The sequence below is a fragment of the Mesorhizobium sp. L103C105A0 genome (assembly GCF_000502215.1).
Taxonomy (GTDB): Bacteria; Pseudomonadota; Alphaproteobacteria; order Rhizobiales; family Rhizobiaceae; genus Mesorhizobium.
On sequence record NZ_AYXF01000008.1, the window covers coordinates 1 to 56,157 of the forward strand.

Sequence of the window (56,157 nt, forward strand, 5' to 3'; positions counted from 1 at the left end):
TTGACCGGGAGGAGTTTCCCGCCGATACGGTCCTCAAGCTCTACCGCATGCGCTGGCGCATCGAACTCGCCTTCAAGCGCCTGAAGAGCCTGATCGGGCTGCGCTCTCCTCCCGCCAAAGACCCAAGGATCGCAAGGCCTTGGATCCTTGCACACTTCCTCATCGCGCTTGTGACCGAACCCCTCTCGCAGGAGTTGGGTGTCTCTCCCCCTTGAGCGACGGGCGCCCGCTGCTGTGGCGCGCCACCCGCCAGATCGTCGCCTCTCTGATCGCGACCATCTTTACTCAACCTTCCTTGGCGGCCCTGCGCCAAAATCTCNACCCGCCAGATCGTCGCCTCTCTGATCGCGACCATCTTTACTCAACCTTCCTTGGCGGCCCTGCGCCAAAATCTCCATGCCTTGCGATATCGCTGGCGCGAACCACCACGAAAGCGCAAATTTCAGTCCATGCCAAAGCTATCTTAGCGCCTATGCCCAAGTGGGGGGGAGATCACCGGCGTCGCCTCCTCCAATGTTGCACTGCGTTAGATTTGTTGCATTGCGATATCGACCCATAGGGCGGAGTCTTGGTCCGACTGTGAACGGTTGCAGCGCCGTGTCCCGTTGGGCGCAAAGCTGCCGCACGTATGATCCCGGCGCGATCGTTACTCGCCGAGGCGGGGTCATGCACCAGCACGAGGTGGCAAATCGTGTCAGCATCGTTCCGGCCCGATATCGAAGGACTGCGTGCCTTGGCGGTGGCAGGCGTGATCGCCTTTCATTTCGGCTTCACCGGCCTGCCCGGCGGCTTTACCGGCGTCGACATCTTCTTCGTCATCTCGGGCTATCTGATCACAAAACACCTGCTTGCCGAAATCACCGAGACCAGGCGGCTCAACCTGTGGCGCTTCTACGCGAGGCGCGCGCGGCGGCTGTTGCCGGCGTCGCTGTTCGTCATTCTCGCCACGCTGGTGGCCGGCGCCTTCATCCTGTCGCCGGAGGAACAATCGCTCTATTCCAGGGGCGCCATGTTCGCCTCGGCCTACATGATCAATCTGTGGCTGATCCGCTGGTCGTTCGACTATTTCGCCGCAGATGCGGCCAGCAACCCGTTTGTCCATTTCTGGTCGCTGTCGGTGGAGGAGCAGTTCTATCTCGCCTGGCCGGCGCTGCTTGCACTGGCGGCATGGCTGCGCCCCGGCAAGCGCGGCGCGACCCTGGTGATCGGCATTGCCGGTCTCGTCTCGTTCGCCGTCTGCGCCTGGCTCACCACGGTCTCACAGCCCTGGGCCTTCTACTTCTCGCCGCTGCGCGTCTGGGAGTTCGCCGCCGGCGGGCTGGCCAGCATGGTGCCGCAACAAGTCTGGCAAAACCGCCCGCGGCTCGCCGCGCCGCTGGCGTGGCTCGGCCTGGCGCTGATCGCCGGCGCCTATCTCTCCTTCAGCGAGGAAGCCCCCTTCCCCGGCTTCCTCGCCCTGGTGCCGGTGGCCGGCACAGTGCTGTTGCTGCTCGCCGGTTCAGCGCATGCGCAGCAAGGGCAGAGCGCTGAGAAAAGCCCGAGCGCGGCACTGGCGCTGCCGCCCCTGCAATGGGTCGGCAAACTCTCCTACTCGCTCTATCTCTGGCACTGGCCGGTGATCGTCTATGCCACGATGGTGGTGCCCGAGCTGTCGCCGCTCGGACGCCTCGCCTGCCTGGCGCTCACTTTGGCGCTGTCGGTCTTCACCTATCATGTCATCGAGAACCCGATCCGTCGCAATGGCTGGCTGATGGCCAGTGCGGCGCGGGCGCTGGTGCCGGCCGTCCTCCTGACCGGCACCAGCGTCGCAGCCGCATATGCCAATGCCAGGCTGGCCGTCCACGATCTGGACCCTGAGCAGCGCAGCATTGCCGCCAGCGCCGCGCAGCCTTCCACGGCGCGCGCGGCCGGCTGTATTCTTTCCTTTGAGACGGTGACGCCGAAGGCCTGCGTGTTCGGCAACAAGGACGCCCCGCGCTCGATTGCGCTGTTCGGCGATTCGCATGCCGACCACTGGTCGACGCCGCTGATCGAGGCGGCGGCCAAGAACAACTATCGCCTCGTCACCTATCTCAAATCGTCCTGCCGTGCCTCGCGGGTGACGACCTGGAACTGGCGGCTGAAGCGCGACTACACCGAATGCGACCAGTGGCGGGAGCAATCGGTCAAGGACATTATCGCGTTGCACCCGCACATGGTGGTGATCTCGGAATTTTCGATCGGCAATGTGATGAAGGAATCGCCCGAGGAACTGAAGCACGCCGATGGGAACGAGGAGTGGAAGACCGGCCTGCGCTGGACGCTGGCGGCATTCAGCCGGGCCGGGATCAAGGTCGCGGTAATCCGGGACGTTCCCTACAATGGAAGCTATGCCGACAAATGCGTGGCGCGGGCGCTGTGGCGCGGGCAGGTGCCTGAAGTCTGCGACACGCCGAGGGACGCGGCGGCGAACGACGACATCGCCGCGGCCGAGCGCGACGTCGTGCGCAGCGTGCCCGGCGCCACCTATGTCGACCTGACCAGCCAGTTCTGCGACGCCCAAACCTGCCACGTGTTCATCAACGGCCAACTCGCCTTCCGCGACCGGCACCACCTGGCGACGCCATTTGCTGAATCACTGGAGCCGCTCTTGGAGAAGGCGGTGTTTTAGGGGGCGGCGAGGTAGGGGGACCTGACGGCTGACGCTCAGTTGATGCGAGCTATGCCACAAACACATCCTCTCGATGGTGAGCGAGGTAAGCCTGCTGCGGCGGGGTGAAGGTGCTAGTGCGCCAGACGGCGGGGGCTTCGGCAAAGCCGAAACTCTGCATCACCAATTGCTCGAATCCGAGCCGCCGCAAATCAGTCTTGTCGACGCGCTGGGATATGAGGACCTGCCCGCTATCTTCAAAACTGATGAAGCCACGGTCAAAGAGGTGGTCGGCATCAGGCGTGAGGAGCAGCCCGTTCATGCCGTCCAAGCGCTCCTGCGCGGAAGCGCATAGGCGCCAAGGCTTGATGTGGCTTGCAATCAGCAACGAGGGATTGGTGACCCCTGTGAGTCGGCACGAGCGCTCCATGGCTTCGACATTGGAACGAAATTTACCTTGGCCGCGACGAGCTTGAATGACGCTCGTCTTTACAGTGTCCTCGAGTTGGAGGTCGTCTCGGATACGGCGCTCAACGACGTCCTCTAAAATTTCATTGACGACTTCGAAAGTGAGACTGTTTGCGCCACCACGCCTCAAAGCTTCGCGGTCGAAAGCTGTACCCGCGACAATTGTGTGAAACACCTCTTGCGATACGCTCGCGAGATAGGCGTTTTGACGGCCTGATCCGGAGTTTGGGTCGATGGGCGAGTATCGGGCAGGCAGAAGCGGACCCAATTCGCCAATTATGTCCGACGGGCGCACCGTCGGCAGGAGCGGCGCCCAATACACCGGGAGAAGCCAACCTTCCTCGTTCCAATTGGCTCCAGTGTTCTTGAACTCCGGTGGTTTCGGTGCTGTGAATGCAAACTCCGCTACCCGACCAATATAGCGCACGGCTTGACCGAAAAAAGACAACACGAGGTCACCAGGTGTCGCCCGACGCATATTTTTGTGGAACTCGCTGCGTGCCTTCTGAGTTTTGGGCGACCAGAGATATTGCCCGTCGATCTCTTGGCAGGCGGTCTGACTGTGATTTACCCACCAGAATTGCGACATCGTTTTTGATTTTAATAGTTGCCGTCGGCTGGGTAAGCTCTATTCGAGACCTGTCTCGCCTACAAGCATGGAGCCGACCTTATTGCCAGGTGCGACAGGCGGCGTAACTGCATCTTTCGGCGAGACGCCAAGAAGAGCGTAGGGCGACGATAGTCGCCGCCCCCACCCCACTTGCAAATCGCCCCCCAAATGCCATCTAGATCACAGGCGCACCGCCGGTGCGCCTTAGCCACGGAGCTTTCACTTGACGCAGCGAAGCGGCAGTGCGGATTTGCCGCTGCATGGCGGGCGGGTTCCGAAATGGCTGGGCGATCGCATGACGCGGCTGGGCGCGGTGCTGTGCGAGGCGATCATCCATCACTATGGCCGCGACGAGCTGTTGCGGCGGCTGGCGCATCCGTTCTGGTTCCAGTCCTTCGGCGCCGTCATGGGCATGGACTGGCACTCCTCGGGCATCACCACTTCGGTCGTCGGCGCGCTGAAGCGCGGGCTGAACCCGATGTCGCGCGAGCTCGGCATTCATGTCTGCGGCGGGCGCGGCGCGCATTCGCGCAAGACGCCGCAGGAGCTGACCGCGATCGGCGAACGCGTCGGCATCGATGGCGCGGCCCTTGCCACCGCCAGCCGCCTGGTCGCCAAGGTGGACAGCGCGGCCGTGCAGGACGGTTTCGACCTCTATCTGCACGGCTTCATCGTCACCGACGACAGCCGCTGGGTGGTGGTGCAGCAAGGCATGAATGGCGACAGCCGCCAGGCGCGCCGTTATCACTGGCTGTCGGAAGGGCTGACCAGCTTCGTCGACCAGCCGCATGCGGCGATCGAGGGCAAGGCCCAGGGCGAGATCGTCAACCTCACCGACCATCGCGCCGAGCCGTCTCGGACCGGACAGCTCGACCTGTTGAAGACCATGAGCCCGGAGCGAATCCTTGACGAGCTTGCCGTGCTGGATCCGCCGCCGAAATCACCGGCCGCGAAATCATCCGCGCAGCCGATGCTGCCCAATCTGGTGATGCCGGCGCATCATGACGTGCGCGAGAGCGACATCGTCATGCACCGGCTGCACGGCAACATTTCGGCCGCCATCGAAAGCGGGCCGGCCGATTTTCCCGAACTGCTGTTGGTGCCCGGCGTCGGCGCGCGCACGGTGCGGGCGCTGGCCATGGTGGCGGAAGTGGTGCATGGCGCGCCCTGCCGCTTCTCCGATCCGGCGCGCTTTTCGCTTGCCCATGGCGGCAAGGACCGGCATCCCTTCCCGGTGCCGCTGAAAGTCTATGACGAGACGATCGCGGTGCTGAAATCGGCCGTCGGCAAGGCCAAGCTCGGCCGCGAGGAAGAGCTCGGCGCGCTGCAGCGCCTGGATGGCGAGGCGCGGCGGCTGGAGCGCTACGTCACCGGGCCGAGCCTTAAGGAGATCGTCGCCGGCGAGTTCGACCAGTCGCACCTGCTTGGCGGGCGCAGTGTGTTTGGGTGGGAGACGGCGGCGGAAAGCGACGACGGTTCAGACAGGGGCCGCCAGTAGCGGCCTGTCCATCATGCAGAGATAGTGCGCGGCCGATAGAAACACGTGCTCGGCTTGTTTTGATAATGCTTGCAAAGACCCATTTCTCAAGTGATGCTCTGCCAGGCGAGGCTCGGCATGAAGACATTCGCATGGACGTTGGTTTTCGTGCTGCTGGCGATTGGCGGCGCGATCGCCCAAACGACGCCTGAGCCTGCCATACTGGCATATACACCGCCGATGCACTTCGTCGTTGTGCGCAACAGCACGCCAGGATGCGAGCCGACATGCCCGGAATGGATTTCGGCGGAAGGTCACATCGTGGCCGGCACGCCAGCTTTGCTGAAGGCCTTGCTGAAAAAACTCGGCCCCCGCAAATTGCCTTTGGCGTTGAATTCCCCCGGCGGCGAGACCGATGCGGCGATGGCGCTTGGCCATATGATCCGCGCCAGCGGGCTCGACACGATGGTTGGCAAGACGGAGTTCTCCGAATGCGCGCCAGACACAAAAGCCTGCGGGCCGGGCGACCTCCGCTTCGGCGTCGCCAACCCCGTCGGCGCAGTCTGTTCGTCAGCTTGTACGATGGTTCTTGCGGGCGGCGTACGGCGCCTGGCAGACAGCCGCGCCTTTGTCGGCATTCACCGGATCATGCTGCCGACCGCCAAGAAAATCCACGGCAAGAAGACCATCGTCCTCGTTCCGATACCCAAATGGTATGAACGCAAGGTCGACAGCTATTTCACCGAGATGAAAGCAGGTTCGTGGATCGTATCGGCCATGCAAAAAATACCCGACGACAGCATACGATACCTCGTGACATACGAACTTTTGGACCTGAATCTGATAACCGAAACCGGTCACGGCGACACGCGCACCTCCATCCAAGACCACGCCGCCGGCGGGCAACTGCCGAACGGTCAGGCAATAGGAATAGCGGGCCACGTAGGTCGTCGAAGCGCCTGTTTCTCAACAGCAACCCTTCACTTTACGCGGCACCCTTCAACAGGTCTTCCGGCCGGCCCTCGACGAGCGCAGCAATATAGCTTTCCAGGCTGGTCGTGCCGCGCTCCGGGTTTTCCGGCTCCGCCGGCTTGTCCAGCGTGGCCCCGGTCATGCGGGTGTAGGACTCGGCCGCCGCTTTGGAGAAGCCGAGTTTTTCGTAGGTTTCTGTCCAGCGCTCGCGCGGCACCGTGACCACGCGCACGTTTTTGCGCAACGCCGCACTGAAGGCTGCGGCGACATCGGCGGCTGAGTAGCGCCGAGGGCCCTCGATATAGTGCGTGCCGGTCTTGTCCGCCGGCTCCAGCAGACGTCTCGCCGCGGCCTCGCCGAGATCCTGCGGCGCCACCATCGGCAGCTCGAAATCCGCCGGGAAGAAGGAGGTGATGACGCCGTCGCGCCGCGCCGTCTCCAGGGCCTGATCCCAGTTGCTCATGTAATAGGCGGCGCGGTTGATGCTTGCCGGAATGGCCTGGGCCTTCAGCTTCTGCTCGAGGCCGTAAAGGACGGTGAGATCGCCGACACCCTCGCCGGCCTGCGCGCCGTAGGTCGATTCCGCTACCACTTTTTCGAGGCCGGACCCCTCCAGTGCCGTCGCAATCGCGGCAACCGTCTTGCGCTCCTCGGCGTCGGTGTCGGTCGATGGATCGGCCGGCGGGTTGAGCAGAAACGCCCGCTTGCCGCGCCGCAAGATTTCACGCAGTGCCTCGACATCGAGCACATCGGCAACCGCGGCCTCCGCGCCCTGTTCAACCAACCATGCGGCCTTCGCCTCGTCGCGCGTCACCACCGTGACATCCTCGCCCTGCCGCAACAGCGCCATTGCCGCCGCCGAGCCGACATGGCCGGTACCTCCAAGAATGACATGCATGGTCTCGTCCTTCCCTTGCTGATTTCATGCCGGATTAATGGGTGGGGCGGCGAAGGGTTCAAAAATCGGGGGACGATGCTGACAGGAGGTGACGCTGACTTTCCTCGCAATGCACGGCGCAGGGGTCGTTCGCATCTTGCAAAATTATGGAACGAGGTCGTGCCCAGCGAGTTATATTAGCGCAACCTTGAATAGGAGGCAGCTATGAGAAAGCTCCTGCTTGCTTCGGCTATCGCTATCACTGCGGCGGCGGCGATGATCGCCCCGGCGAATGCCGGCGGGCGCGTCGTGATCGGCATCGGCAACGGCTACTATGACGATGACTACAATGACAGCTATGGCGACTATTACGATCGCTACGCTCCTCGCCCCTACTACCAGTATGATGCCTACGACAACGGCTTCAGGTACCACAGGTATCACAGGCACCATCGCCATTGCCGTATAGAGTTGGTCAAGCATTGGCGCCATCATCACAGGATCGTCGAGGAAATTCGCGTTTGCGAACGGTGATCCGATAGGGTGAAACCGGTTCGGCCGGCATCTGCCGGCCGGCCGCTTCACTACGCGGCTGCCGGCCTTATCGCGGCTTCCGCATCAGCATCATCCCGTAATCCACGGCCAAAAGGTCGAGCCCGACCTTCAACAGCTTCACCACCACATCTCGTCCCTCGCCGGTGCGTTCGGCGAGCGCCTTCACCGACTGGCCTTCGAGGCAGATTTTGCGAACCACCTCCGCCACTTCCCAGTGGGCCATGGCGGCGATGGCATGGGTGTGGGCGCGGCCAGCGTTGAGCACGCGGTCGGGGATGCCGCCATTGATGCGGCCGCCGTCAATGCGCTCTTCCCACGGCATCGGCCGCAGCCCGTCACGCGAGGCGCGCTCGAAATCGTCGCGAAACCGCTGGCCGGCCTCACGCTGCTGGCGGGTCAGCGAGGTGATGCCGACCAGCGGATCGACATTGCGCACCCGCACGATGCCGCCGGTCGCGGTGTAGCCGTCATTGGAGACCTCGTAGACGCGCCGCGCCTCTTCGGTGCCGACGCTCAACCGCTTGCGGCCGAAGCGATCGTCCTTCAGCGCGAAATCATGGCCGATCTCGCGGCGGATGCGCACCTGCTCGACTTCGCCCGCCGGCAGCTTCGGCGGTTTGGCTTTCTGCGCGGTTTTTTTGCTCATCGGGGGATCCTTGTGGGATTGGGTTGTTGAGCCGGAAGGTTGGCGTTCCTTCGCGCCCCCCTCTGCCCTGCCGGGCATCTCGCCCACTTGGGGGGAGATTGGCAGTTTCGGCGGCTGCGCCTCTGCAACGTTGGCAATTGGCGAAATCGGCGGCGATATCCGATCGCCCCCCTCGTGGGGGTTGAGGAGTGGTCCGCGAAGCGGACGGAAAGCCAATTGCTTGGCTTTCCGAGCGACGAACGTCCGGCAGGACAGAGGGGGGCGCTGTCCCGCCGGCTTTCGATCATTGGTGGGGTCGTCCGGAGGCGAGGAACGGAGCCCAGCCGCTCACACCACCTCCGCCACAGGTCGGTGGAAACGCGTCTGATGATATTCGCAGTAGCTTTTCAGCGCCCTTGTACGCAGGCCGCAGCACAGCATCTCGAGCCCCGGCCGACTGCCGGGAGCATCGTTGTCGGGGTCTTCCTCCAGCGTCAGGTCGAGCGGCGCGCGGCAGCGGTCGAACAGGCAGTCGATGAAGCGCATGGCGGCGACATGCGGCTGACGCCCGAGCGAGGCAGGGCGCGGCGCCGGCACATTGAAGCGATAGACTTCGCCGTCCACCACCAGCCGTCCTTCGCCCGGGATCGAGGGCGCCGGACGGGCTGGCAACAATGGCCTGGCCGGCGTGTGTCTGGCTTGCCTGGCGACCGGTGTGGCCGGTGCGGCCGGCTTCGAAACTTCAGGCCGCCTTGCCGGCTTGCTCGGCTGAACGGGCAGGATCTTCCCTGCCGTGTTCTCGTTGGCTGCAGCCGGCGCCGTCGCATTCTTCCTCGGTCGGCCGCCGGACCTGCCGCCTCTGGGGTTGGCGAAGCCGATGGTCTTCAACGCGCTGTTGCGGTGGACGATGCCGATGATGGCATTGCGCGAGACCGGACTGCCGCGCAGCGCCGTGAAGCGGACGGCGATCCCTGTGGCCGACAGGCCATCCCTCAGCCAGACGGCGATCTCCTGCAATTCGGTGTCGGTATAGGCAGTCATGTCGGTATCCATTGATTGCGCGCGCAAAGGCCGAGCGCCGGCCCCGAGGGCCCACGGGAAAAAATCAGAGCGGATGGTCGGTGCGGTCAGCCGATACTGGCGGCCGGCAGCGAGCCGGCGAGATGCCGCAAGGCGGCTTCGGCGGCCGCTTTGGTGAGGGCGGAAACCGCCCTGCCCGTCAGCCGGTCGAACAGGATGACGGTGCCGTCTTCCGTGCGGATGCAGGAAATACCCTGCCCGCCGGAGACAGCCCTTGGCGCACCGGCGGCGCCATGGGCTGAAGAGGTGGCCGGAGCCGGGAGAGGAGCGGCTCCGGCCGTTCCGGTCGATCGGGGGGACGACGGTTCGACCGGATCCGGGGCAGAAGCCCCGGTTTGCGTCCGGACCGGGGAGGAGGACAGCCCGGACGATGGGAGAAAGCTGACGATGTCTGCGGAAACGCTTGCGGTTTGTTCGATCATGCGCTAAGCGTACGATATGTACGAAACGTACGCAAGCGAAATCGTACAAATTGGACGATAAATTTCAGGCAATTTGTACGATGCAGGAACCGAGGCACAGATTGCAGCAGGCGCGGGCGGAGGCGGGTTATGCCTCGCCGAGCGACGCGGCGCGAGCATTGCGCGACATCAACAAGAACACGCTGATCAGTCACGAGAATGGTAACCGGCCGCTGTCGCGCAAGGCGGCGGAGAAATACGGCCGCCTGTTCGGCGTCGATCCCGGCTGGCTCTTGTTCAACGGTGACGGCGGCAGCCTTGCGGGGGGCCATTTCGGCTTTGACGAGTCGGGCCGGCAGATCCCGATGCCGTCGCTGGCCACCGTCGATGTGCCCATCGTCTCGTGGATCAGCGCCGGCGAACTCGGCAGCCAGGATACGGTGGCCAATCTCAGCGACTATCCGACCATCCCCACCACCGATCTGGAGCAGGGCCAATGGATTGCGCTGCGCGTCGACGGCCCGTCGATGAACAAGATCTCGCCACCGGATTCGATCATCTTCGTCAACCTCAGGGACAAGCGGCTGGTGACCAATGGCTGCTACGTCATTTCGGACGAATCCGGCCAGGCCACCTACAAGCGCTATCGCCCCAACGAGAACCCGCCCTTCCAGCCGGCCTCCTACATGGACATCCCGCCGCCGGCGCTCGAAGGCGCCATCACCATCATCGGCCGGGTGAAGCGCTCGATGATCGATATGTGAGGGAGAAGGCGGTGAGGCGCAATCTCCCGCCTCGAGGGGGAGATGGCCGGCAGGCCAGAGGGGGTCGCCGCGCGTAAGGCGCTGACGTCCTCTGTCCGCGATAGGAAGTCGCGTCAGGACGTACCGACCCCTTCGGCGACATCTCCCCCTTGAGGGGGGAGATTACGCGCCCAAAAACTCGTTCGTGAAATACGCTCCAAAATCCGGCTTCTCCTTCAGAACCTTGCCATCGCCATCGAGCAATATGCCGGCCCTGAAGAGGTAGGTTCCGATCGCCTCGATCTTGGCCTTGTCGACGGTGCCGATGACGCCGGCATGACTTCTGAGGAAGTGCCCGTCGACGAGCATCTTCAGCGAAGCGTGGATCAGCGCCGGGTCGGTCAGCGCGTCCTTGTTGGACGCGATCAGCAGGTCGCCAGCCTCCTGCGGGTGATCGCAGGCAAACTGGTAGCCGCGCCGCGTTGCTTCGACGAAGGCCGATGCGGCCTTCGGGTTTGCCTGGAGATATGCATTGCTGGAGGCGATCAAGGTGGTGTGCTCGTCGGGCACGCCGTAGTCGGCGTAGCGGAAGCCGCGCTGCCTGACGCCTTTCAGCTCCGCATCGACGCCTTCCCAGGTCGAGACCTCCAGCGTGAAGTCGACCGAGCCGTTGGCCAGCGCCTCATAGGCCGAGGTGCCTAATGTCACCGTCTCGAAAACGCCCTTGCCACCATCGTGGCGGATGATGGTCGAGATCAGCGTGTTTTCCCAGGCGCTGCCGAAACCGCCATAGGTCAGGCCGTCAAGGTTTTTCGGGCCTTTGATCTCACTACGGTCCGCGTTGAAGACCAGCCGGCCGGTCTCCTGCTGGACCACGGCGTAGACCGCTTTGAGATCGGCGCCGGCAGCCCGCTGGGTAAACAGGCCGACGCCGGCAATGCCGAAATCGGCGATGCGGTTGGCGACCAGCGTGCCGGCGCCAGTATCGCCATAGGGCAGGATCTCAACATCGAGCCCGGCCTCGTTGTAGAATCCTTTGTCGCGGGCAACGAACAGGCCGACATGGTTGGTGTTGACCGTCCAGTCGAGCGCGACGGTGATTTTTTGCGCAGCCGCATGAGCGCGCGAGGCCAGCGGCAATCCGGCGGCCAGCGTCAGCAGCAAAGCCTGCCGGCGTGTGAATTCGGTCATGAAAAACTCCTTTGAGCGGTCTGCGGAAACAAGCCCCGGTCAGTCCCGGGATTGAGCAGCGTGTCGAGGATGTCGGCTTCGAGCGCGGCGGCCTGGCGCGCGGCATCGCTGCCGGTGGTGCGCGGGCGCGGCAGCGGCACGGCAATCTCGCCGATGATGCGGGCCGGCCGCGCCGACATCAGATAGATTCGATCGGAGAGGTAGACGGCTTCGCGCACGTCATGGGTGATCAGCAGCGCGGTCCAGCGGTGGCGCTGCCACATGCCTTCCAGCCAGCGCTGCATACCCGCGCGGGTCAGTGCATCCAGCGCGCCAAAGGGCTCGTCGAGCAGCAGCATGTCGCGCTGCTGCACCACGGTGCGCAAAAGGGCGGCGCGCTGGCGCATGCCGCCGGAAAGCTCGGCCGGCCAGGCGCGCTCGAAACCGGCAAGGCCGAACTCAGCGAACAATGGCGCAACGGACGCGCGCGCCTCGCGGCGCTTCATGCCCTGCACCTCCAGCCCCAGCGTCACATTGTCGATGACGCGTCGCCACGGCATCAGCGCGTCGCGCTGCGGCATGAAGGCGAAGGGGCTGCCCTGCAATGGTGCGCCGTCGAAGCGCATGTCGCCCTCGCCTTTCAGCGCGCCGGTCAGCAACTGGAACAGCGTCGACTTGCCGGCGCCGGAAGGGCCGAGGATGGAGACGAACTCGCCGGCCGCGACATGAAGCGAAATGCCGGCGAGCACCTCAAGCGCGCCGAAGTTCTTCCTGATGTCCCGGAGTTCGAGCCGCGTCATTGACGGTTCTCTTCTGCAGCTTCAACCTTGCCGTCGCGGCTTTCGCTCCCTGCATTCTCCCAAGGCATGGCGAAGCGCTGGACGAGCACCGCAATGGCGAACAAGACAAGCGTGAGCGCGGCGCTGACGGCGACCGCGGCGAGCACCAGATCGGGCCGAAAGTTGTTCTTGGCATTGAGCATGTAGATGCCCAGCCCCTTCGCCGCCCCCGCATATTCGGCGAAGATCGCGCCGACGACGGCGTAGGTGATGGAGATGCGCAGCCCGGCGAAGAAATAGGGCAGCGCCGAAGGCAGGCGCGCCAGCCAGAAGATGCGCCAGCGCCCTGCCCCCATGGTGGCGAGCATCTGCGAAATCGCCTTGCTGGTCGCGGCAAAACCCTCGACCAGCGCCACCATCATCGGGAAGAAGGTAACGAGCGCCACAAGCAAGATTTTTGGCATCAGCCCGAAGCCGAACCACAGCACGATGAGCGGCGCAATCGCGACCAGCGGCAAGGTCTGGCTGACGATCAGCAGCGGAAACAGCGCGCGGCGCAGCGGGGCCAAGAAATCGACCAGCGCCGAAAGCACGAAGGCAGCGACCAACGAGCAGGCGAAGCCGGCTGATGTGGCGCGGATGGTGGGCAGCGTGTTGTCGGCAAGGGCAGCGCGATGCTCCCAGGCCTGCTGCAGCACGCGCGACGGCGCCGGCAGCATGGTGGGCGCAGCGCCACCATAGCGGGCGTAGAGCTCCCACGCCGCGAGGAGCAGGGCGGAGGCGCAGGCGGCGGGGATGGTCTTGGCGATGGCTGCGGCTAATCTCCCCCCTCGAGGGGGAGATGTCGCCGAAGGCGACAGAGGGGGTCGTCTCGCATAGAGCGCCCACGCCTTGCCGATGCGAAAAGGACGTCGGCGCTCCACGCGCTGGGACCCCCTCTGGCCTGCCGGCCATCTCCTGCTCGAGGGGGGAGATTCGTGGGCATCGCGGTCTTCGCCAATCGCCAATGGCTCCCCTCCTCTTTGTGCTGAGGGGTCAGAGGCATCTCCTCCACGCAATGGGTCAGATAAACCAGCCACGGCAATATCCTCAAGGAACGACGCTTGAGCCGCGGCTCAGACGGCGCTCGGGCTGTTCGCCGAGATCGTGATGTCGAGGGTGACGTGGCCGGCGCCGGGGCCGAAGCGGCAGAAGGCCTCGTTGAGCGTGGCAAACACCGCACCGGCATCGCCACGCAATTTGGTGCAGAAGTTCTTTGAGCGCTCAAAGACGCCGGACTGTTTCAGGAAATCGATGCAGCCGTAGATCTCGTCCATATGGTCGCCCGTGCCCATAACGTAGAGCGAGAACTGCGCCGCCACCGGCTGGCCGGTCGACGGCGTGGCCTGGACAGCGCGGATCGCGGCGATCTTGCGCTCGTCCAGCGGAATGGCGGGGCCGCCGGTCTCGTCGGAGCGGCAGATCGGATCGTCGGGCTCGCCCGGACAGCCGCGCGAGACCGCCGCCGAAAGCACACAGTGCTTGCCGCTTTTGGCCGCCGCGACGAACAGGTCGCGCATGGCGGGAAACAGCACCTCGGGCGGCCCGACCATAAGGGTCGAGATGTCATCGGTTTCGATCCGCAGCCGGTCGCGCCAGGGATCGAGCGCGCCGAGCGCGCCGAGGATGACGCCGACGAAATCGTCGGTCATGGGATAAAGGGAAATCTGTGCGCCTGAAAACATCGCCCGCCTCGCTCCGCTGGTATTATCCAGATCAGCTTTAGGGTCCGAAGGCTTGCCGCCCTCATCTCAGCCCCGACGATACGGAGCACCCCTGTGGATGGGCGGGTTAAAGCACCGTTCGCGGCATTGGGGAAGCCGTTTGTTGAGGCACTGCGGGAAAGTGTTTTGGGCCAGACGTGCCGGGCGCCCGGGCGTTAACAGACGACTCGTCAGTTCGTTGCGTTATCGTCCCAACCGTACGAAATTGGCTTGACGCTCGTTCGTACATAAAGTACGATCTCTCTTTTCGCAGAGAGGAATGTCCTTGAGCACAGCGAACCATGTTGCTTTCGCCGATCTCTCTCGTCCTTTGCTGTCACCCCCGTCGTTGCCGCCGCCTTTATTGCCGCCGCCTTTGTTGCCCTTGTCATTCGATCAGTGCCAACGCCTCGCCGGGGCCTGGCGAATGGCCAGCCAGGACATCGCCGACGACATCCGCTTCATCCGCCAATATTTGAAAGTCGTTGCCGAGAAGGACGAGAGGCTGTCGACCGGCACCCTTGTTCACAGCCGCGCCTATGTCGAGGCCTGCGCCGGCTGGCTGCCACAGACTGTAACGCGCTATCTGCGCCACCTGCGCCAGATCACCGAATGCGAACTGGCCATGACAGCTGCCGGGATTCGCTTTGCGCTGTCGAGTTATGCCTGGGAGGCATGAGGGGCGGCTGTCGCCAAACACAAGGAATTGCGCTGCCCGTCGCAGGCGCAATTCGTCAGGTTGAGAGGCTCGGGCGCGCCTGAACGGCGGGCGCCAAGGATGGCCCGGCCAGCGAATTCCGGCCTTGCTTTATTTCGACTGGCCTTATTTCTGGCCTTATTTCGATTTGGCTTTGCCGGACTTTGCGGCGGCAGGCTTCGCGGCCTTTGGCTTGGCGGCTGCCTTGGCGGGCTTGGCGTCAGCTTTCTTCGCCGCCTTTTTGGGCTTGGCGACCGCGCCATCGACTTCAGCCGTGGCCTGCTCCCAGTGTTCCTGATGCGCGCCTTCAGGCCGGCCGGCCTTTTCCCAGATCTCGTGCGCGCGCTGGCGAATGCGGTCCTGTTTGTCGTCCGTCACTTAAGCCTCCGTGGTTGGGTCCGGTCGGTTGGTCCAGATTCCACGAAAACATTAGCCGAAAATTCGGCCGGCGTCTTGAGTGACGAGACATCTCAGCGCGGGTCGGAAATCACCGCAACGCCGAGCAGCGCCGCTTTCTTGACGATCAGCCCCGCGAGGTCGGCATCCGAACGATCGGTGCCGGTGCGCTCCCGCAGGAGCGCGATCGCTTCCTTCATCGATAACAGCGCCGTGTTGCGCTCGGCCAGCAACTTGTCGCAACACGCCGCAACATTGGCGGAGTTCGGGGTCTCGACATGCGGCAACATGGCAATTCTCCTTTCATCATGTTCGTCATTCGGCCCTGCCGCCCTTTTGGGAAGAACGACAGGGCCGTATCACCGATGAATGGTTAGGTTGTCGAGCGTTACTCGACCACCTCGACAATCCTGCGCGTGCTGGGGTCGACCAACACGGTATGGTTGTCGACGACGGCGTATCTGTACTGAACGTCGGGAACCTCCTGCAGCTCGACAGTGTCAGGCAAGGCAGTGCCGACATTCAATTCGACGCCGAGCAGATTGACCGAGGCAAGCGGATGTTTCTTTACGTACTGGTGCACGACCGTGCGCTGTTCCGGGGTGATGATCACCTGCTGCTGTGCCGGCTGCGTGACGATCACCTCGTCGGCGGCGGCAATGCCGATACCAGCGATCATGGCGAGCCCGGCGACGGCGGGAATAAGGATGGTTTTCATCTTCGTCTCCTGTCGTTGTTGGCGAGCTCCGCCGTGTTCCCGCATGAGGCGAAAACAGCGCAGATCGAGGTGGCGGGCTCCTGGAGGCAAACGCAGCCGGTACGGTCTTGTTCCGCAAGCGGAGACTAAATTGATCGGCTTCCCGGTCATGCCAGCAGAACCCGCACCCGCAAGATTCGCATTGAAGCACAATCCCTCAGGAGACCTTCGACATGGATGATGCACGGCTCCAATTCCGGTGGCGATTGCGGCCGGCGCCGGCATTGATCCGGTGACCGCGTCGCCCGGCCAAGACCGGAACCGACCGCCTTCGTGCCACGCCGTGAAGTTTCAAGCAAAAGGTCATTGCTTCGGCGGCTGCGCAGGCACCTCGCCAGGCTTGATCACCGGCGTCTTGCCCTGATCCGGCGGCGGCTGCGTCATACCCTGGTCACCACTGGGCGGCGGCTGCAGCACGCCGCCGCAGGGACCGAGCGTGCTGGTCGATTCGCCGCCGCCATTGGCGACCGGCGGCTTCTGACCATCGTCCTGAGGCTGCGCCTGGCAAGGCGCGGCAGGGCCGTGCTGGTCGCCATTGTCCTGCGCAGCCGCCGGGTCGGCCAGCGCCAGGAGCAGCACGCATGGGATGAGGGGGAAAGTCTTCATGGTCCAGCTCCTCTGGATTCATCTCCTTGGCAAAGCAGACTAGTCCTTGGCAAAGCAGACTGGCGGCAATTGGTTCCACGGAGATGGAGTGGTTGCCGGAACCTGACAGCCGGAAGTGAGTTCCACCTTCTCGACGCAAAGCCGCCCGGAGGAGGCAATCATGGAAGAACGAAACAGAAAACCCAATGACGGGGTCGAGGCGCCACCGAGCAAAAACGATGCCCGCGACAGGATCGCCAATGACGAGGTGGAAGCGCCGACGCCGCGCCGGCAGGATTGGGATGCGCTGCGTGGCGCAACGGTCCTGCCCGACGGAGCAGATGAGGAAAGCCTGCCGGACACCACCGGTGTCGAGAAGGAAGGCGAATTGCCCGAGGAGGATGACGACAACCCCTACCAGGACAGTGACGATGCCTTGCCCGACGACGCCGAGGAAGCCGCCATTGGTCACGACCTGGCGAGGCGCGGCGGCCCGTTCGACGACGTGTAAGGCAGCGACCGCGGACTTTCGAGAGGTTTCCCGGGACGTCCACGCCGTCACCAGTTGGACCAAGGATGAGCTGAAGGCGATGCCGGAGCATCGGGATATTTCGAAGGATCCGGCTGGCCGGATCCTTCGTTTAAGCCGCCTTGGCGGTTTGGCTTAGCCCTTGTGGTCAAGGGCTGGACGGCGACAATCTCGGCACCTTCGACAGCCGAGAAGCACGAACGCGAAGCCCAATATTTCAAGCGCCGTCGAGGCCGCTCGCCTGAAATCTTCAAAGTGCGCAAGAAATCCCCGCCGCGGGCTGTGCAGACACGCTCCGGCATCGCGGCGCTGCGAACCGGGCCATCGACCGCCGGCACTTGGGTGCCGACGGGCTCTGACCTTCAATTCGACCCGGGATCGCCGAGCGCCTCGGTGACGAAGGACGCCGCGATCAGGTCGTCGGCGTCGAGGCGTAGGGAGCCTTCGACACCTCCCATGATGGCTGCGACCTTCTGGAAGGTCTGCATCTCGTGTTCAGTAACGCTGGCGTCTCGCATCCTGGCTTTCAGATCGGCGATGCGTCGGCCCAGGGAGGCCGACGTTCCGATTTCTCTGTTCGACATGGTGTCCTGCTCCTCCCCCAACCCATGCTGTGGACGTACTCAAGGCTGCCTATATATAAGGCAGCGCGAATACAGTCGCCGCAACGCGCGATATCTGGGAAGGTTCCGGCGCCAAATAGTCACGAAATAATACGTGGTGGGACTCGGGTATGTTAAGCGCCGACGCGGCGATAGACACCGCAGCAAGCGGCTGCGGCAATCGGCCTGGCCAACCCGTGTCGCGGGTCGCGAACGCGGGTCGGACTTTGATCGCCGCGCGCGAACAGTCAGCGAGAGGCCGGAACCACGCCGGACACCGAGCGCGCCGTTTCGGGCGAAAACACCACGAAAGCAAAAACCAGAACGGCAGCGGCGATAATGAGCGAGCCGCCGGCGACGATCGGTTCAAGCGCCGGGTTTCCCTGCAGCATCACATACAGCGCCGGCAGCATGATCACCAAGCCGAGAGTGTAGAGCCCGTAGTGGATCATGGCGACGCGACGCGCCGCCTTTTGCGGATTGAGCGCGTAGTAGCCGCCGAAGATGGCGCTCGTCACCCAACCGAGCAGATTGATATGCGCGTGCGCCGGAAAAGCGGCGTGGTCACCCGAGATCGCCATCTGCAGGCCGGCCGCAATCCCCAACATCAGGAACAAGATGGCAGTTTTGAAAAAGAGTTCTGAAACCCTCGGCATGTCATTTCTCCCCCTATGCGGTCTGCGACCGCTTGCGACCTGGAGAATACACCCACGCGCAGAACTTTTCCACGCCCCGGTTATGGGGCCATGCCTGCACAGCTTTTTGCACGCTGTTCGACTTTTCTGGCTGCCACAACCCGGCGCCGCCGCTACGGCGTCAGCAAGATGTCGGCGCCCGCTCGCTCGTCGAACACCACCGCGCAGCCGCGCCCCAGCGCCACTGCCGACAGCGCGTTGGCCACCGTCTCGTCCGGCGATACGAAATCACCGGTCAGCACTCGCAACTCCTCCACCGCCCTGGCCATTGACACGCAGTGCCCGGCAACGCGATCGCTCGTGCAGGCGTCAATGACGCTGACGAGGTCGATCATCTCGAACTGGCCCATACCGGCCTCCACAAAACAGCGTCCCGTCGCGGATATGAACGCCGAGGCGAGAGACAATGTTCCGCAGGTCCGATGCCCAGGCGGAGCACTCGACAGCCCGACCTGGAACGGGCCGGCCGGCGACAACCACTTCGCTTGACAATAGGCCCTGTTTGTTCTCTATTTGTTCGGCAAAAACGCCTCTCACAACAGACGCGGCTAATGCTGCAACGCCGCAAAGGGAACGGTCGGGATGGAGCCCACCATCCTGCATGCGGATCTCGACGCCTTCTACGCCTCGGTCGAGCAGCTGCTCGACCCGGCGCTCAGGGGCAAGCCGATCGCCGTCGGCGGCGGCGTCGTGCTTGCCGCTTCCTACGAAGCCAGGGTTTTCGGCGTGCGCGGCGGCATGCCCGGACGACGCGCGCGCGAGCTTTGCCCCGGACTGATCTTCGTCGGCGGCCATTTCGCCGACTATCAGCGGCTGGGCGACGCCGCCATCAAGGTGCTCGACGATTTCACGCCGCTGGTCGAGCGGATTTCCATCGATGAAGCCTTTGCCGATGTGGCCGGCTGCACGCATCTGTTCGGACCGCCGGCCGAGATCGCCGCCACGGTGCGTCGGCGCGTCCGGGCAGAGCTCGGCCTGCCGATCTCGATCGGCGTGGCGCGCACCAAGCATCTGGCCAAGATCGCCTCGCAGGTGGCCAAGCCCGACGGCCTGGTGGTGGTGATGTGGGGCGTCGGCCCGGCGACCAGAGCGCGGCTGGCCGAGATCGGCATCGAGACCATCGGCCAGTTGGCAAAGACGCATAGCGGGGCGCTGCGAAGGTTGCTCGGGCCCGCCGCCGGCGAAAAGCTGGCGTCGCTGGCATGGAACCGCGACCCGCGAAAGCTCGAAACCCACAGGCCGTCGCATTCCGCCGGCGCGCAGTCGGCGCTTGGCAGACGGCCGGCGCGTATCTTCGGACCCGTCCTGCTGCATCTGGCAGACCGGGTCGCCAGCCGGCTCAGGGCGAAATCACGGCCCGGACGCACGGTGACGGTGCGCGTGCGTTTCGCCGATCTGCACGCTGTCACACGCTCGCTGACGCTCGAGCAACCGATTTCGGCAACCGCGATGCTGGCCGAAATCGCCGGGGAGCTGGTGCGCGGCGTGCTGGCAGCCAACCCTCGGGAGAAGATCATCTCGCTGCTGGCGATCTCGGTGTCGCAGCTGGAAGAAAGTGCCGAGCTGCAGTTGGAGCTGCCGCTCGGGCTTGCCGATGAAAAGCAGCGGCCCGGCAGCAGGCAAGGCCTGGCGCGCTTTGGCGCCGACCGCGCCATCGACAAGATCCGCCAGCGCTTTGGCAGAGAGGCTGTCGGCTATGGCGCCGTGGCGCTGGAAGCCCGGCGCTCGGTTCCCGATGCCTTCCGCGAACTGGCGGAAAAGGAGCTTTGAGCACCGCCGCGACGGCCAGGCCAATGCTTACGCCGCACCCGAAGATAGTGCTGCATTTCCGGTCTGCCTGAGCAGGCCGACCAGCCAGGCCAAGCCCGCATCCATCAGCGCAACCTTCGGCACGATGCTGTTGATGTTGAAGTGGCCGAGCCGGATGGGCGCATCAACGCCGACGACACCGAAACGGCCGCCATACATGGCGAGGAACCGGCGCGGATAGGCCGATATCAGATCAGTCTGAGCAAGCACGGCCAGTCCGAACATAAAGTTGGGGACAGTCAGCGCGACGCGACGCGACAGGCCGCGTTCAGCCAGCACCCTGTCGACAAACCCGTTCGGATCGCCATTGTTCGAGACGACCATATGCTGCACGCTGCAATAGGCGTCGAGGCACGGATCGCCGGCGAAGCGGTGGCCGGCGCGCATGGCGACGACGAAATCCTCCTCATAGAGCTTGTCGACGGTGAAGCGTGCCGGCAGGCCGTCGAACGGAATCACCGCGACATCCATGGCGCGCGCTTCGAGTTCGGCGACACAGTCGCTCCAGGCAGTAGTGGGCGACGGTTCACCTTGGCGCGGCAGCAGTTGCCGGATGCCGATGTCGATGCCGGGGGCCAAAAAGCGGATCTGGTCGAGCAGCGGCGGCAGGAGCACGGACGATACCGCATCCGGCGCACCGATGGTGAAGCGGCGCGTCGAGCGGGCCGGATCGAACGGCTCGGCGCTGGCGATCACCCGGCGCACCCGCGCCAGGATCTCGGCCACCGGTTCGGCAAGCTCCGTTGCCCGGTCGGTGGGCACGACGCCGCGCGGCGTCTTCAGGAACAACGGATCGCCAAGCAGCTTGCGCAGCCGGCCAAGGCCATGGCTGACCGCCGAGGCCGACAGGTTTAGCCGCTCCGCCGAGCGACCGACATGCCGCTCCTCCATGATGGCTTGGAACAAGACCAGCAAATTGAGATCGGCGCGCGCCAGGTCAATTTTGTTCAGCATATTCCTGAAATCATATCACTGGATTCAGCAGAGTAAAGTTGCGAATGCCTTCTTCGACGCGAAGACGGTGGTGCCGGTTTCGTCGGCACTCATTCAGAGAGGAGCAAATCCATGCCAAACTTTCCCAATTCGGTTCTGGTCACCGGCGCCTCCGGCGCCCAAGGGTCGGCCATTGTCAGCGCTTGCCGCGCCGCCGGCGCCACGGTGCGTGTCCTGTTACGCAAGGGCTCGCCCGATCCGTTCGGCGATGGGGTCAACATCGTGCGCGGTGATCTCGCCGACCCCGGCCGACTGGCCCTCGCCTGCCTCGGCGTTGATGCGGTGGCGCTGACCTTGCCGGTCGGTGCAAGCCCTGAAGAGATCCTGCGCTACGGCCGCAACATTGCGGATGCGGCGCAGCAAGGCGGCGTCAAGCTTCTGGTGTTCAACACCAGCGGCCATGTGTCGGGCCATTCCGGCACGGCGGTGATGGACGCCAAGGCCGAACTCATCGACTACATCAAGACGTTCGGCCCGCCATCTATCGTCCTCAAGCCGACGCTGGCCATGAGCAATATCGCGGCGCCCTGGAGCGCGCCGGCGATCATGCATCAGGGCGTCCTCGCCTATCCGCTGCCGGCCAACTTCCAGACCTCCTGGATCTCCTGGCAGGATATGGCGGCCTACGTGGTCGAAGCGCTGCGGCATCCGGAGCTTGCCGGTGCCAGCTTCGACATTGGCGGGCCGCAGGCGCTGACCGGACCGGAGATGGCCGTCATCCTGTCAGGCATTGTCGGCCGCGAAGTCAGCTATTATCCTGTGCCGCTGGCGGACTTCGCCGCCGCGCTCGAAACCATGCTCGGCAAGGACGCCGCCGAACAGACTGCCGCCAGCTATGCCTGGATCCACAACCAGAAGCAGACCGTGCTTGCCGTCGATCTCGGCCAGACGACCCGTCTGCTGCCGTTGAAGCCGACCTCATTCGCCGAATGGGCAAGAGCGCTGGACTGGGCGGCACTGGCCGGCGATGCGAAGGCGGCCTGACAATGGACGCCATCGCAACCGTCGAACCGGGCGGCCTCGCAGCCCGGAAGAATGTGCCGGATGCCGCTGCCGCCGTGGTGGGCTTCTGGTGGCAGGCAGGACCTGCCGCGTGGTTCGCCAAGGATGCGGCCTTCGACCGCGAGTTTCGCGATCGCTTCCTGCGGCTGCATGAGGCCGCAGCGCGCGGCGACTGCGATGGCTGGATGGCGACGCCCTACGGGGCGCTGGCGCTGATCCTGCTGCTCGACCAGTTCCCGCGCAACGCCTTTCGCGACACGCCGCGCATGTATGCCAGCGACGCGAAGGCCCGCGCGATCGCTACTGAGGCGATCGATGCCGGGTTCCAGCGGATGGTCGATCCCTCGCTGCGGCTGTTCTTCGGGCTGCCCTTCGCGCATTCCGAAGCGATTGCCGACCAGGACCGCTCGGTGGCGCTGTCGCGCGACATCGGCCCGTCCGACCTGAAGCGGGCCGAACATCACCGCGACATCATCCGCCGTTTCGGACGTTTTCCGCACCGCAACCCGATCCTCGGCCGCGCCATGCACGCCCAAGAACAACGCTTTCTCGATGAAGGTGGATTTGCGGGTTAGAGCATGATTCCAAAAAGCGGGTCCGGTTTTTGGAAAAGATCATGCTCCAACAAAGGGTTAGATCATAATGAGATTGCAACCAAATCTCATCATGATCTAGTGCATCGGGACCAAGAAAACCCGGGACGGGACGACGGCGCCGCGAAGGTTGACAGTGCCGATCCGTCTGGCATTATCGCGCAAGCTTGGAGGATTCACTATGAAGAAAACCTATTCGAAGCCTGTTCTGGTCAAAAAAGGCAAGCTTTCGCAGGTTACGGCGCTCGCCAATGGCGCGGGTTCCGGCCCGATCGAGTGAAGTCGTTGAGTCGGACTGTCGCCTGATCTGGCGGCCTCGCCTGACACTGGAGATGCGGCATGAAGAAGACCTATTCGAAGCCGGTGCTGGTCAAGAAGGGCAAGCTCTCGCAGGTTACAGCCGACAATGGTAACGGCTCCGGGCCGGTCGCAGTCTAGCAGCCGATTATCCGACGCCTCGTGCCGTCTGGCCGGGAACAGGGCTTTGGGTGCCCGACGTGGAGAGTGGAAAATGAAGAAAACCTATCTGAAACCGGTGCTGGTCAAAAAAGGCAAGCTCTCGCAGGTCACCGCGAACGGTGCTTCCAATCCGCGATAAACCCTTTCACCCCGATTAATCGCGACACGCTTCAGCGCACAACCACCAGATCGTCGAGCACGAGCTGCCAATAGTGGCTCGTGGAGAGGCGCACGCGCGTCACCGCCGCCAGCATCGGCGCATAGTGGACGGGCGCCAGTGCCGACAGGACGATCGTGTCGCTGGCGATCAGCCGGTCGCCAAGCCAGCTCTCGACCAGTGCGGTTTCGCCTTCGGACTTCAACCATGCCGCCGTCAGCATCACGGAATGGAACCCGAACGGTTTGTCGCTCGAGAATTCGGCCGGGTGTCCGCTGCTCGTATAGCAGACATGGTCTCCCGAGATATTGCCGTTGACGTAGCCTTCGCTGCCTTCGGTATGATCGCGCGCCAGTGCGTTCAGGTTGAACCAGGTCAACCCGGCATAACCGGACGGCACCTTGCGCAGGCCGCGCGTCGTGACATCGTCGAAACCGATGGCCTGCAAGGACGCGGCGCTGTCGACTGCCGCATTCTCGGGCGACAGCAGGCCGAGCTCGGTCGGGTAGGCCGACAAGGCCAGTCGTCGTTCCATGCCACCGCCGGTGATTTCGATCGCGTCGGCGTCATCGGGCAGATCGAGGCGGAAGCCATCGCTGAACGGATGCACCGCCACCTCTTGCCCTTTCGCCATCACCGAGATGCTGGTCGAAACACCGTCCGCTACGCGGCCGCTGAGCCGGCGTATCGCAAACAGGCCGACCGGCTGCAGCATTGCGTCCGACACCAGCCCGGTGGGCGAGCCCGGCAGCGGCCGGAGGTGCTGCGACTGGACCTCGTTGGCGCTGCTCGAGCGCCAGCCGGGCGGAACCGACACGGTGAAGCGGTAGCTGCCCGGCACATGGATGGGCGCGGCCCGACGTTTCGTCGACGCCAGGAAATTGGCAAAGCCGCCGCGATTGCTCCGCGCCGCGGCGACGAAGCGGCCGTCGCCATCATGCAGTCTGACCATGATGCCAGCCATCGGGCGGTCGCCGAGCCCGTAGCGACCGTCGCGATCGGCATCGAAATAGACAAAGGTCGAATGATTGAGCTTGCCGTGGTTGCCCGACCAGTTCCGGCGCACGGCGTAGTCGTTGGCCGGATCTTCACGAAGCCGGGCCTGGCGACGCGACCGCGCCAGCCGCCAGGCGAGAGCCGCAACGACAGCGGCGATCCCGACAAGGAGTATTGCCTTGATCACGGACGGCTCAAGCAATGCTGTCGGCCCTGCTCATCTGGATCTCCTGCGCATACATCGATCATATATCGATGCTGCAGGCGCTTGAGCAACCGGACACGGGACCGGCGGACCACGGCATCGGCGTCACATACCCATTTCAGGCACCTATTCCGGCGATGGCACCGGCGGCCTGGTGGTCAGCGCGGCTCCGAAGGCGGCGGCGACCACGGCGGCGATGCCCGCGCATTGCAACGGGCTCAGGATCTCGTGCAGGAACAGGAAGCCGGCCAGCGCGCCCAGCGCCGGCTCCAGACAGGTCAGCGTGCCGTAGAGCCTGGCCGGCATCCGGGTCAGCGCCACCATCTCCAGCCAGAACGGCAAGGCGCTGGAGAACAGCCCGACCAGCAGCGCGCTGACCAGGATCGCGGGTGCGATGAGGTTCGTGCCCGCCTCGGCCAGACCGAACGGCAGGCCGACGGCAGCGGCAATGACCAGCCCGTAAGCCGTGGTCTGGCTGCCAAGCTCCGCGCCGGCCTTTTGTGCAAAGACGATGTAGAGCGCCCAGCAGCCGCCGGCGGCTAGCGCCAGCATCACGCCGACCGGGTCGGGTGAACTGCCGGAGTGGATGAAGGGCGACAACAGCAATATGCCGGCAACGGCCAGCACCACCCAGACGAAGTCGGTGGCGCGCCGCGACGACAGCGTCGCCACGAGCAGCGGGCCGGAGAATTCGAGCGCCACCGCGACGCCGAGCGGAATTCTGGCGAGCGCTGCGTAAAACAAAAGGTTCAGCGCCGCGAGGTTGACGCCGTAGGCGATGAGCCAGGGCAGCACGGCGCGCGACGGCCGCACCCGCCACGGCCTCAGCACCGCCGCCAGCATCAGCGCGCCCACGACCAGCCGCAGCGCCGTGGTGCCGTTGGCGCCAATCAGTGGAAACAGGCCCTTGGCGAAGGTGGCGCCGATCTGGATCGACACCATTGCGCCAAGCAACGCGCCGATCGGCAAGCCCTTCGCTTCAGCTACGGCAATCGGCGTCGACGTCAATTCCAGTCCCTCCCCACGCGGTGCGCCGCAGCGTTGGCCCGAGATATGGATAATAGGCCTGGCTGTCGTGTGGCACGGGCAGACTGTTGATGGGGCAAGACGTGGAAAGGCGAACGCCGACGCATTTCCTCTCCCCCGTCGATCGGGGGAGAGGTGTCGAGCGTAGCTCGACGGAGTGGGGGTCGACCGTTCATCCGCCTGATTGCCTGCTTGCAGGCGTTTCGCGCTCGCTTCCGTCGCTCCTGTTTACGGCGACCGTGGGTTTCATGGCCGCCTTCCCCCACTCCGTCGCCGCTTCGCGGCGCCACCTCTCCCCCCTCCGGAGGGAGAGGAAAAGAAGCTAGTTCGCCATCCCATACACCAGGCTCACACGTCCATCCGAAAGCGCCTCGGCCTTGCGCAGTTCCAGTCTGTGCCGGGCGTGCACCGTGCCGAACAGCGCCTTGCCGTCGCCGGCGAGCAGCGGGTAGATGATGAGCCGCATTTCATCCACTAGCCCCGCGTCGATCAGGCTGGCGGTGATGCTCGCGCCGCCCATGAGGTAGATGTTCTTGCCGGGCTCGCGCTTCAGCGCCGCGACGTCGTCGAGGCGGCGCAGGAAGCGCGTCGAGGCCCAGGCTGACGTCGTCATGGTGTTCGACAGCACATAGTGCGGGGTTTTCGCGGCAAAGCGCGCCCATTCGAGTTCGGCCGGGTCGACCAGTCTGCCGGTCATCGGCAATGGCTGGTCCGGCTCGTTCTGTTGGATCGCGCTCCAGTAGCGCTCATAACCGGCATACATGACGCCGCCGAGCAGGCAGGCGTCGATCTCGGGCATCAGGCCGTATTCCTCCGACCAGTTGTCGACCCAGTCGGCGAAGCCTTCGGGGCCTTCCATCTTGCCGTCGATGGAGATCTTCATTCCGGTGATCAATTTACGCATGACTTCCTCCTTCGGGCTTGCGGGATGCAAGCACCTTGCCTGGTTTCACTTCCGATGACGCGCCGCGGTGTCTGGCGAAGGCGCGTGTTTCGCCGGCCCTTGCGCCGGCATCCGGCGCAAGGGATCGATGGTGCCCGGTTGGACCGGGCGATGCGTCAGGTCAGGTCAGGCCGGCAGGCGCCGGTCGTAGTCCGCCACGAGACGGCTAAAGCTGTCCCAGAACGGTTCGGGCTTCTCGGCCGCCACGCGGGCAACCAGGAGGTCGAGATGCACGTGCCAGCCTGCGGCATGCATCATCAGGCTCGAGCGGTCCGGCAGGCGGCGGTGGACCAGGGTGAGCAGAACGTCGTCGCCGCGCTGCGCCAATTCGAAGGTGACATTGCCGCTGCCGTTCCAGGTGATGGTGAGCTTGCGCGGCGGATCGCACTCGACGATCTGGTTGTGCATCCGCTGCTCGCCGCCACTGAAGCTGGCCGGCCTGTCGCCGGGCGGGTCGGTCAGTTCGTCGTTGCGCCAGACCAGCTCGAAGGAAGAGCCTTCCTCCATCTCCATGTCGCCGGCCGCCAGCCATTGGCGGCGCAGATCGCTCTGCGTCAAATATTCCCAGACGCGCTCCCTGGTTCCGGGCAAAAGCCGTTCGATCCTCAAAGTGGCCGGCTGGATCAGCTGGGCGTAGCCGTCGAAGCTGTTCATCTGGTTCATCGGTCGTCTCCCTCGGATGATGTTGGCCTGGATGTGTCTGGCTTGGGTGATTCCGGCTTGGATGGTTCTGGATTTGCCGGTGCCGGCGTTGACGGCGTTGTCGACGTTTTGCGCCCCGCCTCCTCGCGCATAAGCTGTTCGAGGACATCGAGGCGGCTGTTCCAGAAACGCGCGTATTGGCCGAGCCACTGATAGGCGGTGGCCAGCGGGCGGGCCTCGAGGCGGCAGACATGGGTGCGCCCGCGCACTTCGCGCCGGATCAGCCCGGCATGCTCCAGCGCCTTGATGTGCTTGGAGGCGGCGGCCAGCGACATGGCGAAGGGTTGAGCCAGCTCGCTCACCGTGCGCTCGCCGCCGGCGAGGTGGTTAAGCATGTTCCGGCGCGTGGCGTCGCCAAGGGCGTGAAAAACCTGGTCCATCTGGGGCGTCTCTAATTCAACCATGTAGTTGAATATAGAGGCGAGATTTTAGATAGTCAACTAGTTGGTTGAATGTTTTTTGGGGAGAGGCGCTGGCCCCCTACCTCCCCCTTGTGGGGAGGTCGGACCGTAGGTCCGGCGGGGGTACTAGCGCTGACCGTGGGGGATGTGGATTTCCTCTTCCCTCACGAAAGTCTGGGAGAGGAACCCAAGATGGCGGAGGTCCGCGCAGACCCCCACCCCGATCCGCTTTGCGGATCGACCCTCCCCACAAGGGGGAGGGTAACCTCACCCAGCCATGGCCAGCGGCACCGCGCTCTTGTTGGGGATCTGGATGTCGATCTCCAGCGTCGACATGGTCTCGCCGCGGTCCATCGAAACTTGCAGATAATCCTGGTCGATCTGCACGTGCTTGGCGATCACCGCCATGATCTCTTCGCGGAGGATCGAGACGAGATCGGGCTGGCTGCGGTTGCGGCGCTCATAGGCGAGAAGCACTTGCAGCCGTTCGCGCGCCACCGGCGCGCTGGTGCGCCGCTTGAAGATGTCGAGCAGGTTCATGCCGCCCTCCTTCCCAAAAGACGATCGAGGAAGCCCTTGCGTTCGAAGGGCACGATGACCGGCAGCTGTTCGCCCTCGAGCCGCTTGGCCGCGTCGATGTAAGCCTTGGCGGCGGCATTGAGCGGCTCCGACAGCGTCACCGGCGAACCGAGGTTGGAGGCGCGCAGCACATCCTGGCTCTCGGGGATAATGCCGAGCAGCGGCACCGACAGTATCTCCAGCACGTCGTCGATCGACAGCATTTCGCCCCGCGCGGCGCGTCCCGCATCATAGCGCGTGACCAGCACATGCTTGGCGATCTGCTCGCCCTCCTCGGCGCGCAAGGTGCGGGAATCGAGCAGGCCGATGATGCGGTCGGAATCGCGCACCGACGACACTTCCGGATTGGTGACGATGACCGCCTCGTCGGCAAAGCGCATCGCGAGCTGCGCGCCGCGCTCGATGCCGGCCGGGCTGTCGCAGAAGACATAATCGAACACCGAGCGCAGCTTGCCGATGACCTCGGCCACGCCCTCCTCGGTCAACGCATCCTTGTCGCGCGTCTGCGAGGCCGGCAGCAGGAACAGCGTCTCGACCCGCTTGTCGCGGATCAGCGCCTGCGACAGCTTTGCCGAGCCCTGGATGACGTTGACGAGATCGAACACCACGCGCCGTTCGGCGCCCATGATCAAATCGAGGTTGCGCAGGCCGACATCGAAATCGACCAGCGCCACCTTCTTGCCGGTCTTGGCGACCGCCGCCCCCAGAGCCGCGGTAGAGGTCGTCTTGCCGACGCCCCCCTTGCCCGAGGTGACCACCACTACCTTGCCCATCAATAAAGCCTCCGTTGTTGTTCGTTATGTCGTTGTCGGGCGACGCATTAGCTGAAAGGGGCGATGCGCAGCATGCCGTTGTCGAGAAATGCCTGCACAGGCTTGCCCCGGACTGACGGGTCCATCTCCTCGGCCGTGCAATACCAGCCATCGACCGAGAGAAGCTCGGCCTCGTTCCTGCGGCAGAAGACACGCGCCGCCGTGTTCCCTTGAGCGCCTGCCGAAGCGCGGCCGCGCAGCGTGCCATAGACATGGATCGAGCCGGTGGCGACGATCTCGGAGCCGGACGCGACGGAGCCCAGCACGATGACATCGCCATGCGGATGGAAGATCAGCTGGCCCGAACGGATCGGCGAGCGGATCATCAACGTGCCAGCGTCGGGTGCGGCAATTTTGGCGTCATGCGACGGCTTTGCATCGCCCGCCGGTTTCAACTCCCCTGCCTTCAAATCGCCGGCCTCAGCCTTGATGCCACCGGTCGCCTTCATGTCGCTTACGGCAGTGGCGTCCTCCGCCCTGCCCGCCTTGCGGCTCGGCTGCAGCAGCAGACCGTCGGTGGTCGCCTCCTTGGCGCCGACCAGCACCGGCGGCAGATGCGCGCCAAGCTCGGCGCCGCCATCGAGCTCCATGGCATAAATGCGGATGCCGCGCTGGCCGAGCAGATCGACCAGCGCTTCGATGGCGACGACATCGGGCTTGAGCACGTTCAGGTCGAGCACCACCGGGCGCCCGGCAAAATAGCCCGGCGAATTGCCGACCCAGCGATCGAGGCTCTCCAGCCAAACATCCAAAGGCGCCTCCGGCGTCAGCGTGAACGCGACGAAGGAGCGGGCGCGAAAGCGAATGGATTTGGCCTCGAGGGGAGCGGCAAAGGTCACGGCGGGCGATTCCTTACTGAGAGGTAAACGCTAGCGGTGGTATGGTTAATGAAAGGTTAACGGGAAGGGGGGTGATGACACCAGTCTGGCGCCCACCCGCCAAGCCTATCCAAGGCTGCCGGATGGAATCATCGGCGGTTGAGAGGAAAAAATACCGAACGATACCAACACGTCGGCGCGAGGCAGGTTAAGTGTACAGCTTAAAAAGCGTTCGCCCAATGGACGTAGCTTTCACCAACAGATAATGAGAAACTCCGACTTCACTTAGCTGGAAAGTACGTAGTCATTGGGACATAATCAAATTCGGATTGCACTGCTTGCCAAAGGGTATTTTCCAAAGGAGCTTCCTGCGGTCTTCACGACGAGCGACTTCGGAACTCATTCCGCGGAGATACTGTCCGAATGGAAAGTAGGCGCTGTATTCTCAACGGACACGAAATCTCTGGGAAAGACGTCCGAAAAGAAGATACGCCGTAACGCATATACATATAAAATTTGGGACGCAGAAGCCGAGATTATCTCAAAACCCAAGAAGGGCTACGAGAGACGGAATATCCACATTACGCATCCAATTCCTCAGGCTCTTTTGATTCACGAATTATCAAACAACTGGAAAGCCGTCCAGAAATGGCTTTGCCGACAAACGTTCTCCGAGGACGAGATACGTGTTTCGAGTCAGTACGAACGATCTATCAAAGGTATAAATTTTCCTATTCACGGAGCGAAGAAGGCGTACCTAGAGGCAACTTCAGACTGGGTGGTCAAGACAGACATATCTCGCTTCTATCCCACCATATATACTCATTCCATTTCTTGGGCGGCATATGGGAAAACACGCGTAAAGCAAGAAATTAACAAGTATAAAGGATCTCTCGCTGATCGTATCGATTTGCTGGTTAGATCTTGCAACCGCAATCAAACAATAGGGATTCCAATCGGCCCGGAAAGCTCACGAATAATAGCGGAAGTCATATCCTCTAGGATAGACACTGAATTCCATAGTAGGTGTAGGCATATACCGAGAGAATGCATTGATCGCCTCCAGGACGACTGGTTCGTTGGCGTAGACAGCCTCGAAAAGGCAGAGAAAGTACTCTCGATAATAAGTTCAGTTTATCGCGATTATGGATTGGAGATTAATGGTAGTAAAACTTCCATCGAAAGCTTAGTTGCATCAAAAACTACAAGCTGGATCGCTGAAATCGGCGCCTTCCTGTCTCACCGGCCCGGTCAGCTCAATTCCGTGCGCCTCCGAGAGTTCTTGCAATTATGCCTTCGTCTTCAGACCGAGTTCCGGAGCGAGCCTGTCGTCAGCTACGCTCTTTCAGTAATTGAGAGTTCACTTAGCGCACGGTCAGAGGTGGAGATATTGGAGTCGTTCCTCCTCAAGGCTGCGGCAATCTCCCCGATGTCAATGGATCGTGTCTGCAGAATATTTTTGAACCTCCAGCATCGGACCAAGGCTTTATCGAAGCAGAGAGTTACGTCCCGATTCACAACGCTCGCAGAACGTTACATGGAAAGGGGCCACTCGTTCGAAGTAATTTGGCTATTATACACTTTACGAGGACTCAAATGTCCCCTTTCGTCGAAGGTAATTTCAGACGCGGCAGAAACCACTGCCTCGAGTTCACTAGGGCTCGTGCTACTCGACATGCAGAGCAAGGGCTTGTGCATTAGATCGCTGCCAAAGGCTGAATGGGAAAATTCCATTACTGATGACAGAGTGCGCTCGGACTGGATCTGGTTGTTGGCGTATGAGGGTTTTCGGCATGGTTGGCTCAATGATAAAAAGGGCCTTATGGCTAAATCATTTTTCAAGCCGATGGCATCGAGAAACGTAGTCTTCTATGATCCAAAAAAGAACGTTCAAAAGTCAGAGAAGATAGTCAAAGCAGTCCGCGGCGCAAGCGTGCGCAATGCCTTCGCCGTTGCCAAGATGTTCGAAACGCTTCGTGGGCTAAATAACTTTACTATTTCTGAGGGCTACTGAAGCGTCGATTTTGCTAGGGCGCGGATAGGTCCTGTGACGAGGGAGATTGGCCGTCATCTCCGCTTTCGCCAATCTCCAACGCGGCCGAGCAGCCTCCAGGATCTGGTTCAAGGCCTCCCTCACCTCACCTGCCCGGCGAACGCGACCCACCGCAACGTGCCTAACGCCGGAGCAGCTTGTCGTGTTACGATTGCCCGTCGGCAGCCTGCTGCCCTAACGCGGCTGCAAGTGCCGGCTCGTGAAATACTGCCAAACATGACGGCAGAAGATTTTCCTGCCGCTTCGCAAAGCAAGGAGACGATGATGAGCGCAAGGGGCCGAATTTGCCGTAGCCTGGTGGCTGTCCTGTTTGCCGGTGTCTTCTGGGTGGATGCCGCCCATGCGCAGGATGCAGGGTGTACGTTCGAGCCGGTGGCCGGTACGTCCCGACAGATTCTGAGATGTCGAGAAGGCCTTGCCGTCATTGTGGAAGGTGGCGCTCGCTTTACGCTGCAGGATCGCGATCGAAACGGCAGTCCCGACGCGGTCAGGTTGCGGCGCAAGGCGCTGCTGCTCGATGCTCCGGCCGGCGCGGTCCAGGGTGGCTTCGCGGTGATCACCCCGCAGGCGATCGCCGCGGTGCGAGGCACAAAATGGGCAGTCGACGTCGGCAACGGCAAGACGTCTGTTTTTGTCCTGAGAGGTCGCGTCGCCGTGCAAAGACCGGCATCCACCGCCGTCGTGGTCCTCGCACCGGGCGATGGCGTGGACGTCGAGGCCGGGACAGGCAAACTCATCGTCAAGCGCTGGCCCGCCAAGCGCGTTTCCGCATTGCTGGCCCGTTTCGGCCAGTGAGCTTGCCCAGTGAGCTGGCCCAGTGAGCTTGCAATGAGCCGACGAGGGCTTCCGACGCTGATCGCGCTCATTCTGGCGGGGCTTTGGGGCGCCGGCCTGGGCTTCGCGCACTGGCGCGGCAATTTGTGGTTTCTCGATCGCGTCGAGGCAACGATGACCGATCTTCGAACGCTTGTTCGAGGAACGGCAAAGCCGCCGGAGCTGATCACCATTGTCGCAATAGACGATGAAGCGGTGCGGCGCGAGGGCAGCTATCCCCTCAGCCGCGCCACGCTTGCCCGAATCATCGATACGATAGCGCCGCTTGGGCCGAAAGCCATTGCGCTCGACCTGCTGCTGGTCGACCCCGGGACAAAAGATACTGACGAGGCGCTCGCGCGTTCGCTGAGCAGGAGCAGAAGCGTAATCGCTGCAGCGGCGATCTACCCCGGAAGCAAACAATGGACGCTGGGCGAAGGACCGCTGGCCCGCGTGCCGAACGCCGAGCGGTTTCTGTGGCCCCTGAAAACCTTTTCGGACGCCGCCGCTGTGGGCGTCGTGAACGTTGTGACCGACAGGACTGGAACGCCCCGGTTCGCGCCGTTGCTGTTTCGGGCCGGAGACCAGTTGCAAGCGTCCTTCTCCTTGGGTGTCGCCGCCATGGCGGCGGGAGAGGACGCTGGAATTGCGCCGGATGATCTATCGCTGGACGGACGGTCGATCCGAACGGACGTTGGTCACATCCTGCCCCTGACATTCTATGGCCCGCGCGGCACGATCCGCACGATAAGCGCCGCGACGGTGCTGGAGGGCCGATTCGATCCCGGCACTATCCGGGGTCGGATTGTCTTGATAGGAGCGACCGCAACCGGCACCGGCGATGTCTTTCCGACACCGTTCGATCCCATACTGCCGGGCGTCGAGGTCATGTCGACGGCGATTGCCCATCTGATGACCGGCGACGGCGTAGTGCGCGACCAGAACGTTCGCGTTGCAGACGCGGGCTTTGCAGTGGCGCTGCCCATGCTTCTTGTCGGCCTGTTGGCGTGGCGCCGAAACGCCATCGGCCTGGCGGCGATCGCCGGCGTGGTCCTGATCTGGGTCGTGGTCAACATGACCGCTTTCCTGCACCATATCTGGCTGAGCGCCGCGCTGCCGATGACCGCTGCCATTCCGCCGGCAATCCTGTTTGGGGCCGCGCAGCTTTGGCTGGGCAGGAGCCGGGCCCAATATTTCGCCACGCAGAGCCAATTGCTTCAACGCGTTGAAGCCCTAGGACTGGGGGCATGGCTCGCCAAGCATGGCGACTTCCTCTCGGAACCCGTCCGGACAGAAGCCGCCATCCTGTTCATCGACCTGTCCGGCTTCACCGGACTGAGTGAAACATTGGGACCGAGCGCCACACGCGAACTCCTGAACAATTTTCACGCATTGGTGGACGAAGAAGTGACAAGCTGCGGTGGCGTCGTCACGAGTTTCATGGGTGACGGAGCCATGATCCTGTTCGGCCTGCCGGAACCGGCGACAGACGACGCCTTCAATGGCGCCCGCTGTTGTGTCGGGCTCTCCAGCCGCACCAACGATTGGCTCGCCTCGTTGCCTGCGTCGACCGCATCCCGGATCGGCTTCAAGATTGGGGCGCATCATGGAACAATCGTGGCCTCTCGACTCGGCGGCGAAGGGCGTCAGCACATCGCGGCCATCGGCGACACCGTCAACGTTGCAAGTCGCTTGATGGAAATCGCTGCCGACCAGAATGCCGAAGTGGCGGTGAGTTACGAAATGCTCGAAGTCGCCGGTCGCGACTGCGCGTTGTTCAAATCCGGTGCTTTAAGAGGACCTGTGGAGACACATATCCGTGGACGATCCGGCTCGCTCGCAATCTGGTTTTGGCAGAGTGCCCGGGCGCCGCAGTAGATCCGGCCTTGTGATCGACAGCGCGCCATCCATGCCTTCGCCCGGCGCGCATGCCGAAATGGTGCACCAAAGCCTCGACGCTCGACACCGCTTTCGGCCTGCACATAGCTCGCAATCAGGACTTCCGCCTCCCCTCGCTCCCCCTCGCCGCCTGCTCAACCGCCGCCCGATCCGTGCCCAGCCTGTCGATCAGCTCCTGCGCCTCATCACCCGATATGCCGGTGCGCACGGCGAGTTCCTCGACCGCCAGGATGTCGGTGCTGGCGATCTCGCGCGGCAGGGCGTCGTCGGCGGTTAGCGGCAGGGCTGCTTCGCGGTCGATTTCGGCCTCGGCCCGGTGCCAATGATGCTCGGGGTCGCCAGTGCCTTCGCGCTCCCAGATCTGGTAGGCGCGCTGCTGTATCTTGTGATGCCGGTCGTCTTCCATGGTGGTTCTCCCTGGGCTTTGAGGACGATCCGAACGACCCCAGAAATCGCGCGGTCGCAATCGTTCGCGGCGCCCTTCGCGCTGGCTATTCGCATTGCCGTCTCGGCCCGCCGGAATATGGCTGGTAGCTGTTGTCTTCCGGACGGTAGGAGCGATAGCGGCTGAAGCAGGAGGCGACATGGTCCGGTTCGCCGCCGGCGGCCGCGTAGGCGCCCGCGCCCTCGACATAGCTTGCCTCTCGCGGCGCGGCGCGGTCGGCGGCGAGATAGGGCGAGACGCAGGTGCGCTGCTGTCCGCTATAGGACATGTAGCTGTTGTCGTAGGGATCGTAGGAGCGGTAGCGGCTGGCGCACCAGGCGAGATGCGGCGGCGGCAGTTCGGTCCGCGCGATGGCGCCGGTGACTGTGGGATCGGGCTGCTGCCTGGCCGGGTCCTGGGCTGGCTCCTTGGCGGCGATGTCGGCAGGCGCGGACTGCTCGGGCACACGTTCGAAGTCCTGCGCCGTCTTGTCCACGGGCCGCGCTTTCCGGGTCCACAGTTCCGCCACGCTGACGGTGGGCCTTGCCTCCCGCACAGGCTTGGCGGCAAGCAGCCAGGCTGCGAAAACCAGCCCGCTGCCGAACACCGCAAGGGTCAGCACGAAGCCGCCGACCAGTCCCAAAATCGCTTTCACTCGACACTCCTTGTGTCCCTGCCAATAAAATGCGGGACATCACGGCTTGTTCCAGAAAAGCAGGCGCGAGGGACCTAAGTCTGACCGACCCACAACCGGCAGCTCGCCGAGAACCGGGTGCGGCGCGATTTCTTTCGACGGTGAAAATCAAGGGAGCGGTCGAGCCATTGGGCCAGATCACGTCCCGGCTATTCCGCCGCCTCGGCATAATCCACGGGCACATAGTTGAGGATCGGCCCAAGCCAGCGCTCGGCATCGGCCAGCGGCATGGCTTTGCGGCGGGCATAGTCCTCGACCTGGTCGCGCTCGACTTTGGCGACGCCGAAATAATAGCTTTCGGGATGGGCGAGATAGATGCCGGACACAGACGAGCCCGGCCACATCGCATAGCTCTCGGTCAGGCCGACGCCGGCATTGCGCTCGCCGTCGAGCAGCCGGAACAAGGTCGCCTTCTCGGTATGATCGGGCTGCGCGGGATAGCCGGGCGCGGGGCGGATGCCGCGATAAGGCTCGCCGATCAGTTCGTCGGGCGCCAGCTTCTCGTCTGATGCATAGCCCCAGAATTCCTTGCGCACCTTCTCGTGCATGCGCTCGGCAAAAGCTTCGGCGAAACGATCGGCCAGCGCCTTGACCATGATCGAGGAATAATCGTCATTGGCGCGCTCGAAGCGCTCGGCGATCGCCACCTCCTCGATCCCCGCGGTGACGATGAAGCCGCCGATATAGTCCGGCTTGCCGCTGTCGGCCGGTGCGACGAAATCCGACAGCGCGACATTGGCCTTGCTGTCGCGCTTGATCAGCTGCTGGCGCAGCGTGAAGAAAGTGGCAAGCTCCTGCGAGCGCGCCTCATCCGTGAACAGCCTGATGTCGTCGCCGACGGCGTTCGCCGGCCAGAAGCCGATGACGCCGCGCGGCGCGAACCATTTTTCCGCGATGATTTTTGTCAGCATCGCCTGCGCATCCTCGAAAAGCTGGCGTGCCGCCGGTCCCTGCTTCTCGTCGTCGAGGATCTTGGGGTAACGCCCTTTCAACTCCCAGGTCTGGAAGAACGGCGTCCAGTCGATGTAGCGCGAGAGCTCAGTCAGGTCCCAGTTCTCGAACACTTTCACGCCGGTGAAGGACGGCTTCGGCGGTTCATAGGCGGACCAGTCCACCCTGTGCGCATTGGCCCTGGCCTTGGCCAGCGGCAGCCGCTGCTTGTCGGCCTCGGAGCGGGCATGCGCGTCAGCGACCTTTTTGTACTCGGCCCGCACTGTGTCGACGTAGCCGCCCTTGGTCTCCTTCGACAGCAAGGACGAGACGACGCCGACCGCCCGGCTGGCGTCATTGACATAGACCGTCTGTCCCCTGGAGTAGCGGGGATGGATCTTCACCGCCGTGTGCACGCGGCTGGTTGTCGCGCCGCCGATCAAAAGCGGAATGTCGAAGCCTTCGCGCTCCATCTCGGCGGCCATGTGCACCATCTCGTCCAGCGACGGGGTGATCAGGCCGGACAGGCCGATGATGTCGACATTTTGCTCGCGAGCCGTCTGCAGGATCTTCGCCGCCGGCACCATGACGCCGAGATCGATGATCTCGTAATTGTTGCACGCCAGAACGACGCCGACGATGTTCTTGCCGATGTCGTGGACATCGCCCTTCACCGTCGCCATCAGGATTTTGCCGGCCGTCTGGCGCTCGCCATTGTCGATCCCATTGGCGGCATTCGCCAGTTTTTCCGCCTCCATGTGCGGCAGCAATCCGGCCACCGCCTGCTTCATCACGCGCGCCGACTTCACCACTTGCGGCAGAAACATCTTTCCAGCGCCGAACAGATCGCCGACGACATTCATGCCGGCCATCAGCGGGCCTTCGATGACATGCAGAGGCCGCTCGGCCGCAAGCCGCGCCTCTTCGGTGTCGGCGTCGATGAATTCGGTGATGCCGTTGACCAGCGCATGCGAAATCCGCTGCTCGACTGTCCAGTCGCGCCAGGCGAGATCGCGCTCCCTGGCTTCCTTGCCGGCCGTGCCCTTGAAACGCTCGGCGATCTCCAGCATGCGTTCGGTGGCGGTGCCGCCGGCCCTGGGCGCGCGGTTGAGCACGACGTCCTCGCAAGCCTCGCGCAGTCCCGGTTCGATCGTGTCGTAGACGGCAAGCTGGCCGGCATTGACGATGCCCATATCCATGCCGCGCTGGATGGCATGGTAGAGGAACACCGCGTGCATCGCCTCGCGCACCGGCTCGTTGCCGCGGAAGGAGAAGGACAGGTTCGAGACGCCGCCCGAGATATGCACATGCGGCAGCGTGGCGGTGATCTCGCCGGCGGCCTCGATGAAGTCGACGCCGTAATTGTCGTGCTCCTCTATGCCGGTGGCGACCGCGAAGACATTGGGGTCGAAGACGATGTCTTCGGGCGGGAAACCGGCCTGTTCGGTGAGCAGATTGTAGGCGCGGGTGCAGATCTCGACCTTGCGCGCCTTGGTGTCGGCCTGACCGGCCTCGTCGAAGGCCATGACGACCACCGCCGCGCCGTAGGCGCGCACCAGCTTCGCATGATGCAGAAAGGCTTCCTCGCCTTCCTTCATCGAGATGGAGTTGACCAGTGGCTTGCCCTGCACGCATTTCAGCCCGGCCTCGATGATCTCCCATTTCGAGGAGTCGACCATCACCGGAACACGGGCGATGTCGGGTTCGGCGGCGATCAAATTGAGGAACTCGACCATCGCCTTTTTCGAATCGATCAGGCCTTCATCCATGTTGATGTCGATGATCTGTGCGCCATTGGCGACCTGGTCGCGCGCCACGTCGAGCGCCGGGACATAGTCGCCCGCCGTGATCAGCTTTCGGAACTTGGCCGAGCCGGTGACGTTGGTGCGCTCGCCGACATTGACGAAGGGAATCTCATCAGTCAGCGTGAACGGCTCCAGCCCGGACAGGCGCATCTTGCGCTCGATCTCGGGGATGGCGCGTGGCGGATATTTCTTGACAGCCTCGGCGATGGCGCGGATGTGGTCCGGCGTCGAGCCACAGCAGCCGCCGACGACGTTGACGAGCCCTTCCCGCGCAAAATCCTCGATCTGCGCGGCCATGAAGTCCGGGCTCTCGTCATAGCGGCCGAATTCATTGGGCAGGCCGGCATTCGGATAGGCGCAGACGAAGGTGTCGGCGACGCCCGATATTTCAGCCAGATGCGCGCGCATGGCGTTGGCGCCGAGCGCGCAGTTGAGGCCGATGGTGAAGGGGCTCGCATGGCGCACCGAATGCCAGAAGGCGGTCGGCGTCTGGCCCGACAGGGTGCGGCCGGAGAGATCGGTGATGGTGCCGGAAATCATCACCGGCAGCCGTACGCCCTTTTCGAGGAAAATCTCATTGCAGGCGAAGATCGCCGCCTTGGCGTTCAACGTGTCGAAGATAGTTTCGATCAGGATGATGTCGGCGCCACCGTCGACCAGTCCGCGCAACTGCTCGCCATAGGCCAGGCGCAGATCGTCGAAGGTCACGGCGCGATAGCCGGGATTGTTGACGTCGGGCGACATCGAGGCGGTGCGGTTGGTCGGCCCGAGCGCGCCGGCGACGAAGCGCCGCTTGCCGTCCTCCTGCTGTGCCCTCGCCGCTGCCCGACGCACCAGCCGCGCGCCGTCGCGGTTCAGCGCGTAGACGGCATCCTCCATGCCGTAATCCGCCTGGGCGATCGAGGTCGAGGAGAAGGTGTTGGTCTCGAGGATATCGGCGCCAGCGATGGCGTATTGATAATGGATCTCCTCGATCGCCTTCGGCTGCGTCAGGATCAAGAGGTCGTTGTTGCCCTGCTGGTGGCAGGCGCAGCCGGCGAATGCCTCGCCGCGAAAATGCTCCTCGTCGAAACCGAGACCCTGGATCTGCGTGCCCATGGCGCCGTCGAGGATGAGGATGCGCTCGCGTGCCGCTGCCGTCAGCGCCGCAAGCACTTCGGACCCATCGGGCTTTGCCGCGACGGGGCCGAACAATGCGTCCAGCGATGCAGAATTCTGCGACATTTTTTATCCTTGAGGCGACAACCATCACATAAGGATATCTTTATGTCAACATACGGAATGCAGGCGAACGCGTCGTGGCGAGAGTTTGGTGCGATGGTCATCCCGATCGACAATGTGACGGCGGCGGTCATCGTCGCCGCTGCGCCCTGCCTACACCACGACGTCCCGATACAGCCTCACCTCGCCGTCCTGGCCGCGGATGCGCCAATCCTGCCCGTCCCGTCCTTCGATATGACACGGCCCGAGCGGCACCTTGCCGCCGCCTTCCGGCAGGTCCAGCACATAGACGGGATTGCAGATGCCCGACAGGCGGGCGCGCAGCGCGCCGGCCAGCGCCTGTCCCTGCGCAATCGTGGTGCGCCTGTGCGCCATGCCGCGCGCGAGGTCGCCATGGTGCAGGTAATAGGGTTTGACGCCGAGCCGGTACATCAGTTCGCGGCAGAGTTCCTCCAGCACCTCGACCGTGTCGTTGACGCCCTTGAGCAGGACACTCTGGTTGAGCAGCACGAAGCCTGCCTGGCGCATGACGCGGCAGGCCAATTCGGTGGCCGGCGTGATCTCCCGCGCATGGTTGAAATGGGTGACGACGGTGACCATCAGCCGGCCCTGCAAGGCGCCAACCAGCCCCGGCGTGATGCGCGCGGGCAGCACGACAGGCACGCGTGTGTGGATACGCAGCAGCCTCACATGCGCGATCGTCTCGATACGGGCGCGGATTTCGGCCAGCGCCTTGTCCGGCAGCGAAAGCGGATCGCCGCCGGTCAGGATCACTTCGCGGATTTCGGTATGGCCTTCGATATAGGCAAAAGCCTCTTCGAGCGCTTCTCGCGTATAGCCGCGGCCGATCGAGGTCAGGGATTCCTTGCGGAAGCAGAAACGGCAATAGACCGCGCATTGGTAGGTCGCAAACAACAGCACCCGGTCGGCGTGGCGGTGCGTCAGTCGCGGCACCGGACTGAAGGCATGGTCGGCGATCGGATCGTCGAGCTCGCCTTCCGTTTCCGTCAGCTCATCCGGCGATGGAATGACCTGGGCGCGGATCGGATCGGCGGGATCGTTCCAGTCGATCAGGTCGAGATAGGTTTTGGGGGCACGCACCTTGTGGCGTACGGCCGCCTCCTGCGCCGCCGCGCGCTCGGCGGGTGACAGCGGCAGGGAGGCGAGATCGCGGACGTGGCGCACGCCCGCGCGGATGTCGTTTTGCCAGGCGGTGTCGGCATCGCGTCCTTCGTCGGCGATGGCCGCGTCATCGAAAGTTGAGTCTGGGGTCATTGGGGCCTCGGGGCAATTCTGGCGGTGCTATCGGCCGGATGGACGGTTCGGTCAACTCCAGTGGCTCAGCGCGGATTGTCGCTGCGCTGCGGTCCTTCGCATCCCCCGACTATCGCCGTAATCGACCAGCGCAGCAATTTCAGGCAATCTCACCGATAAGGCGCTCCAAGGGGAGATGGGCGCCGCCTAGGGAGGATCGCCATGAGCAAAATGCCGCGCTATGAGGATGCCGTTCAGCGCTTTCGCATCGAAGATGAGATCGCGCGGTTGTATGGCAACCCTGGAACCGGCATCAATGCCTATGTCGAATGCTGCGGCCGCTACACCGGAGAAGACCGGCTGGCGCTGCGCGCGATCTCGGCCGGCGGCGAGCTTCGCGAATTCAGCTTCGACGATCTCGCCGACATGTCGGGGCGCGCCGCCAATGTGCTCAAGGCCGCCGGCGTCGGTGCCGGCGATGTCGTCGCCGGCATGCTGCCGCGCGTCCCCGAACTGGTGGCGCTGATCCTCGGGACGTGGCGCATCGGCGCGGTCTACCAGCCGCTGTTCACCGCCTTCGGTCCGAAAGCCATCGAGCACCGCCTCGGCTATAGCGGCGCCAAGATCGTGGTGACCAACCCGGCCAATCGCGGCAAGCTCGACGAGGTCGAGACATCAGCGCAAATCGCCACCATCCTTGGCAATGGCGATGTGCTGCCTGCAGGCGACATCGATTTCCGCGCCGCGCTTGGCACCGCCTCGCCCGACTGCCAGCCGGTGATGCGCAAGGGCGACGATTTGTTCATGATGATGTCGACGTCGGGAACGACCGGCCTGCCCAAGGGCGTGCCGGTGCCGCTTCGCGCCCTGCTCGCCTTCGGCGCCTATATGCGCGACGCGATCGGCTTGCTGCCCGACGACATCTTCTGGAATATCGCCGATCCCGGCTGGGCCTACGGCCTCTATTACGCCATCACCGGCCCGTTGCAGCTCGGCATCGCCACGACCTTCTATGAAGGCGCCTTCAACGCCAAGAGCACTTACGACATCATCGAGCGGCTCGGCGTCACCAGCCTTGCCGGCTCGCCGACCGCCTATCGCCTGCTGATGGCGGAAGGCGCGGAAGCTGCGGCCCGTGTCAAAGGCAGACTGCGCGTGGTGAGCAGCGCCGGCGAGCCGCTCAACCCGGAAGTCATCCGCTGGTTCGACGCAAATCTCGCCGCGCCCATTCACGACCATTACGGCCAGACCGAGAACGGCATGATGGTCAACAACCATCATGGGCTCTCGCATGTCGTGCGCGCGGGCTCGGCCGGCTTCGCAATGCCCGGATATCGCATGGTGGTATTGGACGAGGCCGGCAACGAGCTCGGCCCCAACCAGCCCGGCATCCTCGCCGTCGACATCGCGAAGTCGCCGCTGCGCTGGTTCGACGGCTATCACCAAGCCGAGACGCCAGCGATCACGGGCGGCTACTACCGCACCGGCGACACGGTGGAGTACGAGCCGGACGGTTCGGTCTCCTTCATCGGCCGCGCCGACGATGTCATCACTTCGGCCGGCTATCGCATCGGCCCGTTCGACGTCGAAAGCGCGCTGATCGAGCATCCGGCGGTCAACGAGGCGGCTGTCGTCGGCGTGCCCGATCCGCAGCGCACCGAGATCGTCAAGGCCTTCGTCGTTCTGGCGCCGGCTTACAAGGGCAATTCGGAGCTCGCCGAAGAGCTGGCCCAGCACGTCAAGAAACGGCTGTCGGCGCACGCCTACCCGCGCGAGGTCGAGTTCATCACGGAACTGCCGAAGACCCCAAGCGGCAAGATCCAGCGCTTCCTGCTGAGGAAGGCGGAGGTGGAGAAGCGCAACGCGTGATTAGGCGCCAATCTCCCCCCTCGAGGGGGAGATGTCGCCGAAGGCGACAGAGGGGGNTGGGGCGGTGAGTAACGCAGGGCGCTAGCGATCTCCTCCCCCCTCGAGGGGGAGATGTCGCCGAAGGCGACAGAGGGGGTCGTTGCGCGTGAAGCGCTAACGTCGTCTCGCGCTGCAAAAGGAGTCAGCGCTTCACGCGCGGCGACCCCCCTCTGGCCTGCCGGCCATCTCCCCCTCAAGGGGCCCGTTGCGTTATAGGCTTTGGGCGTGGAGAGAGACGGCAAGGGCAATGCGAGGGGGTTTCCGGCGCTGGTTTGTGGCCAGATGGGGTAGGAGTTGGCGTATTCGGCGGATTTCGGGCGCAGTGCGACCCTAGATCAGGTCGCCAGCGTCACCCAGCGACGCATGTTGAAGGCCATGGCGGCAATGAGAACCTGTCCTGCCGCCTTGGCCAGACCGCGATAGCGGATGGCGCAAAGTCGCATGCGGTTCTTCAAGGTGGCGAAGGTCGTCTCGACGGCAAAACGTTGCCGGGCGATCAGTTGGTTGAACTGCTTCAGGCGCGCCGGCAGGCGCGGATGATGCTTGTTGGCCCGCCGCATCAGCCGCGGCTTGATCCCGCGCTGCCTCAGCGACAGCTCGCGCGCTTTGGTGTGATAGGCCGCATCCGCCAGCACCGCGCCTTCGTCGCCACAGATCAGATGATCCGCCTCGACCGTGTCGTTGACGTTGGCTGCTGTCGTTCTCACCCGGCGGATCAGACCAGAACCCTGGTCGACGCCGACATGGGCCTTGTAGCCGTAGGAGGAGCCAGGCTTGCCCTGCCGGCGTGTAAAGCCGGCATCGGGATCGCCGGCATCGCCCGCTTCGTGCGCGGCCCCACTGGGCGGCCGTGCCGCCGCCGTCTCGATCACCGTGGCATCGAGCATCGTGCCGCGCCGCAGGATCAGCCCGGCCTTGTCCAGTTGATGGTCCAGTTCGCCAAACAGCTTCTCCAGAAGCCCGGCCTCCACGAGAAGATTGCGAAAGCGGTTGAGCGTGGTGTGGTCGGGCACCGTCTCCTCGAGCGTCAGTCCAACGAAGCGGCGGAACGACAGCCGATCGGCGAGCGCCTCCTCCAGTTCGTTGTCCGACAGCCCATACAAGGATTGCAGCAGAAGCGCCTTGAACATCACCAGCGAATTGTACGCAGGCCGCCCCGGCCCAGTTGGCGAGCGCAGCCGCGCCAGGATCTTCTCGAAGCGATACCACTTCACCAGAGACGACAGCCGGTCCAGTCGTCCGCTCCGACCAAGACCCTGCGGCAGCAGAGCCTCTACAAAACTGAACTGACCGCTCGGCTTTGTCGTCATCGCAAAATCCCCGTTTCAAAAACAGGGAATCACATCCACCCAATTTTGCAACAGTCCCTCAAGGGGAGAGATCTGCAGCTCCAACGCCGTCTTTTTTCAGCCCAATGTTGTCATGTATCCTTGGAATCGAACGTAGAGCAGGGTTTATATCATGCGGTGGGTCTGGACGTTTCTGTTTGCGCTGGTGAGCAGCGTGGCTTTCGCGGCCTCGCCGGAGGACGACTATGTCGCCGCGCGTGACAAGGCGATGGCTGATATCGCGGCGCTGAACAGCGCGAACGCGGCAATCGAGACCATCGACGCTGAGAACGAGAAGGCGCTGGCCGACCTCCAGCAGCGTCTTGCCGGCATCATCGGTCCGCTGGCGGTCAAGGACTTTCCCCCAACCGGCACAATCAATATCGAAAGCCTCAGCGACTCCGATATCGGCTATGGCATGCTCGATGGACTGCGATACACCAAGGACGACGACGGGCCCAGCCTGGTGGCAACGACGCGAGGGCTGCTGGAGCGCTGGCTCCAGTCCAGAACCGCCGAGACCGACGAAAGTTTCAAACTGCCCGCCGGCATCGATGAGGCGCTTAAGCTCGATGCCTTCTACACCCAGGCGATCAACAGCGACGCCGCCTTCGAGGGAACGCTCGACTTTCCATTGAAGAAGCCCGAGGGCGCCGACATCGCCTTCGCACGGCTCGGCGGCTGGACGCAGGACGTCGGGCCGATCTACGAGCAGGAAGTCGTCGTTACGCTCGTCAAAGGCAACAGCGTGAGAATTATCGCAGCGCCGGCAGCCCCTGCAGTTCCGAAGATCGCCGCCTGCGACGCCGTGTGGGCTGCTGCGGACGCCGCCGCGCAGAAATTCCAGGAGGCCTACCAGGCATCGGACCTGAAGGACGAAAAAGCGTTCGATTCCTCCAACGCCGCCTGGGACAAGGGCGACAGCGACTACCGGGCCTGCATGGCGCAGCGCCTGCCGGCTGACCCGGCTTTCCCGGCGCTGCTCGCCCAGGCGCAGGCGCTGGCCGATCAAATGGCTGGGAAGTAAGCCTCCCGCAAGGGCCCGCGCAGCAAGATCAGGCGGCTTGTTGCAATCTGAGGCGAATATGACTTCGCTGCTGGGTTGCAGAACTCTGCAACCTGGCGTCCTACTTTCGGACACTCATTCAGATTTCGGCTGGACCCTGGCAGCCAAAAGCTTACCGTTTGTTCTCGGATTCGTCTCGAAGCTCAAATTTAAGCTTTAGCTACTATGGTCGACCGAAGGACTACTGTCCTGGAAAGGTCTTCGGATCGAGTTGGCAGGCGCAATGCTCAATTCCGGCCGGTTGAAACGGGCCGTTTTTTCTTCCGCCAACTTGCCGGCGGCGATTGCCTTTGTCGTGCTTCTCATCTGCGCCCTGGTTGCCGACCAGAGGAACAGAGAGGTCTCCGATCAGCTGGCGCGCGCCGACGTCCTGGCCAAGGTCAACATCATACGCGCCAAGCTCGAAGGCAACATAGGCGGCAATCTCCAGCTGGTTCAGGGTCTCGTTTCGACAATCGTTACCGAGCCCTATATGGGCCAGCAAAGATTTGCGGCGCTCGCCCGCAATCTGTTCGAGCAAAAATCGCAGTTACGCGATATTGCCGGCGCCCCCGACCTCGTCATCGCGCTGATATATCCGCTGGAAGGCAATGAAAAAGCCATCGGGCTGGACTACCGCAAGAGCGATACGCAACGCATGGCCGCGCTTCGCGCCCGTGACCAGCGCGCGCTTGTGCTCGCCGGGCCGGTCAAACTGGCGCAAGGCGGACGTGGCTTCATCGGCCGTATCCCGGTCTTCGTGCCGACGGCGGGTGGCGGCGACCGTTTTTGGGGTATCGTCTCGGCCGTGATCGATGTCGATCGGCTCTACGCTGCCAGCGGACTGACCGACCCTGATCTGGATATCGATGTGGCGCTTATCGGCAAGGATGCGCTCGGCGGCGGCGGGGAACTGTTCTTCGGCGGCGATAATGTCGTGTCCGGCAATCCGGTGATGGCAGAGGTGCAATTGCCTTCAGGCTCCTGGCAAATTTCAGCCATACCGAAGGGCGGCTGGCCGACCGCTCCGAAAAATGAGTGGCTGTTGCGTCTGCTCATGGCGCTTGCCGGCGCGCTGGTGGTGCTGCCGATCCTCGTGGCAGGACGTCTTTTCGGTGAGCGGCAGAAAAGTGACGCCGAGTTGAGGCGCCTGTCCCGGCGGCTGGAGCTGGCGTTGGAAGCCTCTGCTATAGGCGTGTGGGAGCACGATACCGTCAGCAACGAACTCGTATGGGACGACCGCATCAACGAAATCTATGGCAAACCCGGCGGCGGCAAGACCCGTAGCTATGACGACTGGGCGCTGGCGATCCATCCCCAAGACTTCGAACGGGCTAAAGCAGATTTCGATTCGGCTGTTGCAACACAAGGCCCCTACTCTTCGCAGTATCGGCTCCTGCGGCCGGACGGCACCATTCGCCATGTGCGCACCCGCGCCAGTTTCTTCCGGGACATCGACGGCACGCCAAAAATGATCGGCGCCGAATGGGATGTGACAGGCGACGTGCTGCTCAACGAGAATCTCGTGCGTGAACGTCGCCTTTCAGAATCGAAAAATGCCGAACTGAACCTGGCCAAAGCCCGCATCGAGCATGTCGCGATGCATGATTCGCTGACCGGTCTGCCCAACCGTCGGTATCTGGACGAGATGCTTGCCGAAAACCGCGAAGCCGACGGCCGTGCGGCGTTGCTGCATCTCGACCTTGACCGGTTCAAGCAGATCAACGACACGCTCGGCCATGCAGCGGGCGATGCATTGCTGGTGCATGCTTCGAAAGTCATCAAGGCCAGCGTCGGCAGTGCCGATTTCGTTGCGCGCATCGGCGGCGACGAGTTTGTCGTGCTGAGCCATGGACGCGACGACAAGGAACTCGCCGCGCTGGCCGACCACATTATCGATGCGATGCGCCAGCCGGTCGACTATCTGGGTCACCAGTGCCGGTTCGGCGTCAGCATCGGCATTGCGGCCAATAGCGGCGTCGATGCAAGGCAGTTGCTTGTCAATGCCGATCTGGCGCTGTACCGGGCGAAAGGCCGCGGCCGCAACCGCTACGAGTTTTTCAACGAAGAGCTGCAGAGCGAGATCGTGCGGACCAAGCAGACCGCCGACGAGATTCTGGGCGGGCTCGAGCGGAACGAATTCATCGTCTACTATCAGCCGCAGTTCGACGCCAAGACGCTGGAGATCGTCGGCGTCGAGGCGCTGTCGCGTTGGGATCATCCGCAACGCGGCATGCTGACCCCCGACGCCTACATCAAGGTGGCTGAAGAACTTAATGTCGTGGCGCTTATCGACCGCACCGTCCTGGAGCAGGCGCTCGATAATTTTGAGCGTTGGTCGCGCAGCCACCTCAACATCCCGCGCGTCTCGGTCAACGTTTCCGCACGGCGCCTGGAAGACAGGGACCTGATCAAGGGTTTGCGCAAGCTTCCGATCAAGGAAGGGACCGTGTCGTTCGAACTGGTGGAGTCGATTTTCCTCGACGAAAACGACGAGCTGGTCAGCTGGAACATCGAACACATCAAGGGGCTCGGCATCGACGTCGAGATCGACGATTTCGGCACCGGGCATGCCTCGATCGTCTCGCTGTTGAAGTTGCGGCCCCGTCGCCTCAAGATCGACCGCCAGCTGGTCACCCCCATCACCAGCTCAACCGCACAGCGGCAGCTTGTGTCGTCCATCATCGACATCGGCAAGTCGCTCGGGATCGAAGTGATCGCCGAGGGCGTCGAGACGATGGAGCACGCGCGCATCCTGAAAGAGCTTGGCTGCGACATCCTGCAAGGCTTCCTGTTCGGCTACCCGATGGATGCCAAAGCCTTCAAGGCCTTCGCGCAGTCGCGCAAATGGCTGGCGGCGAGCTGACAAATCCTGGCTTTGCTGGACGCAAATGCGGACGCAGGACCTGCGTCAGGTCCGCAGCCCCGGCGCCTCGTGCCCGGTCCTCTCCACATATTCGGTATAGCCGCCGCCATAGGTGTGGATGCCTTCTGGCGTCAGTTCCAGCACGCGGTTGGAGAGTGCGGCCAGGAAATGGCGGTCGTGCGAGACGAACAGCATGGTGCCTTCGTATTGCGACAGCGCCGTGATCAGCATCTCCTTGGTCGCGATGTCGAGGTGGTTGGTCGGCTCGTCGAGCACCAGAAGATTGGGCGGATCGAACAGCATCAGCGCCATCACCAGGCGCGCCTTTTCGCCGCCTGACAGAACCCGGCATTTCTTCTCGATCTCGTCGCCGGAAAAGCCGAAGCAGCCGGCGAGTGCCCTGAGCGGCGCCTGGCCGGCTTGCGGAAACGCGTCCTCCAGCGTCTGGAACACGGTGCGTTCGCCCTCCAACACCTCCATGGCGTGCTGGGCGAAATAGCCCATTTTCACACTCGGCCCCCGAGCAACTGTGCCGGCATCCGGGTCAGACGCGCCGGCCACCAGCTTCAGCAGTGTCGACTTGCCGGCGCCGTTGACGCCCATGATGCACCAGCGCTCGCGGCGGCGGACCTGGAAGTCCAGCCCCTCATAGATCGAGCGGCTGCCATAGCCCTTGTGGACGTTCTTCAGCGTCACGACATCCTCGCCGCAGCGCGGCGCCGGCTGAAAATCGAAATTCACGATCTGACGGCGCTTGGGCGGCTCGACACGATCGATCTTGTCGAGCTTCTTCACCCGGCTCTGCACCTGGGCGGCGTGTGACGCCCGCGCCTTGAAGCGCTCGATGAAAGCGATCTCCTTGGCCAGCATGGCCTGCTGGCGCTCGAACTGCGCCTGCTGCTGCTTGTCGGCGATCGCCCGCTGCTGCTGGTAGAATTCGTAATTGCCGGAATAGGCGGTGAGCGAACCGGCGTCGATCTCGACCACCTTGTTGACGATGCGGTTCATGAACTCGCGGTCGTGCGAGGTCATCAGCAGCGCGCCCTCATAACCTTTCAGGAACTGCTCCAGCCAGATCAGGCTTTCGAGATCGAGATGGTTGGACGGTTCGTCGAGCAGCATGACATCGGGCCGCATCAACAGGATGCGGGCCAGCGCCACGCGCATCTTCCAGCCGCCGGACAGTTTGCCGACATCGCCGTCCATCATTTCCTGGCTGAAGCCCAGGCCGTCCAGCACTTCGCGGGCGCGGCCATCGAGCGCATAGCCGTCGAGTTCCTCGAAACGGTGCTGCGCCTCGCCATATTTCTCGATGATCTCATCCATCCGGTCGGCCTGCTCGGGATCGGCCATGGCCGCCTCGAGTTCGGCCATTTCGGCCGCCACGTCGCTGACCGGCCCGGCGCCGTTCATCACTTCGGCCACAGCACTGTGGCCGGCCATGTCGCCGACATCCTGGCTGAAATAGCCGATGGTGACGCCGCGATCGACCTGCACCTGGCCCTCGTCGGGCTGCTCCTGGCCGGTAATCATGCGAAACAAAGTCGTCTTGCCGGCGCCGTTCGGACCGACAAGGCCGATCTTCTCGCCCTTCTGTAGCGAGGCCGAGGCCTCGATGAAGACAAGCTGGCGGCCGTTCTGTTTGCTGATGCTTTCAAGACGGATCATGCGACTGGAAGAACCTTGGAGGATTTTCCCCGGCCCTTACGCGATCGGCCGCGCCAGAGGAAGCGCCCATTTGACGCCGCGCGCAAAAGCCGCTGCGGTCCGCACCTCCAGAATGCAAAACAGCCCGCCGCGCGATTTTGCGCAACGGGCTGTTTTTGAACCAGCTTCTGTACTCAGTTCGGTGCGGGCACTTCCGCTTCTATTGACGGCACCTGCTGGGCGGCGAGCGAGGCGAGCTTGCCCCGTCTGACGAGTGTCGGCTTCTCATAGGATCGTTTCATAAATGCCCCTCTCTTACACAAGCGGAGACTGTTCCGCCGAACTCGCCATGTCAATAAGCAGCGGTAGTGAGGTGCTTTGGCTGTGTCCGACGAATTGTCACTTCGCGTCGTGGAAAATGATCCCCACCGTATGCCGCCGTCCCGAGCGCAGGCGGCTGACGCCGTGCCGGAGATTGACGCGGTAGTGCCCTTTCGTACCTTGCACCGGGCGATTGTGGACAGCAAAGATCACTGCATCGCCCCGGGTCAGCGGCACCACTTCGGCACGGCTTTGCATGCGCGGGCGCTGCTCGGTCAGCACGAATTCGCCGCCGGCGAAATCCTCGCCTGGCTGCGACAACAGGATTGCGACCTGCAGCGGAAAAGCGAGGTCGCCATAGAGGTCCTGATGGAGGCAGTTAAAGTCGCCGGGGCCATACTGGAGGAGAAGCGGCGTCGGCCGCGTTTGGCCGCTTTCGTGGCAAAGCTGGAGGAAGGCGGCGTGGTCATCGGGATAGCGCTGTGCCACGCCCATGCGTTCGTTCCAGTCGTTGGCGACGCCGGCCAGCCTCGGATAGAGCGCGGTGCGCAGGCCACCGACCAGATCCGGCAGCGGATAGCGGAAATAGCGGTACTCGCCCTTGCCGAAGCCATGGCGGGCCATCACCACATGGCTGCGGAAATGGTCCTCATGCGGATAGAGACCGGCGATCTCGGTGCACTCCTCGGGTGAAAGCAGCGCCGGCATGACGGTGCTGCCGTGGCTGTTCAGTTCGCCGACCAGAGCACTCCAGTCCTGCGCTGCGATGCGCGCTTCGGCCGAATGGGCTGCGCGTTTGGTGCTTATCGAATGGATGGTCATGGATGCCTCCTTTGCTTGCGGTCAAAGTGGGGCGAACGAGGCGCCTGGGCCACCCGATTCCTGCGATGAACATTGTCATCTGCTGCCGGCAGCGATTAACTGTGTACATGCATCTTTCGATCGAACCGCTAAATGGCGTCAAAGGGCTTCCTCTCGGATCGTCTAAGGCGACTGTCAGATCCTTCTTTTCAGGAGAGCTCAAGGTCTTCCGGCGGAGCCCAACCAGCGTTCCGGCCGACTATTGGCCGGACCTTGGAGTATTCGCCTATTACAAGGCCGATGGCGCACTCGAAGCGCTGGAATTCACCTCGCCTGCGATCTTGGAACTGGGTGGCGCGTCGCTGTTTCCGATTTCCATGGAGGTTGCGCTGAGGTTCTTGAGACAAACCGACCCCAATGTGAAGGTCGAGATCGATAGCGCGATTTCGAATGCTCTCGGCATCAGCATCTGGACAGCCATAGGAAAAGAAGCGGACTCCCAGGTGGAAACACTTTTGCTGTTTGGAGCCGGCTACTACGGCTGATCCTTCCGGGCGATATCCACTGCAGATCGACTGCGTATCGATCGCATCAGACCGGATCGGCACCCTTGCGGCGATACGCCTCCAACTCAGGGTCCAGATCGACCCTCACCGCGTTTGTGAACAGGCAGGTCGCCACCATGATGCCGGCGAAGGCGACGAGGTTGACCAGCAGTGTGTCGTCGTAGCTAGCCTTGAGTGCCGCCCAGACATCGTCGGGAACGGCGTTGGTATCGGCAGCGACTGCCTTGCCGAATTCGATCAGCAAAGCTTCTTCAGCGCTGGGCTCGATCGCCTCGGGATCAAGACCGCTGTCGATCAGCGCGCGGCGGAAGAAGGTAAGCGGTATCTCGGCGCGGCATCTCTCGGAGATCGCCAGCGACAACAGCCAGACAGCGCGGTCGTCGAGTGCGGGCTTGAGCAGATCGCGCAGGGTGAACCATTCGGCATAGATGCGGTGGGCCGCCGGTGAATGCAGCAGGATGCGCTTCATGTTGGTCATGCGCCCGCGCAGGCCAAGCTCCCTGTCGTGCTCGGCGCGGATGTCTTGCGATGCCGAGGCGTAGTCGATCGGCGGGATCATGGCCATGGGACGGTCCTTGGTTGGGTGGTAGCGAGGCATTCTGCGACACCCTCACCCAAGCGTCGTATGCAATTGCGGCGCGGCGCGCAGCGTGTTGGACACCGTGCAGATCGCTTCGGCGTCCTCGACGATCCGCTGCTTGGTCGCAGCGTCGAGATCGCCTGAGATGTCGAGCCTGATGTTGAGCCTTTCGACGCGCGACGGCTCGTCCTTGGCCTTCTCGCCGCTGACCTCGGCGCGCACCTCGCCAAGCGCGGCGGCAACCCCGAGGCGGGAGGCGGCGATGCGCGCACTCAGCACCATGCAGGCGGCGAGCGAGGCGTAGAGCAGGTCGAGCGGATTGAAGCCCGGCGCGCTGACGCCGGTGACGACATCGACTGCACCGCCGGTCGGAGTGGTGATGGAAGGCAAGCCGCCGGGCTGCAGCGTCGCCGTCGCGCCGGTGACGCGGGTTCTGACCTTCAACTCAGCCATCGCAAATCCTTCTGGCCGGCAGTCCGGCAAAGGGGTAAGGATCGCCCGTGGCGTGTCCTGTCCCGCTATATGGTATGTCCTGGGCCGATACCGCAACCTCCGCAGAAGCGGCACCCTGTCAGCAGTCTTCACTGCGCCCGTTTCCTCTCCACCCTGCTCTTTGCTAGGCTCGCGCGATCCGCAACAGGATCGCGAGANGTGTTGGAGACGCTGAAGGAGACCGGCGCGCTGCCGATTTTCACCCCACACTGCCGCTCGACTCCGACGCTATGGCGCGCGACGGGGCGGCTTCGATTGCCGCGGGCGCAGCTGAGCTGCATGTCCATGCCCGCAGCGCGGACCGCCGCGAGAGCCTTGCGCCGGCAGCGATGGATCCGACCATCGCAGGGCTGCGCCGTGCCTGCCCCGGTACGCTGATCGGCGTCTCCACCGGCGCCTGGATCGAGAATGACGATACAAGCACGCTGGTCGCCATCGCCGGCTGGCGCGAATTGCCGGACTATGCCTCGGTCAATCTCAGCGAGGCGGCCGCGCCTATCGTCATGGAGAGCCTGCGGCAGCGCGGCATCGGCATCGAGGCGGGTCTGGCGTCGGTCGCCGACGCCGAGCGGCTGGTCGGCCTCGACCATGGCGGGCGCGTGCTGCGCGTGCTGATCGAGATTTCCGAGCAGACGCTAGACGGGGCTTTTGCGGTCGCCGACGGCATCGAACAGGTCCTGGAGCGCGCCGGCATTCGCCGTGCCATCCTGCTGCATGGCGAGAACGCGACGGTGTGGCCGTTCGTGCGCCGTGCCGCGGATCGCGACTGGTCGACGCGCGTCGGGCTGGAGGATGGGAAGCATCTGCCGGATGGCACGGTTGCGGCCGGCAATGCCGCGCTGACGGCGGCAGCGGTGGCGATCTTCCAGACCGGGCGATAGCGCATACAAGCAGCGCGCCAAGGCATCGCCGAGACGATGGCGATCGCAAGGCCCGGGCCGCGAAAGTCGGTGAAAGCTATTCAAATTTTATGTATTATTAAACCGGCAGTTAATCGTCGCATCAACGATCTCATCCGTGTTAATATTCTCCGGCATCGGGGACATTTTTTAATGAACGTCATTCCGGATAATGATCACGCTGCGCCGCGTTGGATTCAACAATATACATCGATACAGACCCTGCGGGGGCTAGCAGCCCTAATGGTTGTTATCTATCATCTTCCGGCCGCACTAGGCGTGCTCGATTTGCCTATTCCCATTCTAAACAGCGGCGTCGACCTGTTTTTCGTCATCAGCGGTTTCGTCATGGTTCTCTCGACGGAGAACAGACATCGCGACCACCGTGCTTTTTTGATGCAGCGGTTCACGCGCGTCGTTCCGTTCTATTGGGTCAGACCTTCCTCATGGTCGCCGCACTTTGGCTGTTTGCCGGTCGTGGAGTGTCCTTTGAGCAGATTACCAATAGCCTGCTTTTCGTGCCCTATCTCGATACGGCCACAGGCTATGTCCAGCCAGTGCTTGGCGTGGGTTGGACGCTCAATCTGGAAATCCTGTTTTACATTCTGTTCGCGGCGACTATGGGTTTTGGTGCGCTGACGCAAATGGCCACGATTGGCGTTGTCTTTGCAATCGCCGTAGCCGCACGCATTATCTTCAAACCCGCCGCCGACACTGTGCTGTTTTTCTATACCACGCCAATCCTGTTTGAGTTCCTTGCCGGCATGGCTGTCGGCCATCTGGTCGGCAGACTGGTGCGTTTGCCCGCTTTCCTGGGTGCCTCGGCTGTCGGGTTCGCTATTGTGTCCACACTGGTGATGGTACTTGGCTTCAACTTGCCGCGAACCCTTGCTCAAGGTATCCCGGCGCTGATCCTTGTCGCGGGTTGCATCAGCCTGGAGAGCTACTTCCGACTTTTTGCTCCTCGCGTGCTGGCAAGGCTGGGAGATGCTTCCTACTCTCTCTATCTGACCCATCCTATCGTGCTGCTCGCGATCGCTCCTGTCGTTGCAACCGCCAATGTGTCACCATGGCTTGCAAGCATAGCTATTGTCACCGCTTGCATCGCCGTGTCCCTGGCGAGTTATAGTTTTATCGAAAGGCCGCTTTTGGCCATGTCGCGAATGAGCCTCTCCGCTTATCAGGTGAAGGCGTGAGTTGCGGCTACGCCGCAGCTCGGTCGGCCTGCCATTCGGGTGCGTTGCTCACTACGACCTACCGTCGCGTTCAAGCGACCACGGCCGCGGCAAGATCGTCTTCGAACTCCGTCACCTAGTGCTGTCGCGCACATCCTCGACTGCCCCAAAATGTGCAGCGGTTTTGGGACGACATGCATCCTGTCTTGCCTGAACGCACACGGGAACTGGCACAGAGGGATGACATAGCTCTTGCTGCTGTTAAAAATTTCCCATAAGGTATTTTTCATATCCGAAAGAAAATCCCATCGTTTCTTTCCCTTTATGAAAGCCTTGCCTTTTGCGTGAGCATCTCGATCAAACCGATCGACGGCTGGTAAAGCTGTTGTCGCAAGATGCCCAGCCCGGCATCAACCGGCTCGCCGAGACGATGGCGATCTCGGTGCCGACGGTGCGCTCAAGGTTGCGCAATCTGCTCGACCGCAACCTCTTGAAGATCGTCGGGCTGCTCAATCTGACCGAACGCCCCGAGTTGATCTCGGCCATTGTCGGCATCAACGCTCAGGGACGTGGCCGCGCCCGGGAACTGGCGCAGCGCATTGCCGAACTGCCTTTCGTCAACTCGGCCTCGGTGGTTACCGGGCGCTTCGACATCATCGTCGACGTGACCGTCGCCGGCGATGTCGCCGACCTCTACCGCATCACCAGCGAGCTGATTCCGGGCGCCGGCATTCCCGGGGAAGTCGTGCGCAGCGAAACCTTCGTCGTCATGGCTTCATGCAACAAATGGGTCAGCCTTCCCGAAGGCTGCTGGTCGGAAGAAACACCGTCACGCAAGGAGCCGGCATGAGAATAGCTGTTCTCGGCGGCCTCGGCCTGCAGGGACGGGCGGCCATCGCCGATCTCGTCGCCAGCGCCGGTGTCGAGGAAGTCGTCTGCGTCGATACGTCGGCTGACGGCCCTGCCCGGCTTGCCGGGCTGACCGACCTTTCCCGCGTGCGTTTCGTCATGCCCGAGGGCGCGATCGGTCCGGCGCTTGCCACCGTGCTGGCGGATGTCGACGCCGCCATCGATCTGTTGCCGCAGCCATTGATGCGCGAGGCGGTGCAGGCCGCGATCGCAGCGCGCACGCCGCTGGTCACTACCAATTACGGCAAGGCGATTGCCGATCTGGCGCCGGAGGCTGAACAGGCCGGCGTTTCGATCATGACCGAATGTGGGCTCGATCCCGGCATCGACCTCGTGCTCTATGCGCGCGCCGCAAAGCAGTTCTCTACGATCTCCTCGATCGATTCCTATTGCGGCGGCATCCCCGAACCGAAGGCGATGGCGAAGCCGCTTTGCTACAAGGTAAGCTGGAATTTCGACATGGTTCTGGTCAGCCAGAACCGCGACAGCGTGATGATCGAGCATGGCAAGCGCGTCGAAGTGCCGGCCGGCCGACAGCACGACAATGCCTTCATCCACGAGATCGAGGTCGCGGGCCTCGGCCGGCTGGAAGCTTTCCCCAATGGCGACGCTCTGCACTATGTCGAGATGCTGGCAGCCGCCA

Annotated in this window: 58 protein-coding genes and 1 riboswitch (1 of these 59 only partly in view); of the genes, 23 read left to right on the plus strand and 35 right to left on the minus strand. The window is 63.1% G+C overall.

Annotated elements, in window-relative coordinates; genetic code table 11:
• A partial coding sequence (locus tag X727_RS0134335; protein ID WP_032889567.1) for a transposase occupies positions 1-215 on the plus strand: 215 nt, incomplete at its 5' end.
• Positions 216-691: 476 nt separating this feature from the next.
• The gene (locus X727_RS144135; RefSeq protein WP_023834714.1) at positions 692-2,650 is read left to right on the plus strand and encodes an acyltransferase family protein; all 1,959 of its coding nucleotides are present in this window, start codon (positions 692-694) and stop codon (positions 2,648-2,650) included.
• Between the two features lie 49 nt (positions 2,651-2,699).
• Here X727_RS144135 and X727_RS144130 read toward each other — a convergent pair whose 3' ends face one another.
• On the minus strand, positions 2,700-3,686 hold the full coding sequence (locus tag X727_RS144130) for an HNH endonuclease (protein ID WP_023834715.1): 987 nt from the start codon (positions 3,684-3,686) through the stop codon (positions 2,700-2,702).
• A 244-nt stretch (positions 3,687-3,930) separates the two neighbouring features.
• Between X727_RS144130 and X727_RS144125 the strand changes: the two genes are divergently transcribed.
• Positions 3,931-5,205, plus strand: coding sequence for a DUF763 domain-containing protein (locus X727_RS144125; RefSeq protein WP_023834716.1), 1,275 nt, complete (start codon positions 3,931-3,933; stop codon positions 5,203-5,205).
• 549 nt (positions 5,206-5,754) lie between these two features.
• Here X727_RS144125 and X727_RS144120 read toward each other — a convergent pair.
• Together X727_RS144120 and X727_RS144115 are read right to left on the minus strand one after the other, a co-directional pair.
• Positions 5,755-6,126 (minus strand): hypothetical protein, encoded by a 372-nt coding sequence (locus tag X727_RS144120; RefSeq protein ID WP_023834719.1) that lies wholly within the window; start codon positions 6,124-6,126, stop codon positions 5,755-5,757.
• A 43-nt stretch (positions 6,127-6,169) separates the two neighbouring features.
• Positions 6,170-7,054, minus strand: coding sequence for an NmrA family NAD(P)-binding protein (locus X727_RS144115; protein WP_023712491.1), 885 nt, complete (start codon positions 7,052-7,054; stop codon positions 6,170-6,172).
• A gap of 204 nt (positions 7,055-7,258) precedes the next feature.
• Between X727_RS144115 and X727_RS144110 the strand changes: the two genes are divergently transcribed.
• Entirely contained in the window at positions 7,259-7,567 is a 309-nt protein-coding gene (locus tag X727_RS144110; protein ID WP_023693854.1) for a hypothetical protein, read from the plus strand.
• Between the two features lie 67 nt (positions 7,568-7,634).
• On the opposite strand, the gene X727_RS144105 is transcribed toward X727_RS144110, so the two are convergent.
• The 3 genes from X727_RS144105 to X727_RS1000000166810 form a co-directional block, all read right to left on the minus strand.
• The gene (locus X727_RS144105) at positions 7,635-8,234 is read right to left on the minus strand and encodes a DUF6456 domain-containing protein (RefSeq protein WP_023834720.1); all 600 of its coding nucleotides are present in this window, start codon (positions 8,232-8,234) and stop codon (positions 7,635-7,637) included.
• A gap of 327 nt (positions 8,235-8,561) precedes the next feature.
• Positions 8,562-9,254, minus strand: a complete 693-nt coding sequence (locus tag X727_RS144100; RefSeq protein WP_023834721.1) for a GcrA cell cycle regulator — start codon at positions 9,252-9,254, stop codon at positions 8,562-8,564.
• Positions 9,255-9,340: 86 nt separating this feature from the next.
• Positions 9,341-9,715: a hypothetical protein gene (locus X727_RS1000000166810; protein ID WP_023834722.1), complete on the minus strand. Its 375-nt coding sequence runs from the start codon at positions 9,713-9,715 to the stop codon at positions 9,341-9,343.
• Positions 9,716-9,795: 80 nt separating this feature from the next.
• Between X727_RS1000000166810 and X727_RS144095 the strand changes: the two genes are divergently transcribed.
• A complete protein-coding gene (locus X727_RS144095; protein ID WP_023834723.1) occupies positions 9,796-10,458 on the plus strand; it encodes a S24 family peptidase in 663 nt (220 codons plus the stop codon).
• 162 nt (positions 10,459-10,620) lie between these two features.
• Here the strand turns inward: X727_RS144095 and X727_RS144090 are convergent, their stop codons facing one another.
• The 4 genes from X727_RS144090 to X727_RS144075 form a co-directional block, all read right to left on the minus strand.
• The gene (locus tag X727_RS144090) at positions 10,621-11,628 is read right to left on the minus strand and encodes an ABC transporter substrate-binding protein (protein WP_023834724.1); all 1,008 of its coding nucleotides are present in this window, start codon (positions 11,626-11,628) and stop codon (positions 10,621-10,623) included.
• A complete protein-coding gene (locus tag X727_RS144085; RefSeq protein WP_023705167.1) occupies positions 11,625-12,407 on the minus strand; it encodes an ABC transporter ATP-binding protein in 783 nt (260 codons plus the stop codon). The genes X727_RS144090 and X727_RS144085 overlap by 4 nt, the downstream gene beginning before the upstream one ends.
• Positions 12,404-13,246, minus strand: a complete 843-nt coding sequence (locus tag X727_RS144080; protein ID WP_023689011.1) for an ABC transporter permease — start codon at positions 13,244-13,246, stop codon at positions 12,404-12,406. Before X727_RS144080 ends, X727_RS144085 begins: the two co-directional genes overlap by 4 nt.
• A 255-nt stretch (positions 13,247-13,501) precedes the next feature.
• Complete coding sequence (locus tag X727_RS144075) at positions 13,502-14,110, minus strand: YkoF family thiamine/hydroxymethylpyrimidine-binding protein (protein ID WP_023670364.1); 609 nt, start codon at positions 14,108-14,110, stop codon at positions 13,502-13,504.
• Positions 14,101-14,213: riboswitch (TPP riboswitch) on the minus strand. (Overlaps the previous gene by 10 nt.)
• Positions 14,214-14,555: 342 nt before the next feature.
• Between X727_RS144075 and X727_RS144070 the strand changes: the two genes are divergently transcribed.
• Positions 14,556-14,807 carry a hypothetical protein gene (locus X727_RS144070; protein WP_023684826.1) on the plus strand — a complete coding sequence of 84 codons (252 nt, stop codon included), beginning with the start codon at positions 14,556-14,558 and terminating at the stop codon, positions 14,805-14,807.
• A gap of 156 nt (positions 14,808-14,963) precedes the next feature.
• Here the strand turns inward: X727_RS144070 and X727_RS144065 are convergent, their stop codons facing one another.
• The 4 genes from X727_RS144065 to X727_RS144050 all read right to left on the minus strand — a co-directional run bounded on the left by X727_RS144065 (position 14,964) and on the right by X727_RS144050 (position 16,584).
• The gene (locus X727_RS144065) at positions 14,964-15,203 is read right to left on the minus strand and encodes a DUF2934 domain-containing protein (protein ID WP_023684825.1); all 240 of its coding nucleotides are present in this window, start codon (positions 15,201-15,203) and stop codon (positions 14,964-14,966) included.
• 92 nt (positions 15,204-15,295) lie between these two features.
• A complete protein-coding gene (locus X727_RS144060; protein WP_023670360.1) occupies positions 15,296-15,511 on the minus strand; it encodes a hypothetical protein in 216 nt (71 codons plus the stop codon).
• A gap of 98 nt (positions 15,512-15,609) precedes the next feature.
• Positions 15,610-15,939 carry a DUF1236 domain-containing protein gene (locus X727_RS144055; RefSeq protein ID WP_023670359.1) on the minus strand — a complete coding sequence of 110 codons (330 nt, stop codon included), beginning with the start codon at positions 15,937-15,939 and terminating at the stop codon, positions 15,610-15,612.
• A 342-nt stretch (positions 15,940-16,281) separates the two neighbouring features.
• Positions 16,282-16,584, minus strand: coding sequence for a hypothetical protein (locus X727_RS144050; protein ID WP_023684824.1), 303 nt, complete (start codon positions 16,582-16,584; stop codon positions 16,282-16,284).
• A 160-nt stretch (positions 16,585-16,744) separates the two neighbouring features.
• Between X727_RS144050 and X727_RS0134345 the strand changes: the two genes are divergently transcribed.
• Positions 16,745-17,074 carry a hypothetical protein gene (locus X727_RS0134345; protein ID WP_023834725.1) on the plus strand — a complete coding sequence of 110 codons (330 nt, stop codon included), beginning with the start codon at positions 16,745-16,747 and terminating at the stop codon, positions 17,072-17,074.
• A gap of 380 nt (positions 17,075-17,454) precedes the next feature.
• On the opposite strand, the gene X727_RS144045 is transcribed toward X727_RS0134345, so the two are convergent.
• From X727_RS144045 to X727_RS144035, 3 genes are all read right to left on the minus strand, one after another.
• Entirely contained in the window at positions 17,455-17,676 is a 222-nt protein-coding gene (locus tag X727_RS144045; RefSeq protein ID WP_023670355.1) for a hypothetical protein, read from the minus strand.
• Between the two features lie 266 nt (positions 17,677-17,942).
• Positions 17,943-18,350, minus strand: a complete 408-nt coding sequence (locus tag X727_RS144040) for a hypothetical protein (RefSeq protein ID WP_023693868.1) — start codon at positions 18,348-18,350, stop codon at positions 17,943-17,945.
• A 152-nt stretch (positions 18,351-18,502) separates the two neighbouring features.
• Positions 18,503-18,739, minus strand: coding sequence for a hypothetical protein (locus X727_RS144035; protein ID WP_023670353.1), 237 nt, complete (start codon positions 18,737-18,739; stop codon positions 18,503-18,505).
• A 232-nt stretch (positions 18,740-18,971) separates the two neighbouring features.
• Between X727_RS144035 and X727_RS144030 the strand changes: the two genes are divergently transcribed.
• The gene (locus tag X727_RS144030) at positions 18,972-20,159 is read left to right on the plus strand and encodes a hypothetical protein (RefSeq protein ID WP_023834726.1); all 1,188 of its coding nucleotides are present in this window, start codon (positions 18,972-18,974) and stop codon (positions 20,157-20,159) included.
• 27 nt (positions 20,160-20,186) lie between these two features.
• Here the strand turns inward: X727_RS144030 and X727_RS144025 are convergent, their stop codons facing one another.
• A complete protein-coding gene (locus X727_RS144025) occupies positions 20,187-21,152 on the minus strand; it encodes a LysR family transcriptional regulator (RefSeq protein ID WP_023702929.1) in 966 nt (321 codons plus the stop codon).
• Between the two features lie 111 nt (positions 21,153-21,263).
• On the opposite strand from X727_RS144025, the gene X727_RS144020 reads away from it, so the two are divergent.
• The 4 genes from X727_RS144020 (at position 21,264) to X727_RS1000000166825 (ending at position 23,224) form a co-directional block, all read left to right on the plus strand.
• Positions 21,264-22,175, plus strand: a complete 912-nt coding sequence (locus X727_RS144020) for an NmrA family NAD(P)-binding protein (protein WP_023834727.1) — start codon at positions 21,264-21,266, stop codon at positions 22,173-22,175.
• Positions 22,176-22,177: 2 nt separating this feature from the next.
• Complete coding sequence (locus tag X727_RS144015) at positions 22,178-22,768, plus strand: DUF924 family protein (protein ID WP_245271482.1); 591 nt, start codon at positions 22,178-22,180, stop codon at positions 22,766-22,768.
• Between the two features lie 199 nt (positions 22,769-22,967).
• On the plus strand, positions 22,968-23,066 hold the full coding sequence (locus X727_RS1000000166820) for a hypothetical protein (protein ID WP_023670351.1): 99 nt from the start codon (positions 22,968-22,970) through the stop codon (positions 23,064-23,066).
• Positions 23,067-23,125: 59 nt separating this feature from the next.
• The gene (locus X727_RS1000000166825) at positions 23,126-23,224 is read left to right on the plus strand and encodes a hypothetical protein (RefSeq protein ID WP_023684816.1); all 99 of its coding nucleotides are present in this window, start codon (positions 23,126-23,128) and stop codon (positions 23,222-23,224) included.
• A gap of 191 nt (positions 23,225-23,415) precedes the next feature.
• Here the strand turns inward: X727_RS1000000166825 and X727_RS144010 are convergent, their stop codons facing one another.
• The 8 genes from X727_RS144010 to minC all read right to left on the minus strand — a co-directional run bounded on the left by X727_RS144010 (position 23,416) and on the right by minC (position 29,905).
• Positions 23,416-24,585 carry a hypothetical protein gene (locus X727_RS144010; RefSeq protein WP_245274192.1) on the minus strand — a complete coding sequence of 390 codons (1,170 nt, stop codon included), beginning with the start codon at positions 24,583-24,585 and terminating at the stop codon, positions 23,416-23,418.
• 144 nt (positions 24,586-24,729) lie between these two features.
• Complete coding sequence (locus X727_RS144005) at positions 24,730-25,611, minus strand: DMT family transporter (RefSeq protein WP_023834730.1); 882 nt, start codon at positions 25,609-25,611, stop codon at positions 24,730-24,732.
• A 340-nt stretch (positions 25,612-25,951) separates the two neighbouring features.
• On the minus strand, positions 25,952-26,533 hold the full coding sequence (locus tag X727_RS144000) for a dihydrofolate reductase family protein (protein WP_023834731.1): 582 nt from the start codon (positions 26,531-26,533) through the stop codon (positions 25,952-25,954).
• Positions 26,534-26,698: 165 nt separating this feature from the next.
• Positions 26,699-27,235, minus strand: coding sequence for an SRPBCC family protein (locus X727_RS143995; protein ID WP_023711862.1), 537 nt, complete (start codon positions 27,233-27,235; stop codon positions 26,699-26,701).
• A complete protein-coding gene (locus X727_RS143990; protein WP_023834732.1) occupies positions 27,232-27,678 on the minus strand; it encodes a metalloregulator ArsR/SmtB family transcription factor in 447 nt (148 codons plus the stop codon). Before X727_RS143990 ends, X727_RS143995 begins: the two co-directional genes overlap by 4 nt.
• A 264-nt stretch (positions 27,679-27,942) precedes the next feature.
• Positions 27,943-28,215, minus strand: a complete 273-nt coding sequence (minE, locus tag X727_RS143985) for a cell division topological specificity factor MinE (RefSeq protein ID WP_023684809.1) — start codon at positions 28,213-28,215, stop codon at positions 27,943-27,945.
• Positions 28,212-29,027, minus strand: a complete 816-nt coding sequence (gene minD, locus X727_RS143980) for a septum site-determining protein MinD (protein WP_023670342.1) — start codon at positions 29,025-29,027, stop codon at positions 28,212-28,214. The genes minE and minD overlap by 4 nt, the downstream gene beginning before the upstream one ends.
• 47 nt (positions 29,028-29,074) lie before the next feature.
• Positions 29,075-29,905, minus strand: coding sequence for a septum site-determining protein MinC (gene minC / locus X727_RS143975; RefSeq protein ID WP_023743858.1), 831 nt, complete (start codon positions 29,903-29,905; stop codon positions 29,075-29,077).
• A gap of 286 nt (positions 29,906-30,191) precedes the next feature.
• Here minC and X727_RS1000000166840 point away from each other — a divergent pair, with 286 nt between their 5' ends.
• The 3 genes from X727_RS1000000166840 to X727_RS143960 all read left to right on the plus strand — a co-directional run bounded on the left by X727_RS1000000166840 (position 30,192) and on the right by X727_RS143960 (position 34,628).
• The gene (locus tag X727_RS1000000166840; protein WP_196815011.1) at positions 30,192-31,898 is read left to right on the plus strand and encodes an RNA-directed DNA polymerase; all 1,707 of its coding nucleotides are present in this window, start codon (positions 30,192-30,194) and stop codon (positions 31,896-31,898) included.
• A gap of 303 nt (positions 31,899-32,201) precedes the next feature.
• Positions 32,202-32,732, plus strand: a complete 531-nt coding sequence (locus X727_RS143965) for a FecR domain-containing protein (protein ID WP_023834734.1) — start codon at positions 32,202-32,204, stop codon at positions 32,730-32,732.
• Between the two features lie 33 nt (positions 32,733-32,765).
• On the plus strand, positions 32,766-34,628 hold the full coding sequence (locus X727_RS143960) for an adenylate/guanylate cyclase domain-containing protein (protein ID WP_023743856.1): 1,863 nt from the start codon (positions 32,766-32,768) through the stop codon (positions 34,626-34,628).
• 115 nt (positions 34,629-34,743) lie between these two features.
• Here X727_RS143960 and X727_RS143955 read toward each other — a convergent pair whose 3' ends face one another.
• The 4 genes from X727_RS143955 to X727_RS143940 form a co-directional block, all read right to left on the minus strand.
• Positions 34,744-35,055, minus strand: coding sequence for a DUF2934 domain-containing protein (locus tag X727_RS143955; protein WP_023743855.1), 312 nt, complete (start codon positions 35,053-35,055; stop codon positions 34,744-34,746).
• Between the two features lie 85 nt (positions 35,056-35,140).
• A complete protein-coding gene (locus X727_RS143950; RefSeq protein ID WP_023743854.1) occupies positions 35,141-35,728 on the minus strand; it encodes a BA14K family protein in 588 nt (195 codons plus the stop codon).
• A gap of 188 nt (positions 35,729-35,916) precedes the next feature.
• Complete coding sequence (gene metH, locus X727_RS143945) at positions 35,917-39,726, minus strand: methionine synthase (protein ID WP_023743853.1); 3,810 nt, start codon at positions 39,724-39,726, stop codon at positions 35,917-35,919.
• A gap of 150 nt (positions 39,727-39,876) precedes the next feature.
• Positions 39,877-40,998: a KamA family radical SAM protein gene (locus X727_RS143940; protein WP_031204497.1), complete on the minus strand. Its 1,122-nt coding sequence runs from the start codon at positions 40,996-40,998 to the stop codon at positions 39,877-39,879.
• A 201-nt stretch (positions 40,999-41,199) separates the two neighbouring features.
• Between X727_RS143940 and X727_RS143935 the strand changes: the two genes are divergently transcribed.
• Positions 41,200-42,846 carry an acyl-CoA synthetase gene (locus X727_RS143935; protein ID WP_023834736.1) on the plus strand — a complete coding sequence of 549 codons (1,647 nt, stop codon included), beginning with the start codon at positions 41,200-41,202 and terminating at the stop codon, positions 42,844-42,846.
• A gap of 374 nt (positions 42,847-43,220) precedes the next feature.
• On the opposite strand, the gene X727_RS143930 is transcribed toward X727_RS143935, so the two are convergent.
• Positions 43,221-44,195: an IS5 family transposase gene (locus tag X727_RS143930; protein WP_023743626.1), complete on the minus strand. Its 975-nt coding sequence runs from the start codon at positions 44,193-44,195 to the stop codon at positions 43,221-43,223.
• Between the two features lie 151 nt (positions 44,196-44,346).
• Here X727_RS143930 and X727_RS143925 point away from each other — a divergent pair, with 151 nt between their 5' ends.
• A complete protein-coding gene (locus X727_RS143925) occupies positions 44,347-45,240 on the plus strand; it encodes a hypothetical protein (RefSeq protein WP_023834737.1) in 894 nt (297 codons plus the stop codon).
• A gap of 262 nt (positions 45,241-45,502) precedes the next feature.
• Entirely contained in the window at positions 45,503-48,124 is a 2,622-nt protein-coding gene (locus X727_RS143920) for an EAL domain-containing protein (RefSeq protein WP_031204499.1), read from the plus strand.
• A gap of 45 nt (positions 48,125-48,169) precedes the next feature.
• On the opposite strand, the gene X727_RS143915 is transcribed toward X727_RS143920, so the two are convergent.
• Together X727_RS143915 and X727_RS143910 are read right to left on the minus strand one after the other, a co-directional pair.
• Positions 48,170-49,792 (minus strand): ABC-F family ATP-binding cassette domain-containing protein, encoded by a 1,623-nt coding sequence (locus tag X727_RS143915; protein ID WP_023689031.1) that lies wholly within the window; start codon positions 49,790-49,792, stop codon positions 48,170-48,172.
• Between the two features lie 378 nt (positions 49,793-50,170).
• On the minus strand, positions 50,171-50,914 hold the full coding sequence (locus X727_RS143910; RefSeq protein WP_023735473.1) for a 2OG-Fe(II) oxygenase: 744 nt from the start codon (positions 50,912-50,914) through the stop codon (positions 50,171-50,173).
• 65 nt (positions 50,915-50,979) lie between these two features.
• Between X727_RS143910 and X727_RS0134350 the strand changes: the two genes are divergently transcribed.
• Complete coding sequence (locus tag X727_RS0134350; protein ID WP_050586866.1) at positions 50,980-51,438, plus strand: hypothetical protein; 459 nt, start codon at positions 50,980-50,982, stop codon at positions 51,436-51,438.
• A 46-nt stretch (positions 51,439-51,484) separates the two neighbouring features.
• On the opposite strand, the gene X727_RS143905 is transcribed toward X727_RS0134350, so the two are convergent.
• Positions 51,485-52,024: a hypothetical protein gene (locus tag X727_RS143905; RefSeq protein ID WP_023695530.1), complete on the minus strand. Its 540-nt coding sequence runs from the start codon at positions 52,022-52,024 to the stop codon at positions 51,485-51,487.
• Between the two features lie 45 nt (positions 52,025-52,069).
• Positions 52,070-52,492, minus strand: a complete 423-nt coding sequence (locus tag X727_RS143900; protein ID WP_023670326.1) for an OsmC family protein — start codon at positions 52,490-52,492, stop codon at positions 52,070-52,072.
• A 188-nt stretch (positions 52,493-52,680) separates the two neighbouring features.
• Here X727_RS143900 and X727_RS143895 point away from each other — a divergent pair, with 188 nt between their 5' ends.
• The 4 genes from X727_RS143895 to X727_RS143880 all read left to right on the plus strand — a co-directional run.
• Complete coding sequence (locus tag X727_RS143895) at positions 52,681-53,412, plus strand: 3-keto-5-aminohexanoate cleavage protein (protein WP_050591312.1); 732 nt, start codon at positions 52,681-52,683, stop codon at positions 53,410-53,412.
• 464 nt (positions 53,413-53,876) lie between these two features.
• Entirely contained in the window at positions 53,877-54,626 is a 750-nt protein-coding gene (locus tag X727_RS143890; protein ID WP_023834740.1) for an acyltransferase, read from the plus strand.
• 319 nt (positions 54,627-54,945) lie between these two features.
• On the plus strand, positions 54,946-55,455 hold the full coding sequence (locus tag X727_RS143885; RefSeq protein WP_023670324.1) for an Lrp/AsnC family transcriptional regulator: 510 nt from the start codon (positions 54,946-54,948) through the stop codon (positions 55,453-55,455).
• Positions 55,452-56,157, plus strand: partial view of a saccharopine dehydrogenase family protein gene (locus X727_RS143880; protein WP_023834741.1) — the 5' portion only. 458 nt of this gene lie beyond the right edge of the window; only the first 706 of its 1,164 coding nucleotides appear in the window; the start codon lies at positions 55,452-55,454; the stop codon falls past the right edge of the window. Before X727_RS143885 ends, X727_RS143880 begins: the two co-directional genes overlap by 4 nt.

Coding starts and splice junctions, on each gene's coding strand:
- X727_RS143940 (WP_031204497.1), bottom strand. CDS start 40,998: ATGACCCCAGACTCAACTTTCGATGACGCGGCCATCGCCGACGAAGGA.
- X727_RS143930 (WP_023743626.1), bottom strand. CDS start 44,195: ATGACGACAAAGCCGAGCGGTCAGTTCAGTTTTGTAGAGGCTCTGCTG.
- X727_RS143905 (WP_023695530.1), bottom strand. CDS start 52,024: ATGGCCATGATCCCGCCGATCGACTACGCCTCGGCATCGCAAGACATC.
- X727_RS143925 (WP_023834737.1), top strand. CDS start 44,347: ATGCGGTGGGTCTGGACGTTTCTGTTTGCGCTGGTGAGCAGCGTGGCT.
- X727_RS144060 (WP_023670360.1), bottom strand. CDS start 15,511: ATGTTGCCGCATGTCGAGACCCCGAACTCCGCCAATGTTGCGGCGTGT.
- X727_RS144035 (WP_023670353.1), bottom strand. CDS start 18,739: ATGGGCCAGTTCGAGATGATCGACCTCGTCAGCGTCATTGACGCCTGC.
- X727_RS144070 (WP_023684826.1), top strand. CDS start 14,556: ATGGCCAGCCAGGACATCGCCGACGACATCCGCTTCATCCGCCAATAT.
- X727_RS143955 (WP_023743855.1), bottom strand. CDS start 35,055: ATGGAAGACGACCGGCATCACAAGATACAGCAGCGCGCCTACCAGATC.
- X727_RS143915 (WP_023689031.1), bottom strand. CDS start 49,792: ATGATCCGTCTTGAAAGCATCAGCAAACAGAACGGCCGCCAGCTTGTC.
- X727_RS144015 (WP_245271482.1), top strand. CDS start 22,178: ATGGACGCCATCGCAACCGTCGAACCGGGCGGCCTCGCAGCCCGGAAG.
- X727_RS0134345 (WP_023834725.1), top strand. CDS start 16,745: ATGGAAGAACGAAACAGAAAACCCAATGACGGGGTCGAGGCGCCACCG.
- X727_RS144075 (WP_023670364.1), bottom strand. CDS start 14,110: ATGTTTTCAGGCGCACAGATTTCCCTTTATCCCATGACCGACGATTTC.
- X727_RS143900 (WP_023670326.1), bottom strand. CDS start 52,492: ATGGCTGAGTTGAAGGTCAGAACCCGCGTCACCGGCGCGACGGCGACG.
- X727_RS144055 (WP_023670359.1), bottom strand. CDS start 15,939: ATGAAAACCATCCTTATTCCCGCCGTCGCCGGGCTCGCCATGATCGCT.
- X727_RS144050 (WP_023684824.1), bottom strand. CDS start 16,584: ATGAAGACTTTCCCCCTCATCCCATGCGTGCTGCTCCTGGCGCTGGCC.
- X727_RS144030 (WP_023834726.1), top strand. CDS start 18,972: ATGGAGCCCACCATCCTGCATGCGGATCTCGACGCCTTCTACGCCTCG.
- X727_RS144105 (WP_023834720.1), bottom strand. CDS start 8,234: ATGAGCAAAAAAACCGCGCAGAAAGCCAAACCGCCGAAGCTGCCGGCG.
- X727_RS144020 (WP_023834727.1), top strand. CDS start 21,264: ATGCCAAACTTTCCCAATTCGGTTCTGGTCACCGGCGCCTCCGGCGCC.
- X727_RS143890 (WP_023834740.1), top strand. CDS start 53,877: ATGGTCGCCGCACTTTGGCTGTTTGCCGGTCGTGGAGTGTCCTTTGAG.
- X727_RS1000000166820 (WP_023670351.1), top strand. CDS start 22,968: ATGAAGAAAACCTATTCGAAGCCTGTTCTGGTCAAAAAAGGCAAGCTT.
- X727_RS144000 (WP_023834731.1), bottom strand. CDS start 26,533: ATGCGTAAATTGATCACCGGAATGAAGATCTCCATCGACGGCAAGATG.
- X727_RS144045 (WP_023670355.1), bottom strand. CDS start 17,676: ATGTCGAACAGAGAAATCGGAACGTCGGCCTCCCTGGGCCGACGCATC.
- X727_RS144025 (WP_023702929.1), bottom strand. CDS start 21,152: ATGCTGAACAAAATTGACCTGGCGCGCGCCGATCTCAATTTGCTGGTC.
- X727_RS144100 (WP_023834721.1), bottom strand. CDS start 9,254: ATGACTGCCTATACCGACACCGAATTGCAGGAGATCGCCGTCTGGCTG.
- X727_RS144085 (WP_023705167.1), bottom strand. CDS start 12,407: ATGACGCGGCTCGAACTCCGGGACATCAGGAAGAACTTCGGCGCGCTT.
- X727_RS143920 (WP_031204499.1), top strand. CDS start 45,503: ATGCTCAATTCCGGCCGGTTGAAACGGGCCGTTTTTTCTTCCGCCAAC.
- X727_RS143990 (WP_023834732.1), bottom strand. CDS start 27,678: ATGGTTGAATTAGAGACGCCCCAGATGGACCAGGTTTTTCACGCCCTT.
- X727_RS144095 (WP_023834723.1), top strand. CDS start 9,796: ATGCAGGAACCGAGGCACAGATTGCAGCAGGCGCGGGCGGAGGCGGGT.
- X727_RS143935 (WP_023834736.1), top strand. CDS start 41,200: ATGAGCAAAATGCCGCGCTATGAGGATGCCGTTCAGCGCTTTCGCATC.
- X727_RS143995 (WP_023711862.1), bottom strand. CDS start 27,235: ATGAACCAGATGAACAGCTTCGACGGCTACGCCCAGCTGATCCAGCCG.
- X727_RS0134350 (WP_050586866.1), top strand. CDS start 50,980: ATGAACATTGTCATCTGCTGCCGGCAGCGATTAACTGTGTACATGCAT.
- X727_RS144090 (WP_023834724.1), bottom strand. CDS start 11,628: ATGACCGAATTCACACGCCGGCAGGCTTTGCTGCTGACGCTGGCCGCC.
- X727_RS144040 (WP_023693868.1), bottom strand. CDS start 18,350: ATGCCGAGGGTTTCAGAACTCTTTTTCAAAACTGCCATCTTGTTCCTG.
- X727_RS143960 (WP_023743856.1), top strand. CDS start 32,766: ATGAGCCGACGAGGGCTTCCGACGCTGATCGCGCTCATTCTGGCGGGG.
- minE (WP_023684809.1), bottom strand. CDS start 28,215: ATGAACCTGCTCGACATCTTCAAGCGGCGCACCAGCGCGCCGGTGGCG.
- X727_RS144110 (WP_023693854.1), top strand. CDS start 7,259: ATGAGAAAGCTCCTGCTTGCTTCGGCTATCGCTATCACTGCGGCGGCG.
- metH (WP_023743853.1), bottom strand. CDS start 39,726: ATGTCGCAGAATTCTGCATCGCTGGACGCATTGTTCGGCCCCGTCGCG.
- X727_RS144115 (WP_023712491.1), bottom strand. CDS start 7,054: ATGCATGTCATTCTTGGAGGTACCGGCCATGTCGGCTCGGCGGCGGCA.
- minD (WP_023670342.1), bottom strand. CDS start 29,027: ATGGGCAAGGTAGTGGTGGTCACCTCGGGCAAGGGGGGCGTCGGCAAG.
- X727_RS143910 (WP_023735473.1), bottom strand. CDS start 50,914: ATGACCATCCATTCGATAAGCACCAAACGCGCAGCCCATTCGGCCGAA.
- X727_RS144130 (WP_023834715.1), bottom strand. CDS start 3,686: ATGTCGCAATTCTGGTGGGTAAATCACAGTCAGACCGCCTGCCAAGAG.
- X727_RS1000000166810 (WP_023834722.1), bottom strand. CDS start 9,715: ATGATCGAACAAACCGCAAGCGTTTCCGCAGACATCGTCAGCTTTCTC.
- X727_RS1000000166825 (WP_023684816.1), top strand. CDS start 23,126: ATGAAGAAGACCTATTCGAAGCCGGTGCTGGTCAAGAAGGGCAAGCTC.
- X727_RS143965 (WP_023834734.1), top strand. CDS start 32,202: ATGAGCGCAAGGGGCCGAATTTGCCGTAGCCTGGTGGCTGTCCTGTTT.